Genomic DNA, 57,671 nt, shown 5'->3' with positions numbered 1-57,671 from the left:
GGTGGGCTGGTGTCGAGCAAATGCAGCAGTGCAGGCACCACGGTCTCCGGATCGGGCCGATCCGAGATGTCCTCGCCGGGAAACGCCGCCTGGTGCATCTCGGTGCGCATGTCGCCGGGATCGAATGCATACACCGCAAGGCCGGGTTCCTCCACCGCCAGCACCGCGGTCGCGTGGTCGAGCGCCGCTTTCGCGGCTCCGTAACCGCCCCAGCCCGCGTACGCCGCGACCGCGGCATCCGACGAAATGTTGATCACGGTCCCGCCCGCGTCCCGCACGTGCTCGAGCAACGCGGCGATCAATGCGAGCGGGGCGAGCACATCGGTCGCGAAGACCTGCGCCAATGCGTCCTCCGGATACCGGGCGAGGGCGGGCATCGGGCTGGGTCCGAGCGCGCTGGCGTTGTTGAGCAACAGGTCCAGTCGCCCCCGCGCCGCGATCTCGACGGCGATACTCTCGCGATGCCCCGGATCGGTCACGTCACCGGGGAGCGCGGTGATGCTGTGTGCCCGCGCGGCAACCCGATCGAGGGGTTCGACCCGCCTGCCGGTGACGATCACCTCCCAGCCGCGCTCCGCGAGCGCGACTGCGCTCACCCGTCCCAGCCCTGCAGATCCTCCTGTGATCAGCGCCGTCCTGGTGCCGTTCATCGCAGACTCCTTGTCTCCTGTGACATCTGCGACCATCGTGAAACCTCGAGTCCACTTCATGTCAAGGACGGCAGCGTCAGGGGACCGCCGGCCGATTCGCGGGGCACACTTCCGGGGTGGGATTTCAGGATGGAGCGGACGATAATTGGGTCCCTACCATGAGACGAATCGAGGGTGACATCGTATGAACACATTCGCAGTGCGGTCGGCGCTCGCGGCGGCAGCCGCGCTCGCCGTCTTCGCAACACCCGGTGTCGCGGCCGCGGCGCCGAACCTACACGGGGATCCCACAACGCCGGGCACACAGGTTCAGGTCGAGAGCGATCCGGGCGACTCGAACAGCTACACCTGCGGGGCAGTCGGCGTCGCGGGAGCCGGAGTCGGCTCGAATTCCTCCGGTGGCGCCGGGCAGGTCAACGGCGCGTACTTCGGTCCCGGCCCCGTCCAGGGCGGCTGCGTCGGTAGCGACGGGTCGGTCTACTTCCCGACCGGCAACGCCGAATGACGGCACGCAAGAACGCAATGCCGAACTTTCACCGTGCCGGCCCGCCCACCGGGTGGATCCGCTCGATGGTCGCGAACCAGGCCGGTGCGCCGTTGTCGTGGAATCTCGTCTCGATCCGATCCGGTTCGATGGCGGCGACCTTCCATCCGTCGCCGGGGTCGAACGCCGCTCGCAACTCCTCCCGGCTGACGGGGTGCGGGCCGGTATCGGGACCAGCGTCGCTGAAGCACAACACATAGACGATTCCGCCGTGTTCGGTCACCGACGCCACGCTCGCCACGTAGCGTGGTCGCTCGGCGGCGTCGAACGTGTGGAACAGTCCGCAGTCCAGCACGGTGTCGAACCGGCGCCCCATTCCGTCCAACTGGAACGCGTCGGCCAGCGCGAACTCGACCTCGATCCGACGGTCGTCGGCCTTCTCCCTGGCAATCACCAGTGCCGTCTCAGCCACGTCGACGCCCAGAACCTGCAATCCCAGGGAGGCGACGTGAAGCGCGTTCTCGCCGGTGCCGCATCCCGCATCGAGCACCGCTCCGGCGAAGCCGCCTTCGGATGCCACCCGCACGACCGCCGGCTGCGGCCGGCCGACATCCCACGGCGCCGGCCCCTCGTGATACGACGCATCCCAGGGCCGTCCCGTCATGCGTTCGTGGCTGGTTGGCTGCCGACCACTGAACGGATCGGCGAGGGGTCCTGATCGCTCCGACACTTCGACGCCTCCCTGAAACGGATCGTGCCACCTCATCTTGGCACGGCACTGCGCGGTTCTCGACCCTCGACACCGCGACTGCCTGCCCTGCCGACACCGGACAGATGTTCGAATGTCTTAACATACAATTTAGGCATGAGTACGAATATCGGAATTGTCGGGTACGGGCTGGGCGGCCGCTACTTCCATGCACCGTTCGTCGACGCGGCAGAGGGAATCACGCTGGGCGGCATCGTGACCCGATCCGACTCCCGTGTCGCCCAGGCCGCCGCCGACTTCCCCGGAGTGCCGGTGTTCTCGAGCCTCGGCGAACTCATCGACTCCGGCGTCGATGCCGTCACGATCACCACCCCACCGCAGACGCGACGCGAACTCGTGCTCGAAGCACTCGGGCGTGGCGTGCACGTGGTCGCGGACAAGCCTTTCGCGCCGGATCTCGAGACGGCCCGCGAGCTGGTAGCAGCCGCCGATGACGCCGGCGTGCTGCTCAGCGTCTATCACAACCGTCGATACGACGCCGACATCCGTACCCTGAAGTCGGTGTTGCCGCGACTCGGCGACATCTGGCGTGTCGAATCCCATTTCGACCTGGACGGTGCCGACACGCTCGAATCAGGCCCGGCCGGCGGGTTGCTGCGAGACATCGGCGCACACGTCGTCGACCAGATGCTGTGGTTGTTCGGGCCGGCAGAGAGGGTCGACGCCCACCTCGATTACGTCGATCGGCCGGAGGGGCGCACCGACGCCGGCTTCGTCGTCAACATCGCTCACCGCAGCGGGGTCTATTCGAGCGTCTCGTCGAGCAAGGTCAACCACCTCGAGGGGCGGCGGCTACGCGCGTTCGGCAGCGTGGGCAGCTATGTGGCGGACGGGACGGATGTGCAGGCGCAGGCTCTCTTCGCAGGGGTGCGGCCCATCGACGATCCCACCGGGTGGGGTTACGAACGACGGGAACGGTGGGGCGTCCTCCACACAGCGGATGGCGCGGAACCGGTTCCGTCGCAGCGGGGTGCGTATCAGGACTACTACACGGAATTCGCGGCCGCCGTTGCCGGCACCGGCACACAACCGGTGCCTGCCCGCACCGCGCTCGGCACCATCGCGGTGTTGGGAGCGGCGCGTGAGGCCGCGGAAAGCGGCAGCACGGTCGTCGTGCAGTCCCTCGACTGACCGGAGGCGACTGCGCCGGCGCTCACGTCGGTTCGGGGCTCGCGTCGGTTCGGGGCTCGCGTCGGTTCGGGGCTCAGGACGCGGAATCGAGAAACTCGGCGACCGCCTTGTTGAACGAATGTGGTCGTTCCATGTTCGTCGCGTGCCCCGCGCGCGGAACGACGGTCGACGCTCCCTTCGGTGCGAGTGCCGCAGCCGCTGCGGCGTGTGCTGACGGCCAGAACTCGCTGTCGGAACCGGCCACGAAGAGCACGGGAAGATCGCTCGAACGGATCGTCGGACGCCAGTCGATTTTCGCATGATCGTTCAACTGGGCGAGTTCCGGTGGCGACAGTGTTCGGTCGACGCGGCCCATCGCGGCGAGCAGGCGGACCAACCGCATGCCGCGTCTCCAGATCGGGGTGCCGTGGCCGGTCGGGGGAATCCTGTCCGCAAAGGACGTGTCGACATGCCGCACCTTGCAGGTCGAGCCCCTCGATGAGGGCGTGCACGAATCCGGCGCGTGTCTGCATCGTCGTTCCGTGCGGCGTGGCCGGAGCCGTCCCGTGACCCGGCAGATCCACAGCGATGACGCGGTGGCCGGCCTCGATCAGCGACGGGATCTGATACCGCCACGACGTGGCGGGGGCTGTGAAGCCCGCCGGCAACATCACGCTCGACGAGGATCGGCCGTCACCGTGCACGGTGTAGTCGATTCGAGCACCGCCGGATTCGATGGACAGCATTGCTTCTCCTATCCCCCAACTGTTCGCGGCTGACGCGCCGTGGTGCCCGCCTGCGGTCACCGTGGCGCTGGTACGGACTCGGGAATCCATCCATGGAGAACATCTCCACTCCGGGACGGTTTCACTGTGGAACCGAAATTCCTGGACTGTCGGGTGTAACGTTCCGGGACCTCGCAGACACCATTCGAGTAGCTGTGGACGTTGGGCCCACGCATTCGAACAGGACACTACGACATGCACATCTCACTTCCCCACTCCCAGGCTTCGCGCGCGGCGAATCCGTCGGGCGCAGTGAACCGTCGCCCTCGAATCACCCTGCGGAACCGGTTCGCCACGGCCGCCGTCGCCGCCGCGATCGCCGTCATCCCCCTCGGCGCCGCGACCACCATCGCAACAGCGGCCGAACACCCCGTTGCGACAGTCGCCGCACCCACCATCCCCGGCGATCGTGGTGACCACGGTGACGGCCCCCGCCACGACCGACAACGCGACCAACGGCAAGAACGCCGAGACCAGAGCATGACGCTCGACGAACTTCTCGTCGGGTGGAACAGCAGCCAGATCTACCAGATGTGATGACGCTTGACCGAGGACGGCGCCAGGATTCGTCGTCCTCGCTTTCGCATGCCTTCCCCCCTCAGCGTGGAGTGGATTCCGCTCGTCGCTCGTAGCGCGAGCGAGCCAGGGCGTGCGCACGGCACAGCAACGCCCGCGTGACTTCGCCTGTGCGCGAGCCGGGGTCGATGACTGCCAGCCAGGCCAGTGAGCCATAGACGGGATGCGCGATGACGGTGTCGCGCGCACCGGCGTCGACGTCGGCGACGCCCTGCTCTCGCGGTGCATGGCCGGTTGCCTCGATGAACGCCTCCTTCCCGGCATGGATGTTCACCCGGAACGCACCCGCGCGGTCCAGACCCGAGCTTTCGTCGCCGGGGTAGTTCTTGGTGACGATGGTGGCGAAGGGCTGGGTCCTGTCCGGAACGATCCGATCCGGTGAGTAGTAGAAGAAGGTGTCACCCCAGCTGATCTCCGGCGAACCGTCGCCGGGGGCAGGCCTGAGCGTCAGAACATCGCCGAGGCCTTCGACGAAGTCGATGATGTCGTCCATGGTCATAGCTTCCAGCGTTTCATTAAAGTGCTTGTGGAGACCTCGAGGAGCAAACGTCGGAGAAATACGGTGACAAGTCTCCAATCGCGTCATCTGCGGACCGTCGATGTCGCCCGGCGTGCCGGATGTTCCGTGCAGCACGTACGCAACCTCGAACGCGACGGGGTGCTGCCTCCCGCAACCCGCACAGCCACCGGATACCGGATCTACACCGACGTGCATGTGCAGTCCGCGCTCGCCTATCGGGAACTCGCCATCGGCGTCGGCCCGGTCGAAGCCACACGGATCGTGCGCAGCGTGCACACGTGCCCGGCCGCGACAACGGTCGCCCTCCTCGATGCCGCGCACGCCCGACTCCACACGGAACGAACCGAACTCGCGCTGGCGAAGCAGGCCGCTGAGGCCATCTCGACCGAGCCTGTCGACGACGTGCAGGCATCCGACTGGATGAGCGTGAGCGAACTCGCCGCCGCCCTCGGCATCCGCCCCTCCACGTTGCGGCATTGGGACGCAGAGGGACTCGTCGTCCCGGACCGGGACACACCCACGGGAGCGCGCCGATACTCCCCTTCACAGGTCCGCGACGCTCGCGTCGTGCATCAGCTACGCAAGGCCGGTTACCGCATCGCACCTCTCCACGCGGTCATGACCCAACTCGGGCACACACCCGGATCGGGTGACATCGGCGCCGCGCTCGCTGCCCGCGACCAGGCCACCACAGCCCGCTCCCGAGCCCTGCTCGACGCAACCTCTGCCCTCACCGTGCTCCTCGCACTCCGAGAAGGGGGGGTCAGTGCGCGCGCGACAACACCGCCACCAGAAAGTCGGAATCCTCGCTGAACGGGCGCAGATCCCACGTCGAGAACAGCAGATCCGCCGTCAGGCCGCCGGCCTGAGCGTCCGCGAGGAATTGGGAGAACTCGTAGCCCCGGTCGGCGCCGAACCCCACAACCACTCGGCCGGTCGGGGCGAGATGAGCGGCGAATTCCGTCAGCACCGCCTCCCGGGTCGACGGCGCCAGGAAAGTCATCACGTTGCCCGCACAGACGATGACCTCGAAATCGGCTGTCACCCCCCGAGCCGGCAGATCCAACTCCGCGAGATCACCGACCAGCCACGTCGGACCGGGGTGATCCTCCTCTGCCACGGAGATGAGCACCGGATCCACATCGACACCCACCACGACATGACCGGCATCGTGCAAGTAGCCGCCGAGACGGCCCAGTCCGCACCCCGCATCCAGTACCCGACCGCCGCGGCCGAGCATCGCATCGACCAGCCGCGCCTCCCCCACGATGTCCTTGCCCTGCGCCTCCATGGCACGGAACCGCTCGACGTACCACATCGAATGCCCCGGGTCGGCTGCTGTGATCTCCTCCCACTGGCTGGGGATGCGCTCCTCGGGGGTGCGTGCACTCATTACCGATTCCTCCTCGATCCGGCCCGCTCGGCGAGCCACTGCCACCGTATGCGACACCACCTCGGCACCCACCCGCAGCCCGACGGTGTTTCGCCGACGCGAGTCTCGATCAGCGGGATTCCAGGGCCGACGCGGCCGGTCCTCCGAGGAAGATCGAGCCATGCCCGAGTCCGTTCCCGACCGCGTCCAGATCACCGACCGCCTGCACGTCGTGGCCGACCTGCTCGACACGAAGGACTGGCCGGGGTTCGCGGCGACACTCACCGAAGATGTCGTGGCCTATGGGCGGACGGGGCCGGTGGACGTGGTCGCGCGCGTCCGCTCCCACCTCGACGTCTGCGGTGCCACCCAGCACCTGCTCGGCAACATCCGCGTCGACGTCGACGTCGACGGTGACGCGGCGCGCACTCGGTCCTATTTCCGGGCGTTTCACGTCGGCCTCGGAGAACGCGCCGGCGCGACGTACGAATGCCTCGGCGAGTACCGCGACGAATGGCGCCGCGGACCTTCGGCCTGGTTGCTGGCCGGGCGGGTGATCGACGTCCGCGCCGAGATCGGCGACCGCGGTGTCATCGCACCCCTGAGCTGAACCCCGTCGACGGCTCAGCTGTGGTCGCCGCACACCGCGGATGCCGGGTCCGGTGCACAGATCTGCTGCCAGGTGTAGAAGCCGGAGTTGACCACGACGTCGAGGTTGTCCTTCGTGATGTTCTGCACGGGCAGGAACACCGTCGGCACGGCCATGTACTGGTTGTCGATCGTGCCGTTGACGATCTCCTCCGGAATGCCGTCACCGTGCAGGATCGATGTGGTCAGCTGCGCCGCGACCTTTGCCTGATCGGACAGATTCTTGAAGATCGTGTTGTCGAGGGTTTCCTGTGCGATCAATTGCAGCGCAGCGAGATTGGCGTCCTGGCCGCCGGTGACCGGGATCCGCCCGGCGAGCCCGCGGCCTGCCAGTGCCGCGACGATTCCGCCTCCCAGGTCGTCGTTCATGGTGACGAACAGCGCGATGTCGTTGTTCTCACGGGCCAGGCATTCCTCGGCGAATGCCTGACCTTCGGCCGGGTCCCAGTCGTCGATCGCGGTCTCGCAGACCACGCGTATCTTGCCGCTGTCGGCGAGCGGCTGCAGAAACTCGTCCTGGCCGAGCCGGAATTGACGGGTCCCGTATTCACCGAGGTTTCCCCCCACCCGGGCAATCTTCACCCCGTCGCCGGGCATCGCGGCGATCAGATCCGCGGCGCGGCTACCCTGCCGTCGGCCGACCTCGAGTGGATCGAAGATCACCTGAACGTCTGCCGGTCCACCGACCGCGTCATGGTCGTAGAGCACGACCGGAACGTCCGCCTCGGCGGCGGCGGTCAAGGCTCCACCCGAGAACCTCGCGTCCGTGGAGATCAGCACGAGCACGGACGCGCCCTCCGCGATCGCCGACTCGACCTGACTCTGCTGGCGGGCCGGATCGCCCTCGGCATTGCGGACCGTGACCGTCGCCTCCGGCGCGAACAGCTCCAGGAAGTCGGTGAACAAGGGTTCGTCGCGCTCCACGAATCGGGTGGTCGTCGTGTTCGGCAAGAAAAAGAAAACCTTCTCCTGTGCATCGTCGCCCTGCGGAGCAGGGGCCGCGCAGGCGCCGAGCACCACCGCTGCGACCGCGGCCGCGACGCTGAACGCGCGCACCCTTCTCTTCATGAGCCTGTCTTCATGAGCCGTGACCTCCAGCCTGATCGTGCCCAGTCTGGAGATACCCGCGGGCGAGGCCCGCTACTCGCGCGGGTCGATGCTTTCGGTGTTTTCCGACCGTGATCGGCGCACACTGAGTGCAGGGATGAGGAGGAGAAGGTGTTCCACCAGGACCGCGGCGCCGTATCCAGCGGAGATCGTGACACTTCGACGGCCGACGAGCATCTCCTGAACGAATCCCTTCTCGTCGAGCCCGAGGTCCGCCGGCGCCCCTGGCGCGAATTCCTCGCATCGACGCCCGGACGCCTGTCCCTCCTCGCCGTCGTCCTCGTCGCGGTGGCGCTGACGGCCGGTCTCGTGACGTCCGCCGTGGTCGCCGCGCGGCAGCAGCGCATGGAAACCCTTCGCGCCCACACCGAACCGCTGGCGGACGCCGCGCAGAACCTGTTCAGCTCGTTGTCGATCGCCGACGCGGCAGCGACGTCGTCGTTCATCGCGGGTGCCATCGAGCCGCTGGCGGTGCGCGACCGGTACAACCAGGCGCTCGGGGACGCGTCGAACGCACTCGTCACCGCGTCGTACGGCGTCACCTCCGGCGACGTCGAATCGTTGCGACTGCTCACCGAGATGTCGCGGCACGTCGCCGTGTACACGGACCTGGTGGCGACCGCACGGTCCAACGACTCCGCGGGAAATCCGGTCGGGGTGGCGTATCTCGGAACCGCTTCGGCTCTGATGCAGGACACCATCCTGCCCTTGGCCGAACACCTCTACAACGACCAGGCCCACGCCGTCGCCGACACGCAATCCCACACCGCCCGGTTGCCCGCCACCGCTATCGTGGTCGCGTCGGCCGGGGTCGTCGTCCTCGCCATCGCACACGCGTACGTGGCGCATCGAAGCCGTCGCCGGGTCAATCCCGGGCTGGCGTGCGCGACGGTCCTGCTGGCCGCACTCGTCGTGTGGATCGTGATCGCCGGGCTGTTGTCGACGTCGGCGAGCGAACGCGCACGGATCGACGGCGCCGAACCCCTCGCGGCGGTCACGAAGGCGAGGATCCTCGCCCAGCAGGCCCGCGCCGACGAGACACTGGGACTGCTCCGGCCGGGTTTCGATCCGGCCGGGAGCGACTATGCCCGGCACACGGACGCACTCTCCGCGATTCTGAACTCGGACGCGTCGCGGAGCACCGTGGTCGCGCCGACGATCGCCGATGCGTCCGCCGCGTTCGACGGATGGCGGAGCGCGCACCGGGATCTGCAGCAGAAGCTCGCAGACGGCGACTACCAGGGCGCGGCGGACGTCGCGGTCGGTCCGGGCGCGACGGCATCGACCGCCCAGTTCCGGGCCCTCGACGAATCGCTCGAAGACGCCATCACCGCCCTGCGCACCGAGGAACTCGACGCGATGCGGGAGTCGTACCGCACGATGGCGGCGCTCGCCGTGGGTGGCATCGTGCTCGCTGTTTCCGCAGCGCTCGCCGTCGTCGCGGGGATCGAACCCCGAGTGAGTGAGTACCACTGATGGTGCGAACACACCCGGAACGGCGACCGCGCTCCACCCGGCTGCTCGGGTGCCTCGCGTTCGGCGCTGTCCTGATTGCCGGCTGCGGCGCCCCCGACGCACCCGCCCCGAGGTTCTCCGGAGACTTCACGGAGTTTCCCCTGTCGGCCGGCGCCCAGCTCATCGCACCGTCCGACACGCCGCCACCGGATACAGAGACGCCGGCATGCGCAGCACCGGCCAGCCTCCGCCCGGGGACTCCGAGTTTCGGCGGCACGCTCGGCGATATCCGTGCCCGCGGCACCCTGGTCGTCGCGGTCGATCAGAACACCAACCTGTTCAGTTTCCGCGACCCGACGACCGGCACCCTCACCGGATTCGGTGTCGACCTCGCTCGGGAGGTCGCACGTGATCTGCTCGGCGATCCCACCAAGGTCGAGTTCCGGCCGCTCGGAACCGATGACGGCGCCGAGATGCTCGCCGACAGTGATGCGGACATGGTCGTGCGTCCGGTGGCCCTCCCCTGTCAAGGTCCCCAGGACTTGACGTTCTCCACGGTGTATCTCGAGGCCTCACGCCGGCTCGTGGTGCGGGACGGGTCGGGTATCTCCGGTCCGGCCGACCTTGCCCGGCGACGGGTCTGCACGCATCACGACCCGGCGTCGATGTCGGCGCTGTCGCGCATCGCCCCCAAAGCCACGATCCTTGCGGTCCCCGACTGGGACGACTGTCTCATGGCCATCCAGCAGCGGCAGGTCGACGCGGTCGCAGGCGCCGCCTTCCTCGCCGGTCTCGTCGCCCAGGATCCGAATCTCGAAATCGTCGGTCCCGAAACAGATTCCGCCCAGTACGCCATCGGCCTCGCTCCCGGAAACGACGACCTCGTCCGGTTCGTCAACGGCACACTGGAACGACTGCGCACAGACGGAACCTGGACGGCCCTCTACGATCGGTGGCTGTCGTCGCTCGGCCCGGCACCCGGACCACCAGCCCCGGAGTACCGGGACTGACCGACCCCTCAGGCGGCGGGCGCCACTTTTATCCCCCAAGTTCCACCACGTCCCGGTTCAGCTCGGATCGTCGTCGGCAACGGTCTTGGGCAGGCCGGTCCCCATCGGGTCGAGCAGGGCGGTGGTGCGCGAACCCCATCGCTCGTGCGCGGATTGGCGGGTCATCCCGGCGGCCTTGCCGATGGTCGCCCACGTCGCTCCCTGAAAGCGCAGGCCGAGAACGGTTTCGATGCCGTCCAGGCCGGCAGCGAGCTGTATACGAAGACTCAGCAGGTGCCAGGCCAGGGTTCGCTGGTTGGGAATGTCCGTGCCCTGCTCGGCGTCCCATTCCGCCGTGCCGGGAAGCGGCCCGGGGCCGATGATTTCGTCGGCGTGACGGCTTGCTTCGGCGGCCGCAGCCGTTATCACCGCGTGAGCAGCGGCGTCGATTTCCGCACTGACGGCGCGTTCGACAAGTTCCATGACTACCTCCCAATTACGTCAGGTATAGCCTGACAGGGATCGGACCTGGCGTCAAGAATTACCTGACACGAGGTGGGACGCGCGACCGGATTCATGGTGCTCAAATGTCAGGGCAAGCAATTCCAGGTCGAGTTCGACGCAGTCATCACGCGGGCAGTGGAGAAGGTTCGCCGCCTCACCTGAACCCTGCCGATCCCGCACGGAGCTGCGCTGCGAGATCGGTGATGTCGGTGGCTGAAATGTCCCAACTGCCTGTTGGCGCGAGATCATCCGTCTGGTGCGGTCCGTGTTCTACGGGCCGGAGAATGAAGGCTGTAGCCAGTCCTGTGGCGTGAGCGGCTTCGAGGTCGCCGTTGTGGGCGGCGGCAAGCATGACTTCGCCCGGGTGAAGACCGAGAAACTGTGCTGTCCGCAGGTAAGCCTGGGGATCAGGTTTGTATTTCCGGTTGATGTCGGAGCCGATGATCACGTCCCACGGGATTCCGGCGTTCTTGGCCATGTCGAGCAGAAGTGAGGTGTTGCCGTTCGAGAGCGGGCCGATGATGTACTCGGCTTTGATCGCCGTGAGCCCTGGGACGCTGTCGGGCCAGGGGGTGAGCACATGCCAGGCGCGCGCGAGCTCGTCGAGCTCTCCGGAATCGTGATTCGTGGGGTCGATACCCGATTCGCGGAGCACGAAGTCGAGGTTCTCGCGGTGCAAGATATCGAGAGTCACGAACTCGCGGGCGCCAGAAAGGATCGCGTCCATCGACGGCTGGTAACGGGCGCGCCACCGGTCGGCGAATGCAACTGCGTCCACCTCGAGCTGATGACGCGCCGCATAATCCGCAACAGCGGTGGCGATACCGGTGCGCCAATCGACAACGGTGCCAAAGGTATCGAACAACACGGCGCGGACATTGCGCCCCGTCGACGGGGACCGGAACGGCGCACCAGCCATGGGCGTCCTTTCGACTCGAACGGATGACGTGGCATCAGAATAGTGCCGTCATGCAAAGCCGTCGGCGAATCGAACGGAGCGCCCATGGGTGAGCGTCTGCTTCAGTACCGGGAGTAGTGCTGTCCACTCACCTGGTCACCGGCGCAGATGCACTTGCGTTCGAGGCTTCGCGCCGAGGTCACGGCGCAGAACCGAATCCCGAGCTCGTCGTGGGAATCCGCGCTGTGTGGGCATGCCGTGCACGACGCCTCCGATTCCACCACCAGCGTGGGGCTCGGCGACTCGGAGACGAGGAAATTTGACACATCAGTCGGGTTCGACGCCATGGCGGCGCTCCAGTTCTCGGCCCTTCGACTGCAGGCCGCGGTGGGCGCCGAGGACGACATGGCATGACCGCGCATATTCGAATAACCCTCGACAACCACCACGCTACCCCCTCACGGCCCAACCCCGCCGCGTCACCATTTCGTGACCTCGGCAGACGCACGGGTCGACCGCCTGATCGGGCGGGCCCTCTCGGCGAGCGCCGGAAGTCGGCCCGCAAGGCGACGGCCGGGGGCATCTTCGCAGGTACAGCACATACTGGTAGTAACGGACCCGGTCGTGCCCGCGATATAGATCAGCTAAGCCGAAAACGTCCGACCCAGAGGCAATCGTCGTTGGTTGCCGTCGGGAGGTTCTAGCAAGTGGATACCAGGAACAGGAGCGACGCGACCGTTCGCAGTCGGCCCGACGCCTTCCCGCTGACGCCCGTGCAGCGCGGAATCTGGCTGGCCCAGCGCCTCGCCCCCGACGTCCCGAGGTGCATTGCGCAGTACGTCGAGGTGCGCGGCGCTCTGGATCTCGCGGCCCTCGACGACGCGTCGGTGACTGCGGGTCGTGAGTTCCAGTCGGCGTTCCTGCGGGTGTTCGAGATCGACGGGCAGCCGTTCCAAATCGTCGACCCGACCATCGAGCTGTCGACCGGATATGTCGACCTCGGAGACGAGCCGGACCCCGTCGCGGCGGCCCACGCGTGGATGACGCGGGACTACACCGCGCCGCTCGATCCGACGCGGGACCGGCTGGCGACGTCGACGGTGTTACGAGTCGGTGACGATTACTACTTGTGGTACAGCAGAATTCACCATGTCGCACTGGACGGTTACGGAGCGATGACGCTGGTGAACCGAATCGCCGCGCTGTACACCGCGCGTGTGGAGGCACGGACGCCGGAACCTGCCGGTGCCGCAGATCTGCGCACCCTTCACCGTCTCGACGAGGAGTATCGGTCGTCGAGGCACTACGAGTCCGATCGGGCGTATTGGCGGGACCGCCTCGCCGGTCTCCGTTCCAACTCGAGCCTGTCGCCGACAGTGGCACCCGCCGTCGCGGACAGCATTCTCGAGAAGTCCCTGCTGTCGACGGCCGCGACGGAGCGACTGGACCGTTCCGGCGAACGGCTCGGCACGCCGCCGGCGACCGGAGTGATCGCCGCCTTCGCCACGTATCTCGCCCGGATGACCGGACAAGACGACGTGGTCGTCGACCTCCCGGTGTCGGGCCGCACCACCACACTGCTGCAGCGATCGGGCGGGATGCTCGTCGGGCTCGCTCCGCTGCCGGTGGCAACCGCACCCGACGACACCGTGGCTTCCCTCACCCGCCGGGTACACCACGAAATATTGGGTGCTCTTCGTCATCAGCGATTCACGCTGGAGGATATCCGGCGCGAGACCGACGTGGCGGACTCGCTGTCCGGGCCGATGGTCAACGTCATGCTCTTCCACCGCCGGATCCAGTTCGGACCGCTCACCGGAGACTTTCACGTGGTCACGTCGGGGCCGGTGGAGGATCTGCTGGTCAATGTGTACCGCACCACCGCTGCCGGGCGGATGGTCATCGAGTTCCGCGGGAACCCCCACCGCTACTCCCGGGACGAATTGGCTCGTCACCATCGGTCGTTCGTGGGCCTCCTCGAGGAGTTTCTCGCGGCGGATCCCGGCGATCCCGTGGCCGAGGTGCACACGGAGTCCGCGCATGAGGGAGGTCGGATCCACAGGCGCACAGCACATCTGGACTACTGGCGGACGATGCTCACCGACCTGGCCCACGACACACCTCTTCCCCGCGACTACACCCGCCGGGCAGGTACGGTCGACGGCCGGCGAGAGCACGTCGAGGCGCACGTGACCGCGGACCTGCATCACCGGATCGAGACCCTCGGACGGGACTGCCCGTTCGCCACGTACACCGTCACGCATGCGGCGGTCGTGGCACTGCTCGCTCGTCTCGGCGGAGTCCGCGACGTCGTCCTCGGGACACCCGCGGGCTCAGGCGGATGGCCTCTGGTTCTGCGTATGCGGGTCGACGGCACCGAATCGTTCACCGAGCTCGTCGAGCGCGCACGTACGACCGAACTCGGTGCGTTCACGCACGCCGACGGCAGCTTCGACGAGATCGCCGCCGCACTCGCGATTCCAGCAGCATCTGCGGGCCGGCACCTGTTCCAGGTCGGGTTCGACTTGCAGACCAGCGATCACCCGCACGAACCCGACAGCCGGTCCGACGAGGGCGCCGACCTCTGGATCCGCATCGTCGAACATCCCGGACGCGCCGGGCTCGACCTCCGACTGACCTTCGCGCGGGAGTTTTTCGAGCCGTCGACGATCCGCGGATTCGCCGACCGTCTGGTCCGGGTGCTCGACCAGGTCACAGCGCACCCCGACATCCCGATCGCGGATCTGGACCTGTTGAGTTCCGCCGAATGGCGCCGGCTCGTACCCGCGCGAGGCGATCCGGGAGTTCCGCCGCGCACGCTGCCCGAAATCCTGGCAAATGCGGCACACCGCGACCCCGACGCGATCGCCGTCGTCGACGCTGCTGGTGACGGTACCGGCATCACGTACCATCAGCTGGACGAGGAATCCACCCAGCTCGCTCGCGTTCTCCTCTCCCGGGGCGCCGGCCCTGAAACCGTCGTCGCTCTCGCGCTCCCGAGATCCGCTGATCTCGTCCGCGCCGCGTGGGCAGTCGCGAAATCCGGGGCCTCCTTCCTGCCCGTCGATCCCGGATACCCCGAAGCCCGCATAGCGCACATGCTCACCGATTCCGGTGCGAATCTCGGGGTCACGGTCAGCCGCCACCGGGGCGACCTACCCGGTGACGTCGAGTGGATCGAACTACACGACCGCAACGCCGACGACACCACTTCCGTCCGCACCAGTACACCGGTCGGCGACGCCGACCGCCCCCGCCCGCTGCGGTGGGACCACCCGGCCTATCTCATCTACACGTCAGGATCGACCGGCGTCCCCAAAGGGGTGGTGGTGACCCACCGCGGGATCGCGAATCTGATCGCCGCACAGATTAAAGGGCTCGACGTGCCGCCCACCGGGCGGGTGGCCCAGTTCGCGTCCCCGAGCTTCGACGCCTCCCTGTTCGAACTGCTCGCGGCTGTCGGATCCGGTGCGCGCGTGGTGATCGTCCCGCCCGAAGTGGTCGGGGGTACGGAACTGGAGCGAGTACTCACCGACTATCAGGTGACCCACGCCATCCTCACTCCGACCACGCTCGCCACGCTCGAACCACGTGGCGCGCCGACCCTGTCGCATCTCACCGTCGCCGGCGAGGTCTGCCCGCCAGAAGTCGTATCCACATGGGCGCCGGGGCGGCGCGTCGTCAACGCCTACGGGCCCACCGAGGCGACGATCATGTCGACCATCAGCGCACCGTTGGTGCCGGATGAGCCGGTCAGCCTCGGAGCGCCGGCATGCGGGTTCGAGGTCGTCGTGCTCGACGACCGGCTGCACCCGGTTCCGCCGGGCACCGTCGGCGAGCTGTACCTCGCGGGCCCAGGCCTCGCGCGCGGATACCGAAACCGTGCCGGACTCGATGCCGTACGTTTCGTGGCCGCGCCCTTCGGGTCGCCGGGGACGCGGATGTACCGGACCGGCGATCTCGTGCGATGGCGCGTCCGGCACGGGGAGGATCCATCCGCCGCCCTCGACCTCGCCTACGTCGGGCGCAGCGACTTCCAGGTAAAGGTCCGCGGTTTCCGCATCGAACTCGGGGAGATCGAGGCAGTCCTGCGTGCCGACCCGAGCGTGGGGTTCGCTGTCGCAACTGCCGCGACCGACCCGAACACGGGAGATGCCGCGGTGATCGCCTACGTTCACCCGGCAGAAGGGTGGCGCGTCGATGTCGGGGAGATGCATCGTCGGCTCGCGCGCACACTGCCCGCGCACATGCTCCCTGCCGCGGTCGTCCCCCTCGACGTCATTCCGCGCACCCCGAGCGGCAAGCTGGACCGTGCCGCGCTCCCGGCGCCGACGTTCGCCCCGCGGAGCGGCGCCGGCCACCGGCCGCGCACGCCAACGGAAGAGACGGTCGCGTCGGTGTTCGAGACCGTGCTCGGTGTCACGGGTGTCGGTGTGGACGACGACTACGTCGATCTCGGCGGAGGTTCCCTGGCGGCGACCCGGGTGGTGGCACGGCTGAATTCCGCCCTGGAAACCTCGCTGGACGTCCGTGATCTCTTCGAGCACCCGACGGTCGCCGCACTCGCCGATATCGTCGAGAGCCGGCGCGGCGATGGCTCCGAGCGGCCTCCCCTCCGCCGGTTCCCCCGCCCCGCCAGGATTCCGCTCTCCCCGGCCCAGGAACGGATGTGGTTCGTCAACCAGTACGACCCACACTCCCCGGCCTACGACATTCCGCTGGTCGTCCGGCTCACCGGTCACCTCGACGTCGGTGCCCTCGAAGCAGCGATCGCAGACGTCGTCGAACGGCACGAGTCGCTCCGCACGGTGTACCCGACCTCGGACGACGGACCACATCAGGTGATCCTGCCCGCGGAACGGGCGCTGCCCCGGGTCGAGACCGTGCGGGTCGACGGTCCGACCGACCTCGACGCACACGTCGCCGGGGCCGCGGCCGCGCCGTTCGACGTCACCGTCGACGCGCCGCTCCGAGCGTCTCTGTTCACGATCGGTGACACCGACCACGTGCTGGCCCTGGTGATCCATCACATCGCGGCCGATGGGGCGTCGGCTGGTCCGCTCGCTCGTGACCTCTCCGCCGCCTATCGTGCCCGGGTCGAGGGACGCGCCCCCGCCTGGGAACCGCCGGCCGTGCAGTACGTGGACTACGCCTTGTGGCAACACGCACTGTTGGGTCGGCCCACCGATCCCGACAGCCTCGCGTCGCGGCAACTCGACTATTGGAGTGAGTCGCTCCGGGGATCGCCGCCCCTTCTCGCGCTGCCGACCGACCGTCCGCGCCCACAGCGGCGGTCCCTGCACGGCGGCCGAGTGGACTTCCACCTGCCTCCGGAGTTGCACGCCGGCATGCGGGCACTGTCCCGAACCTGCACGTCCACACTCTTCATGACGTGTCACGCGGCGCTGGCAGTCGTGCTCGCCCGGCTCGCCGGCACCTACGATGTGAGCATCGGCACCCCGGTCGCGGGACGTGGGGAGCCCGCACTCGACGACGTGGTGGGCATGTTCGTCAACACGCTCGTGCTGCGCACCCGCATCGATCCCGAGGCGGGCTTCGCGGACACCGTACGCACTGTGCGGGATGTGGACCTGGGCGCGTTCGCACACGCCGACTATCCGTTCGAGAAGTTGGTGGACTCCCTCGAACCCGAACGCACGGACAGTCGTTCACCGTTGTTCCAGGTTCTTCTCGAGTTCCAGAACGTCCTGCCTGCCGGACACGAGGCGCGGGAGCTCGACCTGCCCGGTCTGCACGTCGCGGCCGTCGGCTACGACCCGAAGATCTGTAAATTCGACCTGCAGGTGTGGCTCAGTGAACGCCGCGATGACGGCGGGGCGCCGCAGGGAATCGACGGCGGAATCGTATACGCCACCGATCTGTTCGACGAAGAGACGGTGCGTGGGCTCGCCGACCGGCTCGTCCGCGTCCTGAATATCGTGACCACGGAGCCGGACACCGTGGTGGGGAACATCGATCTGCTCACCGACCGGGAACGTGACGTCGCCCTCCGTTCGTGGACCGCCCCGGACGAACCGGGCCCCGCGACGACGCTGCCCGCGGAGTTTGCCCGGACGGCGGCACGGCAACCAGACGCCGTCGCGGTGTCGTTCGCGGGTGACACGCTGTCGTACGGCGAACTCGCCGACCGGGTGAACCGAATCGCCCGGCTGCTCCACGATCACGGAGCGGAACCGGAACGCCTCGTCGCCGTGGCGATTCCCCATTCGATGGACTACGTCGCCGTCACACTGGGCGTGCTCGCGGCAGGCGGCGTGTGCCTACCACTCGATCCCGGACGGGCGTCGCCCACGCAACTCTCCCGGACGATCCCTGACGTCGCGATATTTGTGACGATATCCGCTGTGGAAGAACATCTTCCCCACGGTCACGTTCCCACCCTCGTCCTCGACGCGCCCGGCACCGTCGCCGACCTCGCGCGCAGGTCGGGTCACCCCCTCACCGCCGTCGACGTCGGCGCCGGTCCCAGCCCGGACACCGCCGCCTACGTCCTGCTCACACGCGGGTCGACCGCGCTTCCGAAACCGGTATCGGTGACTCACCGTGCAGTGCTGTCGGCACTGGCACGTCCCGCCGTCCCGGCCGGCGAGGTCTGGGCAATGGTCCCGACCTTCGCGCCGGGCGTCACCGTCCTGACCCCGTGGAGCGCATTCCTCCATGGAGGTCGGCTGGAGGTGGTCGACGACGCCACTGCCTCCGCACCGTCCGCCCTGGCCGACTTGTTGCACCGCCGCGGCGTGAACATGGTCGCCCAGACCCCGGCCGCGTACGAGCACCTGTCCCGAGCAAGGGAATCCGCGCCGGTGGCGGACGAACTTCGCTCGGTCCTGCTCACCGGTGACCCCGTCGACGCCGCGGTCGTGGCTGCCCCTGAAGTTGTCGCCGTCTACGCGTCCGTGGAGGCCGTCTGGTTCGCCGCCGCCACCGATCGTGCACCGGAAGCCGGTGCCGACCGGATGGAATACCGGCCCGCGCGAGGACGAAGATTCGCGGTCCTCGACGACCGCCTCGCGCCTGTCCCACCCGGCGTCGTCGGTGAGTTGTACATCGGTGGACCCACGCTCGCTCGTGGCTACCATCGCCGGGCCGCAGCGACGAGCACCCACTTCGTGGCGAGTCCCTTCGGCCCGCCCGGCGAACGCATGCTCCGCACCGGCGATGCCGCTTGCCTCACGCCGACCGGAGGCCTGAACATTCTGTGGCGCCGCGATTTCCAGTCCGAACTGCGCGGATACCGCATCCCGCTCGGCGACATCGACACCGTCCTCACCGCGCACCCGCAGGTCGCGAATGCCGTCACCGTCGACCACACCCCTCGCGCCGGAAAGCCCGCCCTTGTGACGTATGTCGTGCCGGCACCCGGATCGACGACGACCATCTCCGAGGTCCGCGCCCACGCCGCCATGATCTTGCCCCCGCCCTGGGTCCCGGGCGCGGTCGTCGTCCTCGACCGACTGCCCGTCACCGAGACGGGGGACGTCGACCTCGACGCCCTTCCCGTTCCCGAGGAGCTGCGGCACGCACCCGTCTACCACGCCCCGGCCACCCCGACCGAGAAGACGGTGTCGAGGGTGATCGCCCAGGTTCTCGGTATCGGTGGCGTCGGTGTCGACGACAACTTCTTCGAACTGGGTGGCACGTCGCTCGACGCGGCGAAAGTGGTCGCCCGAATCGATTCGGCGTTCGGAACCAGGATCGGAATCCGCTCCCTCTTCGAGGCGCCCACGGTACGCGGACTCGCCACCGTCCTCGATGCGAGCGAGGTGCACCCGGACAGACCCGCCCTGGGACCACGGGCCCATACCGAACCCGCACCGGTGTCGTTCGCGCAGCAGCGTATGTGGTTCGTCAACCAGTTCGACGTGACGTCGGCCGTCTACAACGTTCCGATGGTGGTCCGGCTGACCGGTCTCCTCGACGTCCCCGCGCTACACGCTGCCCTGATCGACGTCCTCGTGCGGCACGAACCGTTGCGGACCCTCTACCCCTTGACCGACACCGGACCGGTGCAGGTCGTCGTCCCCGCCGAGAGCGTGCCGGTCGATCTGGCACCGATTCCCGTGGCCGACGCAGCGCGTGTCTCCGGCCTCGTCGACGAAGTCGTCGCCGAGGGGTTCGACGTCACGGTCCGTCCGCCGGTACGCGTCCGACTGTGGCAACTCGACGACCACGCCCATGTCCTGGCCGTCGTCGTGCACCACATCGTCGCCGACGGGTCCTCACTGGCTCCCCTGGCGCGCGACCTCTCCACCGCGTACACCGCGCGCCGCGTCGGCCGTGCTCCCGTGTGGGAGCCGTTGCCCGTCCGGTTCTCGGATTTCGCGGTGTGGCAGCGGGAGGTCCTCGGATCCGTGACCAACCCGGCGTCGCCGGTGGCACGGCAACTCGACTTCTGGCGCACGGCGCTCGCCGATCTTCCCGAACGGTTGGAGTTGCCGCTGGATCGGCCACGTCCCGCCACCGCGTCGTACCGGGCCGCAGCGGTGCCGTTCGTGATGCCCGAAAGGACGCACCGCCGGCTCATCGACTTCGCCCGTGCCCACGACACGACGACTTTCGTCGTCATCCACGCGGCCCTGGCCGTATTGCTGTCCCGGCTCGCCTCCACCACGGACGTCGTCGTCGGATCGCCGACCGCCGGCCGCGGCGAACTGACACTCGATCCCCTGGTCGGTATGTTCGTCGGCACACTCGTTCTGCGCACGACCGTCGATCCGGCGTCACCGTTCGGTGCCGTCGTGGCGGCGGTGCGCGACGCCGATCTGGCGGCCTTCGCGCACGCCGACATCCCGTTCGAAACCCTCGTGGACGAACTTCACCCACCGCGTTCGGCGGCCCTTCATCCGTTGTTCCAGGTCATGCTGTCGTTCCAGAACATCGAGCCACCATGCCTCGGATTGCCCGGCCTCGAGGCTCATGTCACGGACCTCGAGCCCCGGGTGTCGCCGTTCGACCTGAATGTGGTGGTGCGTGAACAACCGGCCGAGGACGGTTCACTTACGGGTATCAGCGGGCAGATCGTCTATGCCACCGACCTGTTCGACGCCGGCACGATCCGTGCCTTCTCCAGCCGGCTCCTTCGGGTGATCACCGCCGCCCTGACGAATCCCGAGACGGTGGTGGGCGACGTCGACATCCTCGACGACGCCGAACGCGGGCTCGTCCTCGACCGGTGGAACGCCACGGCCCACGACCTTCCGGCCACGACGATCGTGGACCTGTTCGAGGCCCAGGTCGCTGCGACACCCGATGCCCCGGCCGTCCGCGGGGAGGATCGAATCCTCACCTACGCCGAACTCGACACCTGGTCCACCCGGCTGGCGCATTCCTTCCTCGCACGCGGCATCGGCACCGAATCCATAGTGGCCCTGGTCATCCCGCGATCCGTCGAGATGCTCGCCGCAATGTACGCGGTGGTCAAGTCCGGTGCTGCGGTGCTCGCACTCGATCCCAGCCACCCCACCGACCGCATCGAATCACTGATCCAATCCGCGTCGGCGGCTCTCGTCGTCACCACCGGCGACGCCGATGTACCCGTTCCCACCGGACTTCCGGTGGCACGGTTCGACGACATCGACCACGAGGCCCGAGACACAGCACCAGTGACCGACGTGGACCACGGCGCATCACTGCACCCCGACAACCTGGCCTACGTGGTCTACACATCGGGCTCGACCGGCGCACCCAAAGGCGTGGCGGTATCCCACGCGGCGATAGCGAATCAGCTGGCCTGGTCGCAGGCACAGCTCCCGATACACGAGCACGACCGCACCGTACAGAAGGCGCCGATCGCCTTCGACGTTGCCATCTGGGAGTGTTTCGCGGCTCTGTGTTCAGGAAGCGTCCTGGTCCTCCTGCCGCCGGATCGGCAGTTCGACCTCGACTATCTGTCCGGCCTCCTCGACGACATGCAGATCACAGTGGTGGAGTTCGTGCCCTCCCTACTCGACGTGTTCGTCAACGATCATCGGCACTCCTTCCCAGGGTCCCTGCGCCGGGTCCTGACCGGGGGTGAGGCGATCAGTGCACGGACGGCGAGCAGCGTGCTCGCGCAGGGTGTCCGCCTCGGCAACATGTATGGTCCCGCGGAGGCGGCCGTGACAGCGACGTACCACGACGTCGCAGCCGCTCGAGCTGCCACCACTGTGCCCATCGGGTCGCCGGTGTGGAATACACAGGTGTACGTCGTCGACGGTCGGCTGCACCCCGTCGTCCCCGGGGTGACCGGCGAAATGTATCTCGGCGGGGCTCAGTTGGCGCGGGGGTATCTCGGCAGGCCCGGGATCACGGCCGGACGGTTCGTCGCGAATCCGTTCGGCGCCCCAGGCTCCCGCATGTACCGAACCGGAGACCTGGCCCGCTGGAACCCCGATGGACAGCTGGACTACCACGGTCGCACCGACTTCCAGGTTCAGCTCCACGGCTACCGCGTCGAGCCCGGCGAGGTCGAATCCGCCCTCCTGCGTCACCCCGGGATCGCGCAGGCCGTGGTAGTGCCGCGAGCCGATCGCAACGGCGCACACCACCTCGTCGGATATGTCGTCCCCGTCCCCGGCATCGACGTAGCAGAGGAGGAACTGCTCGACCACACGAGGTCACTTCTTCCCTCGCACATGGTTCCGTCCGCGGTGATCTCACTGTCCACGCTGCCGTTGACGCCCCACGGGAAGGTCGACCGGAACGCGCTTCCGGTCGTCGACTTCACGACCCGCGCCGCGGAATTCCGCTCGGCCGGAACAGCTGTCGAGGAGTCGTTGGTAACCCTCGTCCGCGACGTGCTCGGCCTCGAGTCCGTAGGTGTCGACGACTCATTCTTCGCGCTCGGTGGCGACAGCATCATGGCGATCCAGTTGGTGGCACGCGCGAAGACCGCCGGGCTGGCACTCACTCCGCGGGATGTGTTCGAGTACAAGACGATCGCCCGGCTCGCGCGCGCGATCTCGACACGGCCGGAGCCGCGCGCGGTCCTCTCCGAACTTCCGGGCGGAGGGATCGGCTCCTTCCCGCTGCCACCGGCGGCGCGGTGGTTGCTCGAGCGCGGGGGCGACCTCGACACGTTCTGCCAATCGGTCCTGCTCACCGCCCCACCCGACCTGAACACCGACACTCTCACCGCCACCGTGCAGACGGTCCTCGACCACCACGACATGCTTCGGGCCCGGCTCCGGCGCGGGACAACGGACGAAGACACGGTGTTGGAGGTCGTGGCCGCCCACCAGGCTCCACGGGTCGAGTCGCTGATCCGCCGGGTCGCACTCGATGATCCGGCCGACCTGAAGGGCCGGGCCGAGGTCGAGTCCCGTGCTGCCGCCACACGTTTGGATCCCGAGAACGGGATCATGCTCCAACTCGTCTGGCTCGACCCCCACACCCAACCCGGACACCTCCTCCTCACCATCCACCACCTCGCCATCGACGGCGTCTCCTGGCGCATCCTCATCCCCGACCTCGCCACCGCCCACCACGCCCACACCACCGGCACCACCCCCACACTCCCACCCGTCACCACCAGCGCCCGCCGCTACGCCCACGCCCTCACCGACACCACCACCCACCACACCCACGAACTCCCCCACTGGCGCACCATCCTCACCACCCCCGACCCCCCACTCGGCACCAGACCCCTCGACCCCACCCACGACACCGAACACACCACCACCCACACCACCACCGAACTCCCACCCCACACCACCCACACCCTCCTCACCACCCTCCCCACCACCTACCACTGCGGCATCGACGACGCCCTCCTCACCGCCCTCGCCCTCGCCGTCACCACCTGGCGCCACCGACACCACACCCCCACCCACACCCTGCTCGTCACCATCGAAGGCCACGGCCGCACCAACACCCACATCCCCGGCGCCGACCTCACCCACACCCTCGGCTGGTTCACCACCATCCACCCCGCCCTCCTCGACCTCACCGACATCGACCTCCACGACGCCCTCACCGGCGGACCCGCCACCGGACACGCCCTCACCACCATCAAAGAACAACTCCACAACACCCCCGACCACGGCACCGGATACGGCCCCCTCCGCTACCTCAACCCCCACACCGCAACACAACTCCGCAACCTCCCCCAACCCCAAATCACCCTCAACTACCTCGGCCGATTCGACTACCCGCCGTCACGTCCGGAGGCGGGCTGGATGCCCGTGACGGATGTGGATCTCAGCCGACGACCCGACTCGGACCTTGCTGCTGCAGCCGTCCTGACAATCGATGCCGCGACGGTCGTCACGGAGGGCGCTGCACGGCTGACGGCGACATGGTCCTACGCCGCCGGTGTCCTTGCCGCAACCGATGTCGACGACATCACCGAGCTGTGGACCGAAGCGCTCACCGCCCTCGCCGACCACATCAGCCGACCCGGCGCCGGCCGGCTCACCCCCAGCGACCTCGACCTCGTCCACCTCGACCAACCCGCCCTCGACGCACTCCACCACCACTACCCCACCCTCACCGACGTCTGGCCCCTCACCCCCTTGCAGGCCGGTCTACTGTTCCACGCCGAACTCGGCGGCCCCGCTGCCGACGCATACGTCGTCCAACTCGTCCTCGACATCAGCGGACCCCTCGACGCCGACCGTCTACGCGACGCCGGGGCAGCCTTGCTCGGTCGTCATCCGAACCTGGGCGCGGCCTTCACTCACACGGCGGACGGCACACCGGTACAGGTCGTGACGACCACTGCTCTCGCCTGGGCGCACCACGACGTCACCACCGCACACCGTCCCGCCGCAGAACTCGGCGACATCGTCACCGCGGACCGCGCCGCGCCGTTCGACCCGGCCGAGCCGCCTCTCCTGCGATTCACCCTCGTGACGACCGGCCCCGACGACCACCATCTGGTGCTCACCAACCATCATCTGGTACTCGACGGCTGGTCCACCCCACTACTGCTGCACGAACTTCTCCAGCTCTATGAGAGCCACGCGGATCCCGATGCGCTTGCGCCGGTGCGGCCGTACCGTGATTTCCTCGAATGGCTGGGCACACGCGACGTCTCGGCGTCCGTCGCCGCGTGGAGTCGTGCGCTCGAGGGTGTCGAGGACGCTACGCGGCTCGCACCGGGCCTCGAACCTCACCGGGATCCGGGTCCCTGCGCGGAGCGCGTGGTGGCACTGACGGCCGCCGAGACGGATGCGTTGCGGACCGTGGCCCGCATCCACGACCTCACCCTCCACACCATCATCGACACCGCCTGGGCCCTCGTCCTCGCCACCCACACCGGCACCACCGACATCACCTTCGGCACCACCGTCTCCGGACGCCCACCCCACATCCCCGGAATCGAAACCATGATCGGACTCTTCATCAACACCATCCCCGTCCGCATCACCCTCCACCCCACCGACACCCTCACCACCCTGCTCACCCGCACCCACACCACCCACACACAACTCCTCGACCACCACCACCTCCCCCTCACCCACATCCCCAACCCCCACGCCACCACCTTCGACACCATCACCGTCCACGAGAACTACCCCCACCACACCACCACCCCACCCACCGACCTCACCATCACCACCACCTCCGCCACCGACGCCACCCACTACCCCCTCGCACTCGCCGCCACCACCGACACCACACTCCACCTGCGGGGCATCTTCCAGCTGTCGGCATTCGACGCCGACAGCGTCGACGCGATCCTCGGACAACTGGCGCGTGTGCTCGTCGCCATGGGATCCGACGCGTCCCTGCCGATCGCCCGCCTGAACCTTCTCGATGGTGCGGAGCAGCGAGCCGTGGTGCCCGCCCTGGGTGAGGCGGCCGACGAGCCGCGGACCCTGGGCGCGATCCTCGGGGACGCCGCCGAGCGCTCGCCCGACGCCGTCGCCGTAGACGACGGGGCCCGCCGGCTGACGTATGCCGAACTCGAGGCCCGCGCATTGCTCCTTGCCGACCGTCTCGTCGAGTCGGGTGTGGGTCCGGAAAGTGTGGTCGCCATCGCGATACCGCGGTCCCTCGAGTCAGTCCTCGCAGTCTGGGCCGTCGCCGGAACCGGCGCCGCGTTCGTGCCCGTCGACCCGACGTATCCGCAGATCCGCATCCAGCACATGGTCGCCGATTCCGGAGTCCTCGTCGGGCTCACCACGAGCAGTCGTCGCGACGCGCTGCCGGACACCGTCACGTGGATCGACATCGAGGGCACGGGTGCCGGCCGGCTACCACACGCCGGTGTTTCGGAGGCTTGTCCGGCGCCAACGATCCGCCCCGACAACGCGGCGTACCTGATCTATACGTCCGGCTCCACCGGGGTTCCGAAAGGTGTGGTGGTCGGTCATCGTGGAGTGAACTCTCTCGCAACCACGTTGCGCGAGTGTACCGGGGTGACAGCAGCGTCCCGGGTGGCGCATTTCGCGTCTCCCAGCTTCGACGCGTCGGTACTCGAGTATCTGCTCACGTGGTCCGCGGGAGCCACGGCGGTGATCGTGCCCACCACGATCTACGGCGGGGATGAACTGCGTCGGCATCTCGCCGACAGCCGGGTGACCCATGCTTTCCTGACCCCCACGACGCTGACTGCCCTGGACCCGGACGGCCTGGACGACCTCGAGTGCGTCGTGACCGGCGGTGAGAAGTGCACCCCCGAGGTGATCCGCCGGTGGACTCCGCACTGTCGACTCATCAACGCGTACGGACCGACGGAATGTACGATAGCGGCGGATATCTCGGACGATCCGGCCGCCGACGGTGCGAATGTGATCGGCGGCCCGATCCGCGGCGTCACCGAGGTCGTACTCGACGCTCGAATGCAACCGGTCCCGATCCGGGCCCGGGGCGAGTTGTACATCGCGGGTGACGCGATCGCCCGCGGATACCACGGCAAGCCCGCACTCACCGCCACCCGTTTCGTGGCCGATCCGTTCGGCCCATCGGGCGGTCGCATGTATCGAAGCGGTGATGTCGTCCGCTGGAACACCGGACGCGAAGGGTCTGCCGTCCTCGAGTACCTGGGTCGCACCGACTCTCAAGTGAAGGTGCGGGGGTACCGGATCGAACCCGGCGAGATCGACGCGGTGCTGTCCGGTCATCCGGCGGTCACGTTCAGCGCGACCCTCCCCTCGACGGGCGGCCCGGACACGACCGATCAGGACGCGACACTGATCTCCTACGTGACGACCGCCGGTGCGGCCGGGCCCCGAGAACTCCGCGACTACCTGGCCGGTCGGCTTCCCGCACAGCTCGTTCCGTCCGCGGTCATCGAGATCGACGTGGTTCCGCGGACGCCGTCGGGCAAGCTCGACCGCGACGCACTCCGCGCCCTCCGATCCACCCCGCTCCCCGCGCAGGTGTCGGCGGCCACCCCACTCGAACAGACCGTCGCGGAAACCCTCGCCGCGGCACTCGACCTGTCGAGTCTGGGAGTGGACGACGACTTCTTCGCGGCAGGTGGAGACTCGCTGACGGCGACCCGGGCCGTCGCCCGTGTGAACACGACCCTGCATACCGACCTCGCCGTACGGAGCCTGTTCGAGGCCCCCACGCCGCGCGCTCTGGCGCGGCTGCTCCTGGACGACACACAACCGGAGCCGCGCCCCCCGTTGACCGCCGCCGCGCAAGAACCGGAGTACGCACCGCTCTCGCCTGCCCAGCAACGCATCTGGTTCCTCAACCAATACGACACCACCACCCCCACCTACAACATCCCCCTCACCCTCCACCTCACCGGCCACCTCGACACCACCGCCCTCCACCACGCCCTCACCGACCTCATCCACCGCCACCAACCCCTCCACACCACCTACCCCCTCCACCACGGACACCCCACCCAACACATCCACCCCCACCCCACAACCCCACCACTCACACCCACCCCCACCACCGAAACCCAACTCCCCCAACACATCAACACCGACACCACCCAACCCTTCGACCTCACCACCGACACCCCCCTCCACACCCACCTCTACCAACTCGACAACACCCACCACACCCTCACCCTCGTCCTCCACCACATCGCCGCCGACGGCCACTCCCTCACCCCACTCACCCACGACCTCACCACCGCCTACACCGCCCACACCCACCACCAACCACCCCACCCCACACCCCTACCCCTCACCTACACCGACTACACCCACTGGCAACACCAACTCCTCGGCACACCCCAACACCCCACCCCCACCACCCACACCCAAACCACCTACTGGACCACCACACTCACCAACCTCCCCGACACCCTCCCCCTCCCCACCGACCGACCCCGACCCACCCACCGCACCCACCACGGGGAGTCCATCCGCTTCGAGATCCCCGCCGACGTACACCACCGCCTGCGTGCGCTGGCGCGGAGTACCGGGGCGACCACGTTCATGACTCTGCATGCGGCCTTCGCCGCGCTGCTCGCGCGCCTGTGCGACACGGACGACGTCGTCATCGGCACCCCCGTCGCCGGCCGCCCCGATCCCCGGCTGGACCAACTCGTCGGCATGTTCGTCGGGACGCTCGTCCTCCGGACCCCGGTCGACTCGGCCGGTTCGTTCCGCGAAGTCCTGACCAGAACCCGCGACGCGGACCTCGGTGCATTCATGCACGCCGACCTGCCCTTCGAGATGCTTGTCGACATCCTGGCACCGGAGCGGTCCACGACGCACACACCGTTGTTCCAGGTCCTGATCGACTATGGGACCGAGGTACCACTCCACCTCGAACTGCCGGACCTGACGGTAACGGTCGCCGAGGACACTCCGCCCCTCGCGAAGTTCGACCTTCAGCTCACCCTCCGCGAGCATGCGGACGCCGCGAACCCCGGCCTGTCGGCCGCGTTCACCTATGCCACCGACATCTTCGACCGCACCACCGTCGAGGGTGTCGCCGCGCGCTTCCTCCGGCTCCTCGACTCGGTGACCGCGGACCCCGGCCGGCCAGTCGGGGACGTCGACCTCCTCGACGCCACCGAACGGACCGCGCTGACGACCGGGTCGAGCACACCTTCGCCGCCGGCGGAGCCAGTCGAGGCCATACTCGCCGACCGGTTCACTCGGTCCGTCCGCCGCTTCGCCGACGAATCGGCGCTGACCGATACCGGCGAAACGCTCACCTACGCGGCACTCGGTGCCCGCGTCTACCGACTCGCCCGGCATCTCGTCGAACTGGGCGCCGCCCCCGACACGGTCGTCGCCGTAGCACTGCCACCCTCAATCGATCTGGTCGTCGCCCTGCTGGCCGCACAGCAAGCGGGAGCCGGCTACCTCGCCCTCGACGTCGGTCACCCGGCCGACCGGCTCGACGCCACGATGTCCGACGCCGCCCCGGTGTGTCTCGTCTCCACGACCGACCACGCGGCCCGACTGCGCTGGGACCTTCCCACCGTGCTCGTCGACGACGCGGACACACGCGCACACCTGCTGGATCTGTCGCCGGATCCGATCACCGATCCCGAGAGACGGGCCGCGCTCACCCCCGACGCGGTCGCGTACGTCGTGTACACGTCGGGGTCGACCGGACGCCCGAAAGGTGTCGTGGTGACACACCGTAATCTCACGACACTGTTCGACAACACCCGGACTGCGTTCGATTTCGCCGAGACCGACGTGTGGATGCTCTTCCACTCGGCCGCCTTCGACTTCTCGGTATGGGAGTTGTGGGGCGCCCTCCTGCACGGGGGCCGACTGGTCATCGTCGACACCGTCACCGCCCGCGCACCCGACGAGTTCCTGAGCCTGCTCCGCCGCGAGCGGGTGACGGTCCTGTGCCAGACTCCCACCGCGTTCGCCCAGTTGGCCACGGCGGAACGGAACCAGCCGACCGACCTGGCGTTGCGGTACGTCGTCTTCGGCGGCGAAGCCCTCGAGCACGGTCACCTCGTCGACTGGCTCGACCGGCACGATCACACCCGACCCCAGCTCGTGAACATGTACGGCATCACCGAGACCACCGTGCACGTGACCAGGCATCCCCTCGGCGACCCTCGTCCCGCTGCGCGGTCGGTCATCGGCCGGGCGATTCCGGGACTGCGCGTGTACGTCCTCGACCGGCGGCTCCACCCGGTACCCACCGGAGTGACCGGCGAGATGTACGTTGCCGGGAACCAGGTCACCCGTGGGTACCTGCACCGATCCGGGCTGACGGTGACCCGGTACGTGGCGGACCCGGCCGGGCGCGGAGGACGCATGTATCGCACCGGTGACCTCGCACGCTGGAACGCGCAGGGCCAACTCGAGTTCCTCGGACGTAGTGACGCCCAAGTTCAGCTACACGGCTACCGGATCGAGCCCGGAGAGGTCGAGGCCACGCTCGTCCGCCACCCGGATGTCGCACAGGCCGCGGTGTCGGTCCGTCCCGACGACCGAGGCACCGAGCGCCTGATCGGGTACGTCGTACCCGTCCGGGACGGTGAACAGACGAGGGCTGTCGACATCGATCGGGTCCTCGGCTTCGCCCGAACGATTCTCGCACCGCACATGGTGCCTGCGACGCTCGTGGTCCTGGACCGCCTGCCGCTGACCCCGAACGGCAAGCTCGATCGCCGACAGTTGCCCGCACCCGACTTCGCCGAACGCGTCTCTACGGGTCGCGCCCCGGTGACCGCGAGCGAGTTGGCCCTCGCCGAGATTTTTGCGGAGGTCCTCGGCGTGCCGTCCGTGAGTGCCGACGAGTCCTTCTTCGCACTCGGTGGCGACAGCATCATGGCGATTCAGTTGGTGTCCCGCGCCCACGAGGACGGTGTCTTCGTCAATCCCCGAGACATTTTCGAGCACCAGACCGTGGCCGCACTCGCCGAGGTCGCCGCCACCGTGAAGCAGGACGTGCTGGCCGAGCTTCCCGGCGGTGGCGTCGGGACCGCACCGCTCGTGCCGATCGCGCGGTGGTTGCTCGAGCGCGGGGGCGACCTCGACACGTTCTGCCAATCGGTCCTGCTCACCGCCCCACCCGACCTGAACACCGACACTCTCACCGCCACCGTGCAGACGGTCCTCGACCACCACGACATGCTCCGAGCCCGACTCCGGCGCGGAAAAACGGACCAGGACACCGTCCTCGAGATCCCACCGGCCGGAACAATCGCCGCCGCACCCCTCATCACCCACGTCGCGGTCGAGACGCACTCGGACAACGACCTCGCCGCGACGGCACGCGCGCAACTCGACGCCGCAACGCACCGACTCGATCCCGAGAACGGGATCATGCTCCAACTCGTCTGGCTCGACCCCCACACCCAACCCGGACACCTCCTCCTCACCATCCACCACCTCGCCATCGACGGCGTCTCCTGGCGCATCCTCATCCCCGACCTCGCCACCGCCCACCACGCCCACACCACCGGCACCACCCCCACACTCCCACCCGTCACCACCAGCGCCCGCCGCTACGCCCACGCCCTCACCGACACCACCACCCACCACACCCACGAACTCCCCCACTGGCGCACCATCCTCACCACCCCCGACCCCCCACTCGGCACCAGACCCCTCGACCCCACCCACGACACCGAACACACCACCACCCACACCACCACCGAACTCCCACCCCACACCACCCACACCCTCCTCACCACCCTCCCCACCACCTACCACTGCGGCATCGACGACGCCCTCCTCACCGCCCTCGCCCTCGCCGTCACCACCTGGCGCCACCGACACCACACCCCCACCCACACCCTGCTCGTCACCATCGAAGGCCACGGCCGCACCAACACCCACATCCCCGGCGCCGACCTCACCCACACTCTCGGCTGGTTCACCACCATCCACCCCGCCCTCCTCGACCTCACCGACATCGACCTCCACGACGCCCTCACCGGCGGACCCGCCACCGGACACGCCCTCACCACCATCAAAGAACAACTCCACAACACCCCCGACCACGGCACCGGATACGGCCCCCTCCGCTACCTCAACCCCCACACCGCAACACAACTCCGCAACCTCCCCCAACCCCAAATCACCCTCAACTACCTCGGCCGATTCGACTACCCGCCGCACGGGCTCTCGAACGGTGCCGGCTGGGAACCGATAACCAGCATCGAGTTCGACACCACGATTCTCGGAAACGTGCCCGTCGCAGCGATTCTCGACGTCAATGCCTACGTCTACGAGTCAGGGGGCGCCCCGATCCTGCGCACCACCTGGGTGTATCCGCCCGGTGTGCTCCCGGCGGCCGACGTCACCGAGCTCACCGAGCTGTGGACCGAAGCGCTCACCGCCCTCGCCGACCACATCAGCCGACCCGGCGCCGGCCGACTCACCCCCAGCGACCTCGACCTCGTCCACCTCGACCAACCCGCCCTCGACGCACTCCACCACCACTACCCCACCCTCACCGACGTCTGGCCCCTCACCCCCTTGCAGGCCGGCCTGCTGTTCCACCACGAATTGACCAGCCAGGACCTCGACACCTACGTCGTGCAACTCGTCCTCGACATCGACGGCCCCCTCGATCCCGACCGTCTCCGCGACGCCGCGGACGCCTTACTCGGCCGCCACCCGAACCTCCGCGCCGCCTTCGGACACACTCCCGACGGCACCCCGATTCAAATCATCACTCCTGCAATACTTCCCTGGAATCACCACGATCTCAGCGACGAGCGCGACGGGACGGTCGCTCACGACATCGTCACCGCCGACCGCACCACCGCGTTCGACCTGACCGCGCCACCCCTGCTCCGGCTCACGCTCATCACCCACGGACCGACCCACCACCAGGTCGCCCTCACTCATCACCACATCCTGCTCGACGGCTGGTCGACGCCCCTTCTCCTGCACGAACTCCTCCAGTTGTACGAGCACCACACCGACCCCGGCGCTGTGCCTCGACCCCTCCCGTATCGCCGCTACCTGGAGTGGCTCACCCAGCAGTCCCTCGAGGAGAGCCGGGCCGCGTGGGCCGACGTCCTCGACGGACTGGAAGGACCGACGATCCTGGTGCCGTCCGCACGCGGCCGCGTCCCATCCACTTTCCCCGAGGAGTATCGGGTCTCGCTGTCAAGGGAGCACACCGATGCGTTGCGGACGGTGGCCCGCACCCACGACCTCACCCTCCACACCATCATCGACACCGCCTGGGCCCTCGTCCTCGCCACCCACACCGGCACCACCGACATCACCTTCGGCACCACCGTCTCCGGACGCCCACCCCACATCCCCGGAATCGAAACCATGATCGGACTCTTCATCAACACCATCCCCGTCCGCATCACCCTCCACCCCACCGACACCCTCACCACCCTCCTCACCCGCACCCACACCACCCACACACAACTCCTCGACCACCACCACCTCCCCCTCACCCACATCCCCAACCCCCACGCCACCACCTTCGACACCATCACCGTCCACGAGAACTACCCCCACCACACCACCACCCCACCCACCGACCTCACCATCACCACCACCTCCGCCACCGACGCCACCCACTACCCCCTCGCACTCGCCGCCACCACCGACACCACACTCCACCTCAAGTTCGAGTTTCTGCCGGAGTTCCTCAGCCGCAACGACACCGAGGCGATCGCGGCCCACATGTGCCGGGCACTGGACGTCATCGCGACGGCACCGGACACGACCGTGGCGTCGGTGCGGCTTCTCGGCGACGACGAGTTCCGTGCGCTCGCGCCCGTGCGCGGCGGTCCCGCACCCGCCACCCGCACGCTCGCGACGATCGTCACCGACGCCGCAGCCCTCGATCCGGACGCCGTCGCGCTCGAAGACTCCGGTCGCGCTGTGAGTTACCGCGACCTCGACGAGGCGTCGAACCGGCTCGCGCGCCTGCTGATCACGCGTGGCGCCGGCCCGGAGCGCTACGTTGCCCTGGCGATTCCCCGTTCCGCCGACTCCGTGCTTGCGGTCTGGGCGATCACCAAGACCGGGGCCGCTTTCGTCCCGATCGACCCGGGTTATCCCGCCGCACGCATCACCGACATGATCGCCGATTCGGGTGTCGCGCTCGGCGTCACACTGACACCGCAACGTGAGCGGCTGCCGGCCACGGTGCCATGGCTCGTCCTGGACGAACCCGGGACGGTCACGATGGTCGAACAACAGCCGAGCGGCGCCCTCGGTGATGCCGATCGCCGCCGGCCATTGCGACCCGACCATCCCGCATACATGATCTACACGTCCGGATCGACCGGTGTCCCGAAGGGCGTGGTGGTTCCGCACCGCGGGCTGGCCATGCTCGCTGCGGCGCAGGCGGCCGGCCTCGGTCCGGGGCGGCACTCGCGCGTGCTCCACTTCTCGTCACCCTCATTCGACGGATCGGTGTTCGACTATCTACTGGCGTTCGGCTGTGGCGCGACTCTGGTGATCAGCCCGCCGACAATCGTCGGCGGCACGGAGCTGTCCCGCTTCGTCGCCGCCGAACGGGTGACGCATGCCTTCGTCCCGACTGCCGCACTAGCCTCGGCCGATCCCGATGATCTCGACGGATACGACGGGTTCGGCGAGATTCTCGCGGCCGGAGAAGCGTGTCCGCCCGGTCTGGTGACCCGGTGGTCCCGTGGCCGTGCTCTGCGGAACGGCTACGGCCCCACCGAAACCACCGTGATGTCCAACATCAGCGCGCCGCTCGCACCCGGGTCCGACGTGACGATCGGCGGCCCGATCGCCGGTGCGGAGGAAGTGGTGCTGGATGCGCGGCTGCAACCGGTCCCGGACGGCGTTCCGGGTGAGTTGTACATTGCCGGGCCGGGTCTGGCCCGCGGATACCACCGGAGGCCGGGGCTGACCGCAGGACGCTTCGTCGCCGCTCCATACGGGCCGGCGGGCGAGCGGATGTACCGGACCGGCGACATCGTCCGCTGGATCGCCGACACGTCCGGCGGTCGGGTGGTCGAGTACCTCGGCCGCGCCGACTTCCAGGTGAAAGTGCGCGGGTTCCGCATCGAACCCGCCGAGGTCGACGCCGTCCTCGGTGCCCACCCGGACGTGGAATACGCCGCGACACTCACCCGCACCGGACCCGCCGGGGACCCGATCCTCGTCTCCTACGTCGTCGGTTCCGCGGAACTCGCCCCGGCACTACTCTCGGCCTATCTCACCGAACGACTTCCGGCTCACATGGTGCCCAGCGCGATCGTGCCGATCGACCGGATCCCGCTGACCCCCGTCGGCAAACTCGATCGCGCCGAACTGCCCGATCCCCGGTTCGACTCCCCGGCCGATCCCGCCCACCGACCGACGTCGCCCGTCGAGGAGACCATCGCGAACGCATTCGCGGCCGTTCTGGGGCTCGAGCACGTCGGTGTCGACGACAACTTCTTCGAGGCGGGCGGGAACTCGCTGACGGCGACACGGGTCGTGGCACGGGTCAATTCGACGCTGCACACCCACATCGACGTCCGGACCTTGTTCGAGGACCGGACACCGCGGGTCCTGTCCACCCACCTCGACCACGACTCGAACGACGCCCCGCTGCCGGTGCCCACTCCGGGGCCCCAACCCGAGTTCGTGCCGTTATCGCCCGCCCAGCAACGCATCTGGTTCCTCAACCAATACGACACCACCACCCCCACCTACAACATCCCCCTCACCCTCCACCTCACCGGCCACCTCGACACCACCGCCCTCCACCACGCCCTCACCGACCTCATCCACCGCCACCAACCCCTCCACACCACCTACCCCCTCCACCACGGACACCCCACCCAACACATCCACCCCCACCCCACAACCCCACCACTCACACCCACCCCCACCACCGAAACCCAACTCCCCCAACACATCAACACCGACACCACCCAACCCTTCGACCTCACCACCGACACCCCCCTCCACACCCACCTCTACCAACTCGACAACACCCACCACACCCTCACCCTCGTCCTCCACCACATCGCCGCCGACGGCCACTCCCTCACCCCACTCACCCACGACCTCACCACCGCCTACACCGCCCACACCCACCACCAACCACCCCACCCCACACCCCTACCCCTCACCTACACCGACTACACCCACTGGCAACACCAACTCCTCGGCACACCCCAACACCCCACCCCCACCACCCACACCCAAACCACCTACTGGACCACCACACTCACCAACCTCCCCGACACCCTCCCCCTCCCCACCGACCGACCCCGACCCACCCACCGCACCCACCACGGGGATCGGGTCGCGTTCCACATCGGACGGGACCTGCACCGGTCACTATCGGCGCTCGCGCGGCAGAACAACTCGACGCTCTTCATGGCGATCCACGCGGTATTCGCCGTCCTCCTCGCCCGCCTCAGCGGGAGTTCCGACATCGTGATCGGCACCCCCGTCGCCGGCCGCCCCGATCCCCGGCTGGACCAACTCGTCGGCATGTTCGTCAACACACTCGTCCTGCGCACGCCGGTCGACGGCTCCCGGTCGTTCACCGAGGTACTCGACCGCACCAGGGACGTCGACCTCGGCGCCTTCCTGCACGCCGACCTGCCCTTCGAACGCGTCGTCGAGGCCGTGGATCCGGCGCGGTCGACCTCCCGCTCACCGCTGTTCCAGGTGTCACTCGAATTCGAGAGCGTCCAGCGACCAGAGATCACACTGCCGGACCTGACGGTCACGGTCGCCGAGTACACGCCGCCCGTCGTCAAGGTCGATCTGGAACTGGTGGTCGCCGAGACGTTCGACGAGTCCGGTGACCCGAACGGGATCGCCGCCGGATTCACCTATGCCACCGACATCTTCGACGCCGCGACCGTGCAGGGCTTCGCCGATCGTCTGACCCGTCTCCTCGCGGCGGTCGTCGCCGACCCGGACCACCCGGTCGGAGACCTCACGCTCGGCGACGAGGACGAGGACACATCTGTCTCCGGACCGCCCGGCCTCCCGGCGCGGGTGTGGCCCGACCTGCTGACCGAGGCGGTGGAGCGGCACGCCGACCGGCTGGCCGTATCCGACGCCGGTCGCGCGCTCACCTATCGCCAACTCGGCGAAGACTCCGCGCAATTCGCCCGGTTGCTCATCGCTCGGGGTGCCGTCCCAGAGGGTGTCGTCGCCCTGGCATTGCCGCGGTCGATCGCGTGGGTCCGTGCCGTGTGGGCGGTCGCCCGCTCGGGTGCGGCGTCGGTACCCGTCGACCCGACGTATCCGCTCACCCGGATCGCCCATATGCTCGCCGACGCCGGCGCTGCGCTCGGCCTCACCGTCGCTGGGTATCGTGCACAGTTGCCCGACACGGTCGAGTGGCTGGTGCTCGATGATCCCGACTTCGAAACGCAAACGCGGCACTTTCCTTCCACGCCGGTGACCGACGTCGACCGTACAGCTCCGCTGCGCACGGACAACCCCGCCTATCTCATCTACACGTCCGGGTCCACCGGCGCCCCGAAGGGCGTGGTCGTGTCGCACCGGGGTCTGGCAAACCTGTTCGAGCAAGAACGTCACCACCTCCACGTCACGCCCGATGCGCGGGTCTCGCACCTCGCGTCCCCCAGTTTCGACGCGTCGCTGTTCGAGTTGACGATGGCGTTCTGTGCGGGTGCCCAGGTCGTGCTCGTACCCCCGCCGACCTACGGCGGGTCGGCCCTGGCGGACATCCTCGCCGTTGAGCGGATCACCCACGCGTTCATAACCCCGACCGCGCTCGCCACGCTCGAACCGACGGGACTCGACTCGCTGCGGGTCCTCGTCGTCGCCGGTGAACCGTGCCCGACCGACCTGGCCCGGCGATGGGCACCCGGCCGGCGCATGCTCGATGCGTACGGTCCCACCGAGACGACGATCTGGTCGCATGTCAGTGAACCACTGGCACCGGCGGAACCCGTCACCATCGGGCGCCCCGTCCGCGGGTTCACCGCCGCCGTCCTCGACGCCCGGCTGCATCCCGTTCCCCCGGGCACCCCGGGCGAGCTGTACCTGGCAGGGCCCGGTCTGGCCCGCGGCTACCACGACCGCCCGGCCACGACGGCGACCCATTTCGTCGCCTGCCCGTTCGCCGCCCCCGGGTCGCGGATGTACCGCACCGGTGACCTGGTACGCACCCGGCCCGACCTCACGCTCGAACACCTCGGCCGCACCGACTTCCAGATCAAGGTGCGCGGATTCCGGGTCGAGCCGGGCGAGGTCGATTCGATCCTCGCGGCGCGCGCGGACATCGGTTTCGCGGCCACCGTCGGGCGAACCGGACCGGACGGGGAACCGATACTCGTCACCTATGTCCACGGTGCGACCGGCGTGGACGTCGACGCGAGTGCGGTGCGCACGGCGTTGTCCGCGCAGCTTCCGCCGTATCTGGTGCCCGCCGCGGTCGTCGTACTCGACGAGGTGCCACTGACCCCGGCCGGCAAGCTCGACCGCTCGGCCCTCCCCGAACCCGAGTTCGGTCCCCGGCCCGACCGATTCCGTGCCCCGTCCACGGCCGTGGAGCGGGCGGTCGTCGAGGCTTTCGCGGAAGTCGTCGACATCGGCGAGGACCGCCCGATCGGAGTGGAGGACGACTTCTTCGCACTCGGCGGCACGTCACTGTCCGCGGTCCGCGTCGCTGCGGACCTGCAGCGGCGACTGGGCCGGCCGGTGCCGCTTCCCGCGCTCTTCCTGGACCCCACTCCCGCGGGGCTCGCGGCCCGCCTCGCCACAGAAGTGCCCGCCACCACCGACGAAGCTCTCCGGGTTCTCGTGCCGCTGCGCCGTGGTGACCGGCTCGCACCACTATTCTGCGTCCATGCCGGGATGGGCCTGGCCTGGGCGTACACCGGGATGGTGCGCCATCTCTCACCGGACCGGCCCGTGTGGGGACTGCAGTTGCCCTCCCTCGGCGGCGGTCCCGAGTACGACTCGATCGAGGACCTGGCGCACCGATACCTCGACGAGGTCCGTGCCGTCCAGCCGGCGGGGCCGTATCATCTGCTCGGCTGGTCGCTCGGCGGTCTGATCGCGCATGCCATGGCCACCGAGCTGCAGGACCGGGGTGAGGAGGTCGCGTCCCTCGTGCTCCTGGACAGCTATGCGGGCGAACCGATTGCGGAACCCGACCCGTTGGACGCCGGAGACCTTCTGCGTGGGCTGGGGGTCGACGTCGGACCCGGCGCGAACTCCCGACCGCTCACGTACTCCGACGCCAGCGACCGCCTCCGCGAGGCCTACGGTCCCGCAGCGGCCATGACGGCAGACCAGCTGCGGCGCATCGCCGAGGGATATGACCGGTCGACCCGGCTAGCGGCGCGATTCGCCCCGAGAGTCTTTCGCGGGGACGCGCTCCTGCTCATCGCTGAGGACGGTCCCCACGACGGATGGGGCGACTCGATTACCGGCACCGTGCAGGAAGAACACGTCGACTGCGGACACAACGACATGATGCAACCGAAACCAGCACGTGCGATCGGCATGCTCGTCGAAAACTACCTATCCGGGCGGGGCGGGTAGAGCCGCGCCAGAGTGCCGCAGATTCCGCGGATGCTCGGGTGCCGGTACAGCTCCCGCATCGGGAGGGCAGGAAGACCGAGCCGCCGCATCATGCTGTCGGCCTTGATCGCGCACAGCGAGTTCCCCCCGAGCTCGAAGAGGTTGTCGTCCAGCGAGACCGGGACTCCCAGCACCGACTCCCAGATGTCGGTGAGCATGTGCGCTGTTCCCGCATCGGTGAGGGGGCCACCGTCCTGCGGTTCGACGACATTGTGCGGCAGAGACCGCGGGGCGGGTGCGGGAAGCCTTGCCACGTCGATCTTTCCGTTGATGGTGAGCGGTAGAGCGTCGACCAGGGTGATCGACCGGGGCACCATGTGTTCCGGTAGGAATCGGGCCGCGCGTTCGCGTATCGCTGCGATCGTCTCCGTCTCCCCGGCCGCAGCGGACCCGCCCGGGACGACGTAGGCGTCGAGCGCGATTCCGGCCGGGTCTTCCGGCCTTCCCGAGGGCACCACGGCCGCTGCCGTGACGACGGGATCGTCGAGGAGCACGGAACGCACCTCGTCGAGCTCCACACGGAACCCGCGAATCTGGACCTGGGTGTCGAGGCGACCGAGATGCTCGAGAGTGCCGTCGTCACAGATTCTTCCGCGATCGCCTGTTCGATACCAGCGGGACCCGCCGGGTGCAGCGACAAAGCGGCAGGCAGTCAGTCCGGCACGGTCGAGGTACCCGAGCGCGACACCGGCCCCGCCGACGTAGATCTCGCCGGTCAGGCCGTTCGGCAGAGGATCGCCGAACTCGTCCGCGACCGCCATCTCCCAGCCGGGTAGCGGTTTCCCCACCGTGCGCGATCCGGTCAGGGCGTCGCGCCGCGTCACGGTGTGCGCGGTGACGTGCACGGTGGTTTCCGTCGTCCCGAACATGTTCACCAACCGGCATCGTGATTCCGGATACCGGTCGAGCCACGGCAGTACCACCCGGGGGTCGAGAGTCTCACCGCCGAACACGACGAGGCGGAGCGCGGACAGCGGCTCGAGATCCCGGTCGGCCGCGGCCAGGAGGACGAATGCGGACGGCGTTTGACTGAGGACGGAGACGCGTTCGTCGGCGAGCAATGTGTGGAACTCCACTGGGGACCGCGAGATCCAGTACGGCACGATCACGAGTCGGCCACCGGTCGACAACGAGCCCCAGATCTCCCACACCGAGAAATCGAAGGCGGGCGAATGGAACATCGACCAGGTGTCCCCGGGAGTCGGCGCGAATTCGGTTGCGGTGGCCGACATCAGCGCCGGCACGGCACGGTGCGGAATCACCACGCCTTTCGGCCGACCCGTCGACCCCGACGTGTAGACCACGTAGGCGGGGGCGCCGTCGCCTCCCACAGCCCAATCCACCTCACCCGGGCCCGATACCGATCCCGGCAACTCCGCCGGCGTCACCGCCGGTACTCCGGCCCACAGGGCTTCGCCCTGCAACTCGGTCACGACCAATCGGACACCGGCATCACGCGCCGTGTACGCGAGCCGATCCGGAGGATGCCGCACGTCCATCGGAACGAACGCCGCACCGCTGCGCAACACCGCAAGCATCGTCACGACGAGATCGACCGACCGATCCACACAGATTCCGACCCGGTCCCCCGGGCCGACTCCCCGATCGTGAAGACCTCGCGCCATCCAGGCCGACTGCTCCTCGAGTGCACGGTAAGTCAATGTGCGCCGGCCATGGGTCACCGCGACCGCGTCGGGACGCTCGTGAGCGTGCCGGACGACGAGATCCTCGATTCTCCCGCTGGAGACAGGCGCTCGCACACCGGCACCCACCGGTGCCACCGCCGCACCGAACACACGACGTCGTCGCGGTGACGGATCGCGAAGTCCGTTCACCACTCGGGCGACCCATTGCCCGAACCTCGCCGCTGTGTCGGCGTCCACAGACACCGGGTCGGCGTAGACCTCCAGGGTGGCGTGTCCGCCGGTGTCGGCCACCGGCACGAGTGTCAGCGGAAACGGCGCCGTCTGGCAGGGGAGATACTCACGTCCGGTGTCACGTGTAACCGTCCCCAGCACCCCGGTTGCCGTACTGCGCATTTCTCCGATCTTCACGGATTCCCACGAGACCTCCTGTTGCCGTGAGCATTTCACCTCTTCCGCCAGCTCGACCAGAGTGCGGTCCAGGGAAGTGTGAAAGGCCAGGTCGACCCAGTTCTCGAATCCGCCGAGCATTCGGGGCGGCCGCGTCCGGTCGACCCGCCACACCGGAACCGTGACCACGGAGAGGTCGTCACGCCTACCGGTCACCACCGCGGCGGCAGCGGCCACCGTCGCCGTCATATCCTCACGGGCCGCGACCAGCGGGTGGGAGGAACGCAGTACCTCCGCGCTCCATCCGCCCAGTGCCCGACCGTGCCGATGTCGACCAACGGGATTCGCGGTCACCGTGTCGGCGTCGCGCACGCCGACGAGCACGTCACACACGAGCGTGAGCGAGGCAGTGTCGAGATCACGCCGATCGGCGACCACGACCAGATCGGCCACCTGGTCGAGGTACTGCATCACGACTGCGCGCACCGCCGGACCATCGACAGCGACGGGCCGCCGGCACTCGGCGGCAAGCCGGCGTCGTGCCTCCTCCGACGCCGAACCGGCCGGAACATCCACCACCCATAGACGCGACGGCCTGGTCGCGCGCTCCCACCAGCGACGGGACGCCGTACCCCACCGCACCGCAAGCATGTCCGAGCTCACTCCGCGGGGCACCCGCACCGTCATCGCATGGCCGAACGCCGTGCGCACCGGTCCAGACCTCCCCCAAGGAGATTGGTGCATGAAGCAATCGTAGTCGACAGACGCGCGGCGACTGGGGCTGGCGGACACGGGCCCATCGTTCTCACCGGGCCGTGAAACCGCCGTCCACCGTCACCACGGAACCCGTGACTCCACGCGCATCGTCGGACGCGAGCCACCGCGCCGCTGCCGCGACCTCGCCGGGTTCGACGAGCTTGTTGGTCGGCTGGGCCTGCACGAAAACCGACTCGTGCTCATCGACGCCGACACCCAGGGAGCGCGCGATCTCCGCCAGCATCCGCCCTTCGTACTCACTGCTGTCCCGCACCGATCCCGGGCACAGCGCATTCACCCGGACCCCGCTCGGCGCGTAGTCGAGGGCGACGGCCTTGGTGAGGCCGACCAGGCCGTGCTTAGCCGCAACGTACCCGGCGAAGTGGCGGTACCCGACGAGCCCGGCCGTCGAGGCGACATTGATGATGCTTCCGCTGCGCTGGGTGACCATGATCCGTCCGGCCGTCGCGATCGTCCGCCACGCCCCGGAGAGGTCGACGTCGATCATCAGACGCCACTCGGATTCGGCGATGTCGTGAGCGGCCTTTCCGGACGGTGCGGCGATTCCCGCATTGTTGAGCAGCACGTCGAGGCGACCGAATCGTTCGTGGGCGACCTGCACCGCTGCCGTGATCTCTGCGAGCTCGCGGACATCCACCGCCTGGGTCAGAACCGTCGCACCGTGCTCGCGGCACAACTCCGCGGTGTACTCGAGCTGACTCTGCGAACCGAGTGGGTACGGCACCCCTGGCAGGTTCCGGGTGATATCGACGAGCATGAGGTCGGCCCCAGCCGCCGCGAACTCGACGGCGCAGGCACGGCCGATCCCCCGCGCCGCGCCGGTCACGAAGGCCGTCTTTCCGGCGAGGTCGGCGCTCACCGAGCGTCCTCGGCGAGCTGCGCGGCAAGCAGTCGTACCAGCGCGTGCGGGTGCTCGGTCAGGTACATGTGCCCGCCGTCGACCTCGATCACCGACGTCCCCGCGGTCGTCGTCGCCGCCCACTCCGCCAACTGAGCGGCACCGACGAGGTGATCACCCCGCCCTCGGAGGGCGGTGATCGGGACGTCCAGCGGTGGGCGTGGTGGTGGCCGATAGTTTTCGTGCATCTCGACGTCGGCCCGGACGACGGGCAACAGCAGCTCGCGCAGTTCCGGGTTCGCCAGCGCGGGATGGGAGTACCCGGCCAGCTCACCCACCCGGTCGAGGAATTCCTCATCCGCCAACGACGACGCCCGGACCTCCCGCACGGTCGCCGGACCCGGCGATCCACTCACGAACAGGCGGGTCAGCGCGACGTCTCCGTCGGCAGTCAGGCGATGCGCCAGCTCGTAGGCCAGGACCGCACCGAGGCTGTGCCCGAACACGGCCACCCCGGAAGACTCCCGGAGGACCGACAGCACGCGCGGCGCAATGTCATGGACGGCGGCGTCGACCGAGGTGAGCAGGTCCTCACCAAAGCGTTCCTCGCGGCCGGGTAGCTGCACGGGGAGGATGTCGAGTCCACGCGGCGCACAACTCTGCCAATCGCGGAAGAAGGACGCGCCCACCCCTGCGTACGGCAGACACACCAGTGTCGCAGGTGACATTGTCACCTCCTTCTACGACGCCGAGGAAGACCGCTGCTGCTTCCGACCCTAGGCCGCGCTCCCCTGCGGTGTGGGAATTCGCCCGCGCAGGGCCGCCAGCACTTCCGCGGAGCACGCGAGCTGCCCAGCCTGCTCGACGTGCCCGTCGTCGAGCAGGCTGATGAATGCGGGTGAAGGGGGTGCATGGCACGCACACGGACAGCGACATGTGCTGGGTGTCAAGACCGACGGAACTCGACGTGGTCGGGAAGCTTGTCCACTGTCTGCTACACCACCCGGCCGATTGTCGGCACACCTGGTTGCGTGTCGATCCTCAGCAGCGGAATTGTCGGCGGGCTCAGCGGCGGGGCCGCTCACAAGGACCCCGGTCCGACTGTGAGGCAGCGGAATTGATACGCGTGCACGTCGTACCACCTACTATCGAATGCATGGGAGTCGCAGCCGCGGCACGAGCGCTCGGCCGCCTCCAGTACCGAATCGCGCGCATTCCCTTCCACCTCGTCGACGACACGGTGATGCCGGCATTCTTCGACGACGCTGCCCCGGCCCGGCTGGCGTACGAGTGGGTGCTGATCGAGTGTGACGAGGCCGCAGCGATTCTGTTCGACGACGACTTCGCAGCCACGCACGCACAGATGTTGCGGCAGCGCATTCGGCGAGCGTCCACTTATGCCGTGGCCTGCCCAGGCGACCCACGAATCAGACTTTCCCGAGTAACGAGGCGCACCGGCCCCGTGATCTGCGGTCGGCAGTTCTGGCGGGATGTGCAGTGTGGCGAGGGTGATCGGCATCCACCTGACGTCGATCCGGGCGATGCCGCGCCGGGGCGGAACGAGGGGGAGAATCAGCATTGTGCCCGCTCATCAGCCCGCACCACCTCTCCGCCCGGTGAAACCGATGCTGGCGACGCTCGGCTCACCACCGGGTGGAGACGACTGGGCGGTGGAGATGAAATTCGACGGTGTACGCGCCGTCGCCACCATCACCCCGGCCGCGGTGCACCTGTTCAGCCGCGACAACGCCGACATCACCGCTGCATACCCGGAGATCGCCGCCGGACTCTCCGAGATCAACCCAGGCCGAGGCGTAATAGTCGATGGTGAGATCGTCGCGCCCGCAGCCGGCAGCGGCCGACCGCGCTTCGACCTGCTCCGACAGCGGACCCCCATCCAGGATCCACCGCCCGCGCTGCAGCGCGCCGTACCGGTCGCCTTTTGCATCTTCGATCTGCTGGTGCACCGCGGGGCGCCGATCCTGCAGTGGCCGTACCTCGAGCGCCGACAACTCCTGGCCGACCTGAACCTCGATCTGGAGGGTGAGGCTCTACGGGTACCTCCACACTGGGTCGATGTCGCCGGCGAGGACATGCTCCGGTTAGCCGACGAGCACGGTCTCGAAGGAATTGTCGCCAAGAGAATGACCTCGCCCTATCGGCCCGGACGCCGCTCACCAGATTGGGTCAAAACTCCGCTAAGCAACAGCGCCGAGGTGATCGTCGGTGGGTGGGAAGCGACCAGCCGCGGCGGTCTGCGGTCGCTGATCGTCGGTGCCCACGCGGACCAGGTCGGCTTGATATTCGTCGGGCACGTCGGTTCCGGCTTCACCGAATCCCACCGGCGCCGAACGCTCATGCTGCTCCGGCCACTCGAGCGCCCTTCCAGTCCCTTCGACGATCATGTTCCCGATGAGCTTGCCGCTCACGCCCGCTGGGTGGAACCGATTCTGGTCGGCACCGTCGAGTACCGGGAGTTCACCCTGGACCGGCGGCTCCGCCACCCGTCGTGGAAGGGATTCCGCGCGGGGATAGACCCGAGATGGGTGACCGTCGAGCAGTTACCGTAGTCCCGCGCGTGTCTCGGCACGATGGCTTCTGTGCCTCGGCAGGCCCGGCCGGTCTTCGGGGCGCGGCCTTACACCGCCAGGAGCTTCGCCGATCCGGCGCCGCATCGGCGAAGCCCGGAATGGAACTGTGTTGTAGCTTTTCTGCATTTGAAATCGAGGCAGTCACAGGGCTCTTCCACTGTTACGTCCTTGGCGGCACCTCTCTCCGTGTCGGCAACCGATCAGCAAGGCGGCCGAGTAGAAATCGCACACTTCCCCCTCGGACCGGCGGGTCCGACAATAGGGAGCGTGAGTTCTCGACGTTCCGCCGCAGAGTGGGCAGTCGATCAGGTCCACGATGTGCGGGACGATCCTGCAGCCCGACTCGAGCTGATCGCCCGTACATATCACGGTCCGATCGGCAACGCGCCCCGGCACTTGCCGTTCCGCCGGGCGGCTTTGTCGTTCATGCGCTGGCAGATCGGTCGCGGCGTGCTGGCGCCGCTGAGTGCGATGCCGCCCGGCAGTCCGTGGTGGCGAGCGGTCAACGAACGGCTGATGCGCGACGGCTGCGAGGCTGTCGCCCGGAGCGGCGGAATGGGAGGGACGCCGTCCTCGCGCACGGTCGATCTGTGGATGCTTTTCGTTGCCGATCCGACCGCACGCACCTGGTACCGGGCCCACAATGCGAGCATTGCCTCCGCCTACCTGGACCATCGCGACCTTGCCTGCACCGAGAGCCGCCCCGAGCGGTTCTTTCTCAACGTGGTACTGCTCCGTGTTCTCTACGCCCATGCCTTGGTCTCGGCGCCGCGTCTGGCGCTGGGGCGGCTCGCGCCGGCCGGCCCCCTTCTGGGAGATCCTCGTCTCTCGATGACCGGGATCTTCCTGTCCCTTTCTCGGGTCCTTCCCGACCGATATCCCCTCGGAGACGACGTCGCGGCGTATGTCGCCGCCGAGCACAACATCGGTGAGATGCTGGACTACGGCATGATCGGGCCGCGACTGCAGCAGTTGTACGAGTGGTCGGCCGACGAACTCGACGAGCCGGGGCTACTCGACTGCATTTGCGACGGTAGTCCGACGTACGCCTGGTCCTACTCTGATCGCGAGGTGTGGCATCCGGCGAGCCCGGCCGCCACGATTCGCGCAGTTCGGCGGATATTGCCGGCGAACTAGGGTGAGCCCCTCCGCAGAGCTGCTCGACGAGGCAGGCGCCCAGGTCGGCACCGTGGCCGAAGCAACGGTACATACCTCGGCGACACCGCTGCACCTTGCGTTTTCCGCCTACGTCATCGACCCCGAGGGACAGGGGCTGGTCGGTCGGCGCGCACGGTGGAAGTCGACATGGCCCGGAGTCTGGACCAACAGCTGTTCCGGTCATCCCTGCCCTGGCGAGAACTTACCGGAGGCGGTCGCACGCCGCGTCGACGAGGTACTCGGGATCATCCCCGCCGACATCACGCTGATCCTTCCCGATTTCCGGTGCCGGACACGTGATCCGCACAAGTACGTGGGCCGTCAGTACCGGACGTCGCTCTGCAGCAGCGGTGGATACACGGTGGACGATTCCCCGTCCACGGTGGTGCCTGCGAACTGAAGCATCGCCCGCTGCTCGCCGTGCATCGGCGCCGGGTAGTTCAACGTCGGCGCCGAGACCTCGTCGAGGATGCGGAGGTGTTCGGGGCCGAGAGTCACCTCCAGCCCGGCGACGTTGTCCGTGAGGTGTTCGACGCGCCTCGCGCCGAGGATGGGGACGACGGTCCCGGATCGGGCACGCAGCCAGGCCAGCGCGACGGCAGCCGAGGTGGTCGCGAGGTCGTCGGCGATTGCGGCGACGGCGTCGATGACAACGAACTCCGCATCGGTCGGACCGCCGACGAAGGCGGTGCGGGCAGAGTCGGTGACCTCGGTGCCGCGGCGATACTTGCCCGACAGGAATCCGTTCTTCAGTGGGCTCCACGGCACCAGAGCCATGCCCTGATCGAGTGCGAGGGGCGCGAGTTCGCCCTCGACGGTGCGGGCCAGCAATGAGTACTCGACCTGCAGTGCAATCAGCGGGGTCCATCCTCGCAACAGCGCCGTGGTCTGAGCCTGCGCGGTCACCCACGCCGGGTTGTTGGAGATCCCGATGTAGCGGATCTTGCCGGCGCGGACAAGGTCGTCGAGGGTGCGCAGGGTTTCCTCGATCGGGGTGTGGCGGTCCCAGTTGTGCAGCCAGTACACGTCGACGTAATCGGTGCGCAGGCGGCGAAGGGTTTCGTGGAGCTGAGCGATGATGGCCGCGCGGCCCGCACCGCCGCCGTTCGGGTCGCCGGGAAAGAGGTTCGCGAAGAACTTCGATGCCAGCACCACGCGTTCGCGGCGACCGCGATGGGCGGCGAAGAAATCGCCGAGGATCTTCTCCGAGTGGCCGTTGGTGTAGAAGTTGGCGGTGTCGATGAAGTTGCCGCCGAGGTCGAGGTAGGTGGCGAGGATCTTCTCGGATTCCTCGACGCTGCAGCCGGCGCCACCGGCGTCTTCGCCGAAGGTCATCGCACCGAGGGCGAACGGGCTGACCCGTAGTCCCGAGCGGCCGAGCGTGACGTACTGATCGAGTCGCATGATCTGCTCCTGGGGTATCGGAATGTGCACATCCATCGAAACGCGAACCGCAGTGGCAGCGGTAGATCGATCGGCGCCGGGCATTGCACGATCCTGTCCGTGTCGCCACGATCGGGTTGCCGTAGTGGCCACGCGGATGCTTTCGTGAGTTGTGCGCAACTCCCCCGACCTCCTGGACGAGATCCGCGCCGGAATCACGGTCCATGCCCGGCCGGATCTGCAGACGCCGATCGATGGGCTGTTGTTGTCGAAAGTGACGGCCGAGTCGGCGGGGCCGGAGTATTCGGTGACCGAACCGCTGCTGGTGATCATGACCCAAGGCGGCAAGCGGCTCCTGCTCGGCGACCGACTCTACGAGTACCGGGCGGGGCAATGTCTCGTCGTCACCGCCAGTGTGCCTGTCACCGGCCACTACATCGACATCAGCGAAGGCGCGCCGTCGTTGGCCATGGGACTGGTCCTGCGGCCGGCCGCCATCGCCGCACTGGTGCTGCAGGCCCCCACCGAACGGTGGTCCCGCGGCGCCGCCGGCGTGCCGGCGATCGAGACCGGCGACGCAGATGTCGATCTACTCGACGCCGCGGCCCGGATGCTGCGACTGCTCGATCACCCCGCGGACGCGCCCGTGCTCGCCCCGCTGATCGAGCAGGAGATCCTCTGGCGGCTGCTCACCGGCCCACATGGGAGCACAATTCGCCAGATCGGGATGGCCGACAGCGACCTGGCGCATGTCAGCCGGGCGATCCACTGGATCCGCGACAACTACTCCGAGCCGATGCGGATCGACGACCTCGCACGGTTGTCCAGTATGAGTGCATCGGCGTTTCACCGGCACTTTCGAGCCGTCACGGCCATGAGCCCCTTGCAGTATCAGAAACGTATCCGACTGCAACACGCCCGCTCGATGCTGGTCGCACACCCCGGTGACGTCGCCGGCGTCGGGCATCACGTCGGCTACGACAGCCCCTCCCAGTTCAATCGCGAATACCGCCGCCTGTTCGGCGCCTCCCCCGGCAAAGACGCTCACGGCCTACGCGGAAACACCGCGCTGTCGGACACCGGCCCCCTGCCCTGATCTGTCGACGCACAGCGTCCGGTAGCGGATGCAACCCCGGTTTCCGGGTGCTCCGGAAGGGGTAAGCGTGGCGGGAAGCGCCTCTGATTCGACGAACTTGTCAGTCCCGCTTGCCGATTCGACAGAAGACGAAGAAGGGTACGAGAATGGCCGACCAGTACGCCCAGCAGGATCCCACCACGCAGTACCCCGCCCCCGATCGCGAACACCAACCGGAGCTATCGCACCCGGGACTGACCTCCGACATGGTGACCACCCCGGATCACGGCGAGAAGTCCTATCGGGGAAGCGGACGCCTCGACGGTCGCCGCGCCCTGATCACCGGCTCGGATTCGGGCATCGGGCGAGCGGTGGCGATCGCGTTCGCTCGCGAGGGTGCCGATGTCGTGGTCAGTTGTCTGGACGAGGAGGAGGCGGATGCACGGGAGACCGTGCGACTGGTGGAAGAGGCCGGACGACGAGGCGTCGTCGCGACCGGCGACATCACGTCGGAGGACCACTGCCAGTATCTCGTGGACCTGACGGTCCGTGAACTCGGCGGTCTCGACATCCTCGTCAACAACGCGGCCTTTCAGATGGTGCAGACGGGTGGTATCGCCGACATCACCACCGAGCAGTTCGACCGTGTCCTGCGCACGAACCTCTACGCGCTGTTCTGGTTGTGCAAGAAATCCGTCGCAGTCATGGAACCTGGATCGACGATCGTGAACACCTCGTCGATCCAGGGGACGAATCCGTCTCCCGGGCTTCTCGACTACGCCACCACGAAGGCAGGGATCATCGATTTCACCAAGGGATTGGCGGCCGATGTGGCGAAGCGGGGAATCCGGGTCAATGCCGTTGCACCGGGGCCCATCTGGACGCCGTTGATCCCCGCGACGATGCCCGCCGACGGTTATCGGCAGTTCGGGGACGACGTGCCTCTGGGCAGGCCCGGCCAGCCGGCCGAACTGGCACCCGCGTACGTATTCCTCGCATCGAACGAATCCAGCTACGTCACCGGAGAAGTGCTCGGCGTCACCGGCGGGACGCCCTTCACCTGAGCACCGCAGCGGTGACGGAGCCCCCGCGGATCACTCCTTTTCGCGGGCGGCGACGATGGCGTCGAGGTTGGCGGCGATGTTCTCCTCGGCGGCAGCTTTGTCGACACCCAGTCCGGTGAGCACACCGACCCCGTCCTCGACCTCGAGCAGGGCCAGCAGGATGTGCTCGGTTCCGATGTAGTTGTGCCCCAAACGTAGTGCCTCACGGAACGTCAGTTCGAGCGCCTTGCGTGACTGAGCATCGAAGGGAACGAGTGCGGGCACCTCCTCGGCGGCGGGGGGCAGCGTCGCGGTCGCGGCGTGCCGGACCGAATCCAGTTTCACGCCCTGCGCGGCGATCGCCCGGGCGCCGAGCCCTTCGGGATCGGCCAGGAGTCCGAGGACGAGATGCTGGGGCAGGATCTCGGCGTTGTGTGCCGCCCTGGCCTCGTTCTGCGCGACCACAACCACCTGTCGTGCGCGCGGAGTGAACCGGCTGAATCCCTGATTCGGGTCTAGGTCGGAGGCCTGCCCGGGATCCTTGGGGACGAACCGTTTCTGCGCGGCCTGCTTCGTGACGCCCATGCTCTTGCCGATTTCGGTCCACGATGCCCCCGAGCGGCGGGCTTGGTCGACGAAGTGGCCGATGAGATGGTCGGCCAGTTCACCGAGGTGTTCTGCGGCGAGGACCGCGTCGGTGAGTTGCTCGAGCGGGGCCTCGGCGTGCACCTTCTTGATCGCGTCGATGAGCTCGTCGAGTCGGATGGGCGGGGTCGTGCGATCCGAATTCTCCATGCGTCAACTCTAGGTTGACGCATAGCGAGCGTCAACCCCAGGTTGTCGCTTCGACTTCCGCGAGCTGCGCACCGACCCGCGATCCGCTCTGCTAGTTTTGATGACTAGCAGATCTAGGGATAGGGGTTCTATGCATATCGAGAAAGATCTGGTGGCAGCCTCGGCCACTCCCCTCGTACTCGGAATTCTCGCGGAAGGCGAGTCGTACGGGTACGCCATTCTGAAACGAGTCAACGACCTGTCCGGCGGACGGATTCAGTGGACCGACGGAATGTTGTACCCCCTCCTGCATCGCCTGGAAAGATTGGGATATGTGTCGGCGTCGTGGGGTGCCTCCGACAGCGGGCGAAGGCGCAAGCACTACACGATCACCGCTGCGGGCCGGGAGATGCTCGCGGAACGACGCGCCCAATGGGACGTCGTCGCGGACGCTCTGAGCCAGGTGTGGCGCTCCGTCCAGCTACCCCCAGCCTCCGCCCAAGGATGGTCGTGATGGATACCGACAAGGAGCTCGAATCGCAGATCGGTCAGTGGCGGGGTTACGTCGAGCGCCGTCACGCGATATCCGCCGCCGACACCGACGAGATGGAAGACCATCTCCGTGATCAGATTTCGGACCTGTCCGCCGCGGGGCTGAGGACCGACGAGGCCTTCCTGGTCGCGGTCAAACGCATGGGCAACGTCGACGACATCTCCCGCGAGTTCGCTCGCGAGCACTCCGATCGACTGTGGAAGCAACTCGTCCTCATGCCCGCCGCGTCGGACGGCGACGGCACTCGCGCCACACGTGAGCTGTTCGTCGTTCTCGGGCTCGCCGTCGGCGCGGCACTGTCGGTCAAGGCAGGCGTGGCGACGCTCGGCGAGCAGGACCTCGCGCGCAACCTCAGTCTGTTCGTTCTTCCGTTCCTCGCCGGATACTTCGCCTGGAAGCGGCAGGTCACACCCCGCCTCGCCGCGGTACTGCTGGTGCCGTTCGCGCTGGCGGCGGTACTGCTGAACGTCTTCCCGTTCGCATCGAACGGCTCCACCGAGGTGATCGCGGCGATCCACGCACCGATCGCGCTGTGGTTCGCCGTCGGCCTAGCGTATGTCGGCGGTCAGTGGCGATCGGACCGGCGGCGAATGGACTTCATCCGCTTCACCGGCGAATGGGTCGTCTACCTGACCCTCCTCGCCCTCGGCGGCGGCGTCCTCATCGGCCTGACGATCGGTGCGTTCGACGCACTCGGCCTGAGTGTCGAGTGGTTCATCGAGGACTGGGTGCTGCCGTTCGGGGCGGCAGGCGCGGTCATCGTCGCCGCGTGGCTCGTGGAGGCGAAGCAGAATGTGGTCGAGAACATCGCCCCAGTCCTCACCCGCGTGTTCACCCCGCTGACGACTCTCATGCTGCTGGTGCTGCTGACGGCATTCGCAACGACCGGCAGCGTCGTCGACGTCGACCGAAACCTGTTGATCCTCATGGATCTCATTCTCGTCGTCGTCCTGGGATTGCTGTTGTACGCGATTTCGGCCCGTGACCCCTACCTGCCGCCCGACCTGTTCGACCGCCTCCAACTCGTCCTCGTCGTCAGTGCCCTCGCGGTCGACCTGCTGATGCTGTTCGCCATGCTGACTCGCATCGCGGAATTCGGCTTCACCCCGAACAAGGTGGCGGCAATCGGAATGAACCTGGTCCTCCTCGTCAACCTGACGTGGTCGGCTCATCTCATTCTCGGGTTCCTGCGCGGCCGCCGCGGATTCAGCTCCACCGAACGCTGGCAGACCGGTTACCTTCCCGTCTTCGGCATGTGGGCGGCGTTGATGGTCGGCGTTCTCCCACCGGTTTTCGACTTCGTGTGACGACAGTGCGGAGCTGATCGAGAGTGTTCTCATCGGACAGGGAATTCACGGCGTACGGCCCGTCGTACTGGGCGATGATCGCGCTGTTCGTCGTGGGGGCCGCGGTTCTGGTCCGGCTCGGACGACGGCAGACCGAATCGCAGGCCCGGCGCCTGGGCCGAGTCCTTGCGGTGCTGACGGCCGCGATATACGGCGCGACACTGGTTCATTTCTCGATTCCGCCCACGATCGGCGGCTCGGTACCGCTGCGCCTGACCGATCTCGCGACCGTGGCGGCGGCCTGTGCCCTGTGGTCCCGGGCGCAGTGGGCCTACGCGCTCACGTATTACTGGGGACTCGTGCTGAGCACCCAGGCGTTGATCTCGCCTGTTCTGACCGGTCCGGACTTCCCCCACTATCAGTTCCTCGCGTTCTGGGCGATTCACCTGCTCGTGGTCTGGGCGGCCATCTATCTGACGTGGGGTCGAGGGATGCGGCCCCGGTGGCGCAGCTACCGGTTCACGGTCCTGGTCACCGTCGTCTGGGCGGCAGTGACCTTCACGTTCAACCGCGTCGCCGGAACCAACTACGGCTTCCTCAACAGAAAGCCTGCCACCGCGACCCTTCTGGACGTTCTGGGTCCCTGGCCGGTGTACCTACTGACCGCGACGACACTGATTCTCGTCGTGTGGGCCCTGATGACCTGGCCGTGGGAGCGGACACGATGACGCACCGAGGAAATCCCGCGGCCCTCCTGATCGCTACCGGGAATCTTTGGTGTCACGCGATATCTTCCGAACGACGCTGCGGCTGCGTAACATCAGGATCATCTCGCTGGAATCCCTCTGGAGGCCGACGTGGGTGGACTTGGTATCGATCTCGGAACTGCCAACACTGTCGTCGGAACTCCCGACGACGGCATCGTACTGAACGAGCCGTCCTTCATGCTCGTTCGAACGAAGGATCCGCACCGTGCTCTCGCGATCGGCACGGAGGCGCGAAGTCTCGTCGGCCGCACTCCAATCGGAATCACGCCGGTTCGACCGATGCGTGACGGGGTGATCGTCGACCTGGAGTCGGCGCGGGCGTTCGTCACGGCCGTCATCAAACGGGTCTCCTCCGCCAGGCGATACGGTCTGCGGCCCAAGGCCGTCATCTCGGTCCCCGCGGGCGCAACCCCGCTCGAACGCCGCGCACTGCTCGAGGTCGGCCACGAGGCCGGTCTGCGGAAAGTGGGGTTGGTACCGGAGCCGGTGGCGGGTGCGCTCGGTTGCGGAATCAACCCCATGGAACCACGCGCACACCTCGTCGTCGATATCGGCGGCGGCACTTCGGAAGTCACCGCCATCTGTTTCGGTGGCATTCTCTCTCACCGTAGTTGCCGTGTCGCGGGCGACGAATTGACGAACGCGCTGTACCAGTACCTGAGGGCAGAGCACAAGATCGTCGTCGGCGAACTCACCGCCGAGCGTGCCAAGCTGGGTGAACCCGACAGCGCCGAGGGGCAGTCGCTCGTCGTCGAGGGCCGCGACGCCGTGACCGGCCGCGCACGCCTGGTGACACTCGAGACCGAGGAGATCGTGGAGGCGTTGCGGCCGACGACAACCGGAATCGTGCAGACATTGACGGAATGCCTGGACGACCTCCCCGCCCAGGCGATCGGTGACGTGATGTCGGAAGGGCTGCTCGTCATCGGTGGCGGGGCGTTGCTCCGCGGGCTGTCCCAGCTGCTCGAAGAGTCCTTCGGATTCCCGGTGAAGACCGCCGAGCGCCCACTCACCTGCGTCGCCGAGGGCGCTACGGCGTGTCTGGTGCACCCTGAGGTGGTTGCCGCCTACAGCGCCTGATCACCGAGTCGGCGCCGGGGCGGGCGGTCGCGGAAAGTAGTGCTCGAGGAGTTTCTTGACCACGGGGCCCGCCGTCGCCGACCCGAAGCCACCACCGCGGATCAGCACCGACACCTGGATCTGGGGGGCGTCGAAAGGCGCGACCGCGGAGAACCAGGCATTCAGTCCTTCTCCGGGCGCCGACGGGTCCTCCGCCGTGCCGGTCTTCGCGCCGGCCGGTACCGGGAGGTCCGCGAGTTGCCCGGCGGTCCCCGCCGACGCGGACGCCCGCATGCCTGCCCGGACGGGACCGAGCAAGTCCGCGAAGGGCAGACGCTGAGGCTCCGCTGTCGGGATGGGGGTCAGTTCCGACCCGTACGCCGCGGCGAGCTGAGGCGTCACCATCGCGCCGGTGGCGATCCCCGACGTCCAGCGCGCCACCTGTATCGGGGTCGCGCTGACGGTGCCCTGTCCGATACCCATCAACAGCGTCGACCCGGGATACCAGGTGGCCCCGATGCTTCCGACGTTCTCCGGGGTGCCGAGGAACCCCTCGGCCTCGCCCGGCAGGTCGATCCCGGACCGCCTGCCGACGCCGAGTTGGCCCGCGACGTCCGCCATCCTCTCCGGACCCAGGAGTTCACCGAGCTTGTAGAAGTAGACGTTGTCGGACCACTGAATCGCCTGCAGCAGATTGTGCGGGCCCATCGGTTGCCAATTCCGGAAGGTGTGGCCGCCGTAGGTGTAGGCGGCGCCGGTGTCGATCACCGCGTCCGGCGACAGCACCGGGTATCGGGTATTCGCCGCCGCGACGACGATCTTGAAGGTGGAGCCCGGGGGGACGGCGGTCTGGGTGGCATTGTTGAGCAACGGGCTCGGCCCCGGGGTCTGACTCTGCGCCGCGAGGGCGACGAGGTCGGCCGGAGGTCCGTAGACGTTGTTGTCGGCCCCCGGGACACTGGCGAGGGCCAGCACGGCTCCGTTTCGCGCGTCCATCACGACTGCGGCACCGAGGTCGCCCTTGCTGGTGCGCATCGCCTCCACGAGTGCGTCGGTGGCCAGGTTCTGCACTTCGATGTCGAGGTGCAGGCGCAGATCGTGGCCCCGTACCGGGTCCACCCGTTCGCCGGCGGCCACCGGATGCCCGGACGGATCGACATACATGCACTGTTTGCCGTCGCTGCCGCGGAGCAGAGCGTCGTACTGCTTCTCGAGTCCCGCCTTGCCGACGCGTGACCCGAGCGCGAGATGCGGCCAGCGTTCCATGTCGTCGGCGTCGGCGACCCCGACGTGTCCGAGGACGGAGGCGAGAACGGCACCGTACGGGTACTGCCTGCGGCCGGTGGGCACCACGAGGACACCGGGAAGTCGCGCGTCCACGATGCGCCGCGCCTGGTCGGGCGCGACTCGGCCGACTTCCACCTGCGACTCGCCTTCGCCACCGGCATCGATCAGGTCCGCGACCTCGTCGGGAGACCGGGCGAGCACCGCGGCCAACCGGTTCCGGGCGTCGTCGTCGTGCTCGTCGAACATCCGGGCGACCACCGCAACGGCGTACTCGGCCACGTTCACCGCCAGGGGAACACCGTTGCGGTCGAGGATCAGTCCGCGCTCTGCGGGCAGGCGGATGCACCGCATCATCTGCTGGTCGCTCATCGCCCGGAATTCCGCACCCCGGTCGTGTTGCAACTGCCAGGCGAACACCGACATCGCGACGAGTGCCGCGGTCATCGTCAGGGTGCCCGCCGACATTCCGCGCGGGCGGCGCCGCCGTCGGGGATCCGGGGTCCACAGCGGTCGCGCGACGCCGTCTCGGCGCACCGCGAGCACCAGTCCGATGGCGACGAAACCGACGATGGCGGCGGTGCCCCCGTAGCTGAAGAGGGGAATCGGCATGCCGGTATGGGGCAGCAGCGACAGACTCTGACCGATCGACACCAGCGCGTGGATGCCGAACAACGCGCCGATCCCGGCCGCGACGAGTGCGGCCTCGCGAGTGCGCGCCGTGCGCGCGGAGAGTGCAGCCCGCCACACGATGACCGAAGTTGCCACCACGACAGCCAGGCCGGCGATCAAACCCCACCCGTACACCAGGCTGGCGAACGCGAGATCGTGCTCCGATTCGGGAAGATACTCGGCCCGCACCGCGTACATCGGGTCGCGCGCCAGCCCCCACAGGCCACCGCTGCCGATCGCGATGTTCGCTTGCAGCTCGGCCCATCCCGCGCCGGCAGGGTCGGCGTTGCTCGACAGGAACACGTGGACCCGTTCGAGCTGGTAGGGGCGGAGAAAGAGCACGGCCAGCGGAAGCGACGCGAGACCCAGCACGAACAGCGGAACCAGAGGCAGAAGCGGGACTCGGGCGAGGATGAGCATGAATCCCGCCGTCGCGACGAGCACGACGGCAGTCGACAGGTCGGGTTGGAGTGCGACGAGTGCAATGGGTACGCCCACGATCGCCAAGGTCGCGACGAATCGTGCCAGCGTGAACCCACCGGCGAGCATGCTCGCGGGCACGAGAACCAGGGCGAGCTTGGCCAGCTCGGACGGCTGGACGGTGAATACGCCGAAGTCCAGCCAGCGTTGAGCACCCTTGGTCGCGACCCCCGCGAACGGTACGACCGCCAACAACACGGTCGCCACGGTGAACACTGCCCAGCCGAAGGCGCGGAGATCACTCATCCGCAGGCGGGACACCACATACATGATGCCCAGACCGGCAACGGCGAAGAGCGTGTGGCGAACAGCGTCTGCCGTCTTCCCTGTCGAGAGCAAATTCAGAAGGCCGAGCACGACGAGAACGATCGCCGCACCGACGATCCACGGGTCGGATTCGTGCTTGTCGTCGTGCTTGTCGTCGTGCATCCCACCCCTCCCCCCGCCGCTCAGCAGCGAGCGTTTTCGGGAGGCACCAGCAGCGGCTCGGACGCGGCCGTCGCCGGGGCGCTGGTGACGGCCGCGACGGCGAGTGCGGCGCCCGGCGGCAGATCGGTCCGGACGATGCCGTAAACCTGTTGTGACCCTGGCTGAACGGGCAGCGTCACGTCACTGGTGGGCCGCACCTCGCCGGAGCAGCGGTCGTACACGTTCACCCGCCAGGTCACG

General features: G+C 67.9%; 35 protein-coding genes (2 of these 35 cut by a window edge). 18 read left to right on the top strand and 17 right to left on the bottom strand.

What is annotated here, in order from left to right:
- Positions 1–650 carry the 5' portion of an SDR family oxidoreductase gene (locus tag JVH1_RS36380; RefSeq protein WP_043777495.1) on the bottom strand. Its footprint begins 61 nt before the window's first position, so the window shows 650 of its 711 coding nt (coding positions 1–650); it begins with the start codon at positions 648–650; its stop codon lies beyond the left edge, outside the window.
- 184 nt (positions 651–834) lie between these two features.
- On the opposite strand from JVH1_RS36380, the gene JVH1_RS36375 reads away from it, so the two are divergent.
- The gene (locus JVH1_RS36375) at positions 835–1,155 is read left to right on the top strand and encodes a hypothetical protein (protein WP_009472769.1); all 321 of its coding nucleotides are present in this window, start codon (positions 835–837) and stop codon (positions 1,153–1,155) included.
- A 28-nt stretch (positions 1,156–1,183) separates the two neighbouring features.
- Here JVH1_RS36375 and JVH1_RS36370 read toward each other — a convergent pair whose 3' ends face one another.
- A complete protein-coding gene (locus JVH1_RS36370; RefSeq protein ID WP_043777498.1) occupies positions 1,184–1,798 on the bottom strand; it encodes a class I SAM-dependent methyltransferase in 615 nt (204 codons plus the stop codon).
- A gap of 201 nt (positions 1,799–1,999) precedes the next feature.
- Between JVH1_RS36370 and JVH1_RS36365 the strand changes: the two genes are divergently transcribed.
- Positions 2,000–3,034, top strand: a complete 1,035-nt coding sequence (locus tag JVH1_RS36365; protein WP_009472771.1) for a Gfo/Idh/MocA family oxidoreductase — start codon at positions 2,000–2,002, stop codon at positions 3,032–3,034.
- 73 nt (positions 3,035–3,107) lie between these two features.
- Here JVH1_RS36365 and JVH1_RS36360 read toward each other — a convergent pair whose 3' ends face one another.
- The gene (locus JVH1_RS36360; RefSeq protein ID WP_009472772.1) at positions 3,108–3,416 is read right to left on the bottom strand and encodes an alpha/beta fold hydrolase; all 309 of its coding nucleotides are present in this window, start codon (positions 3,414–3,416) and stop codon (positions 3,108–3,110) included.
- Positions 3,417–3,993: 577 nt separating this feature from the next.
- Between JVH1_RS36360 and JVH1_RS36355 the strand changes: the two genes are divergently transcribed.
- Positions 3,994–4,335, top strand: a complete 342-nt coding sequence (locus JVH1_RS36355; RefSeq protein ID WP_009472773.1) for a hypothetical protein — start codon at positions 3,994–3,996, stop codon at positions 4,333–4,335.
- A 61-nt stretch (positions 4,336–4,396) separates the two neighbouring features.
- Here JVH1_RS36355 and JVH1_RS36350 read toward each other — a convergent pair whose 3' ends face one another.
- On the bottom strand, positions 4,397–4,873 hold the full coding sequence (locus JVH1_RS36350) for a DUF6194 family protein (protein ID WP_009472774.1): 477 nt from the start codon (positions 4,871–4,873) through the stop codon (positions 4,397–4,399).
- 126 nt (positions 4,874–4,999) lie between these two features.
- Between JVH1_RS36350 and JVH1_RS36345 the strand changes: the two genes are divergently transcribed.
- Positions 5,000–5,707, top strand: a complete 708-nt coding sequence (locus JVH1_RS36345; RefSeq protein WP_009472775.1) for a TioE family transcriptional regulator — start codon at positions 5,000–5,002, stop codon at positions 5,705–5,707.
- Here JVH1_RS36345 and JVH1_RS36340 read toward each other — a convergent pair.
- Entirely contained in the window at positions 5,658–6,287 is a 630-nt protein-coding gene (locus JVH1_RS36340; RefSeq protein WP_041812284.1) for a bifunctional 2-polyprenyl-6-hydroxyphenol methylase/3-demethylubiquinol 3-O-methyltransferase UbiG, read from the bottom strand. The genes JVH1_RS36345 and JVH1_RS36340 overlap by 50 nt on opposite strands.
- 160 nt (positions 6,288–6,447) lie before the next feature.
- Here JVH1_RS36340 and JVH1_RS36335 point away from each other — a divergent pair, with 160 nt between their 5' ends.
- Positions 6,448–6,876, top strand: a complete 429-nt coding sequence (locus JVH1_RS36335; RefSeq protein ID WP_009472777.1) for a nuclear transport factor 2 family protein — start codon at positions 6,448–6,450, stop codon at positions 6,874–6,876.
- 14 nt (positions 6,877–6,890) lie between these two features.
- Here the strand turns inward: JVH1_RS36335 and JVH1_RS36330 are convergent, their stop codons facing one another.
- On the bottom strand, positions 6,891–7,982 hold the full coding sequence (locus tag JVH1_RS36330) for a sugar ABC transporter substrate-binding protein (RefSeq protein ID WP_043777487.1): 1,092 nt from the start codon (positions 7,980–7,982) through the stop codon (positions 6,891–6,893).
- Positions 7,983–8,132: 150 nt separating this feature from the next.
- On the opposite strand from JVH1_RS36330, the gene JVH1_RS36325 reads away from it, so the two are divergent.
- Together JVH1_RS36325 and JVH1_RS36320 are read left to right on the top strand one after the other, a co-directional pair.
- Positions 8,133–9,497: a hypothetical protein gene (locus JVH1_RS36325; protein ID WP_009472779.1), complete on the top strand. Its 1,365-nt coding sequence runs from the start codon at positions 8,133–8,135 to the stop codon at positions 9,495–9,497.
- Entirely contained in the window at positions 9,497–10,486 is a 990-nt protein-coding gene (locus JVH1_RS36320; RefSeq protein WP_009472780.1) for a glutamate ABC transporter substrate-binding protein, read from the top strand. The genes JVH1_RS36325 and JVH1_RS36320 overlap by 1 nt, the downstream gene beginning before the upstream one ends.
- A gap of 57 nt (positions 10,487–10,543) precedes the next feature.
- Here JVH1_RS36320 and JVH1_RS36315 read toward each other — a convergent pair whose 3' ends face one another.
- The 3 genes from JVH1_RS36315 to JVH1_RS36305 all read right to left on the bottom strand — a co-directional run bounded on the left by JVH1_RS36315 (position 10,544) and on the right by JVH1_RS36305 (position 12,148).
- Positions 10,544–10,948, bottom strand: coding sequence for a hypothetical protein (locus JVH1_RS36315; protein WP_009472781.1), 405 nt, complete (start codon positions 10,946–10,948; stop codon positions 10,544–10,546).
- 175 nt (positions 10,949–11,123) lie between these two features.
- A complete protein-coding gene (locus JVH1_RS36310; RefSeq protein WP_009472782.1) occupies positions 11,124–11,888 on the bottom strand; it encodes a haloacid dehalogenase type II in 765 nt (254 codons plus the stop codon).
- Between the two features lie 101 nt (positions 11,889–11,989).
- Positions 11,990–12,148 carry an RGCVC family protein gene (locus JVH1_RS36305; RefSeq protein ID WP_237723925.1) on the bottom strand — a complete coding sequence of 53 codons (159 nt, stop codon included), beginning with the start codon at positions 12,146–12,148 and terminating at the stop codon, positions 11,990–11,992.
- Here JVH1_RS36305 and JVH1_RS36300 point away from each other — a divergent pair.
- Both JVH1_RS36300 and JVH1_RS36295 read left to right on the top strand, forming a co-directional pair.
- Complete coding sequence (locus JVH1_RS36300) at positions 12,084–12,281, top strand: hypothetical protein (RefSeq protein ID WP_237735075.1); 198 nt, start codon at positions 12,084–12,086, stop codon at positions 12,279–12,281. The two genes, JVH1_RS36305 and JVH1_RS36300, sit on opposite strands and share 65 nt — an antisense overlap.
- A 293-nt stretch (positions 12,282–12,574) precedes the next feature.
- A complete protein-coding gene (locus tag JVH1_RS36295; RefSeq protein WP_371113075.1) occupies positions 12,575–39,190 on the top strand; it encodes a non-ribosomal peptide synthase/polyketide synthase in 26,616 nt (8,871 codons plus the stop codon).
- Here the strand turns inward: JVH1_RS36295 and JVH1_RS36290 are convergent.
- The 4 genes from JVH1_RS36290 to JVH1_RS36275 all read right to left on the bottom strand — a co-directional run bounded on the left by JVH1_RS36290 (position 39,166) and on the right by JVH1_RS36275 (position 44,396).
- Complete coding sequence (locus JVH1_RS36290) at positions 39,166–41,973, bottom strand: non-ribosomal peptide synthetase (protein ID WP_009472791.1); 2,808 nt, start codon at positions 41,971–41,973, stop codon at positions 39,166–39,168. The two genes, JVH1_RS36295 and JVH1_RS36290, sit on opposite strands and share 25 nt — an antisense overlap.
- 94 nt (positions 41,974–42,067) lie before the next feature.
- Complete coding sequence (locus JVH1_RS36285; RefSeq protein ID WP_009472792.1) at positions 42,068–42,898, bottom strand: SDR family oxidoreductase; 831 nt, start codon at positions 42,896–42,898, stop codon at positions 42,068–42,070.
- Complete coding sequence (locus JVH1_RS36280) at positions 42,895–43,605, bottom strand: thioesterase II family protein (RefSeq protein WP_009472793.1); 711 nt, start codon at positions 43,603–43,605, stop codon at positions 42,895–42,897. Before JVH1_RS36280 ends, JVH1_RS36285 begins: the two co-directional genes overlap by 4 nt.
- Before the next feature lie 353 nt (positions 43,606–43,958).
- Entirely contained in the window at positions 43,959–44,396 is a 438-nt protein-coding gene (locus JVH1_RS36275; protein ID WP_157173906.1) for a hypothetical protein, read from the bottom strand.
- 61 nt (positions 44,397–44,457) lie between these two features.
- Between JVH1_RS36275 and ligD the strand changes: the two genes are divergently transcribed.
- The 3 genes from ligD to idi all read left to right on the top strand — a co-directional run bounded on the left by ligD (position 44,458) and on the right by idi (position 47,026).
- Positions 44,458–45,447: a non-homologous end-joining DNA ligase gene (gene ligD / locus JVH1_RS36270; RefSeq protein WP_157173907.1), complete on the top strand. Its 990-nt coding sequence runs from the start codon at positions 44,458–44,460 to the stop codon at positions 45,445–45,447.
- A gap of 288 nt (positions 45,448–45,735) precedes the next feature.
- Complete coding sequence (locus tag JVH1_RS36265; RefSeq protein WP_009472795.1) at positions 45,736–46,605, top strand: hypothetical protein; 870 nt, start codon at positions 45,736–45,738, stop codon at positions 46,603–46,605.
- A 1-nt stretch (position 46,606) separates the two neighbouring features.
- A complete protein-coding gene (gene idi / locus JVH1_RS36260) occupies positions 46,607–47,026 on the top strand; it encodes an isopentenyl-diphosphate Delta-isomerase (RefSeq protein WP_043777530.1) in 420 nt (139 codons plus the stop codon).
- Here idi and JVH1_RS36255 read toward each other — a convergent pair.
- The gene (locus tag JVH1_RS36255) at positions 46,948–48,030 is read right to left on the bottom strand and encodes an aldo/keto reductase (protein ID WP_043777549.1); all 1,083 of its coding nucleotides are present in this window, start codon (positions 48,028–48,030) and stop codon (positions 46,948–46,950) included. The genes idi and JVH1_RS36255 overlap by 79 nt on opposite strands.
- Before the next feature lie 151 nt (positions 48,031–48,181).
- On the opposite strand from JVH1_RS36255, the gene JVH1_RS36250 reads away from it, so the two are divergent.
- Together JVH1_RS36250 and JVH1_RS36245 are read left to right on the top strand one after the other, a co-directional pair.
- The gene (locus JVH1_RS36250) at positions 48,182–49,105 is read left to right on the top strand and encodes an AraC family transcriptional regulator (protein ID WP_009472797.1); all 924 of its coding nucleotides are present in this window, start codon (positions 48,182–48,184) and stop codon (positions 49,103–49,105) included.
- A 146-nt stretch (positions 49,106–49,251) separates the two neighbouring features.
- Entirely contained in the window at positions 49,252–50,148 is an 897-nt protein-coding gene (locus JVH1_RS36245) for an SDR family oxidoreductase (RefSeq protein ID WP_009472798.1), read from the top strand.
- A gap of 30 nt (positions 50,149–50,178) precedes the next feature.
- Here JVH1_RS36245 and JVH1_RS36240 read toward each other — a convergent pair whose 3' ends face one another.
- A complete protein-coding gene (locus JVH1_RS36240; RefSeq protein WP_009472799.1) occupies positions 50,179–50,922 on the bottom strand; it encodes a Clp protease N-terminal domain-containing protein in 744 nt (247 codons plus the stop codon).
- Between the two features lie 130 nt (positions 50,923–51,052).
- On the opposite strand from JVH1_RS36240, the gene JVH1_RS36235 reads away from it, so the two are divergent.
- From JVH1_RS36235 to JVH1_RS36220, 4 genes are all read left to right on the top strand, one after another.
- On the top strand, positions 51,053–51,415 hold the full coding sequence (locus JVH1_RS36235; RefSeq protein ID WP_009472800.1) for a PadR family transcriptional regulator: 363 nt from the start codon (positions 51,053–51,055) through the stop codon (positions 51,413–51,415).
- Positions 51,415–52,761, top strand: coding sequence for a permease prefix domain 1-containing protein (locus tag JVH1_RS36230; protein ID WP_043777534.1), 1,347 nt, complete (start codon positions 51,415–51,417; stop codon positions 52,759–52,761). The genes JVH1_RS36235 and JVH1_RS36230 overlap by 1 nt, the downstream gene beginning before the upstream one ends.
- A 23-nt stretch (positions 52,762–52,784) precedes the next feature.
- Positions 52,785–53,468, top strand: coding sequence for a TIGR02206 family membrane protein (locus tag JVH1_RS36225; protein ID WP_009472802.1), 684 nt, complete (start codon positions 52,785–52,787; stop codon positions 53,466–53,468).
- 129 nt (positions 53,469–53,597) lie between these two features.
- Positions 53,598–54,587, top strand: coding sequence for a rod shape-determining protein (locus JVH1_RS36220; protein ID WP_009472803.1), 990 nt, complete (start codon positions 53,598–53,600; stop codon positions 54,585–54,587).
- On the opposite strand, the gene JVH1_RS36215 is transcribed toward JVH1_RS36220, so the two are convergent.
- Both JVH1_RS36215 and JVH1_RS36210 read right to left on the bottom strand, forming a co-directional pair.
- Positions 54,588–57,431 (bottom strand): FtsW/RodA/SpoVE family cell cycle protein, encoded by a 2,844-nt coding sequence (locus tag JVH1_RS36215; RefSeq protein ID WP_009472804.1) that lies wholly within the window; start codon positions 57,429–57,431, stop codon positions 54,588–54,590.
- Positions 57,432–57,451: 20 nt separating this feature from the next.
- On the bottom strand, positions 57,452–57,671 hold the 3' end of the coding sequence (locus tag JVH1_RS36210; protein WP_009472805.1) for a hypothetical protein. 1,013 nt of this gene lie beyond the right edge of the window; only the last 220 of its 1,233 coding nucleotides appear in the window; its start codon lies beyond the right edge, outside the window — the gene reads right to left on this strand; it ends in the stop codon at positions 57,452–57,454.

Source organism: Rhodococcus sp. JVH1 (genome assembly GCF_000280725.2).
Classification (GTDB): Bacteria; Actinomycetota; Actinomycetes; order Mycobacteriales; family Mycobacteriaceae; genus Rhodococcus_F; species Rhodococcus_F jostii_A.
The sequence above is the reverse complement of the archived record's forward strand: the minus strand, read 5'-3'. Positions and strand labels throughout refer to the sequence as shown.

Bases quoted from the DNA above. Each gene is read 5' to 3' on its own strand.
- JVH1_RS36375 (WP_009472769.1), top strand. From the start codon at position 835: ATGAACACATTCGCAGTGCGGTCGGCGCTCGCGGCGGCAGCCGCGCTC.
- JVH1_RS36370 (WP_043777498.1), bottom strand. From the start codon at position 1,798: ATGACGGGACGGCCCTGGGATGCGTCGTATCACGAGGGGCCGGCGCCG.
- JVH1_RS36365 (WP_009472771.1), top strand. From the start codon at position 2,000: ATGAGTACGAATATCGGAATTGTCGGGTACGGGCTGGGCGGCCGCTAC.
- JVH1_RS36360 (WP_009472772.1), bottom strand. From the start codon at position 3,416: ATGCGGTTGGTCCGCCTGCTCGCCGCGATGGGCCGCGTCGACCGAACA.
- JVH1_RS36355 (WP_009472773.1), top strand. From the start codon at position 3,994: ATGCACATCTCACTTCCCCACTCCCAGGCTTCGCGCGCGGCGAATCCG.
- JVH1_RS36350 (WP_009472774.1), bottom strand. From the start codon at position 4,873: ATGACCATGGACGACATCATCGACTTCGTCGAAGGCCTCGGCGATGTT.
- JVH1_RS36340 (WP_041812284.1), bottom strand. From the start codon at position 6,287: ATGAGTGCACGCACCCCCGAGGAGCGCATCCCCAGCCAGTGGGAGGAG.
- JVH1_RS36335 (WP_009472777.1), top strand. From the start codon at position 6,448: ATGCCCGAGTCCGTTCCCGACCGCGTCCAGATCACCGACCGCCTGCAC.
- JVH1_RS36330 (WP_043777487.1), bottom strand. From the start codon at position 7,982: ATGAAGAGAAGGGTGCGCGCGTTCAGCGTCGCGGCCGCGGTCGCAGCG.
- JVH1_RS36320 (WP_009472780.1), top strand. From the start codon at position 9,497: ATGGTGCGAACACACCCGGAACGGCGACCGCGCTCCACCCGGCTGCTC.
- JVH1_RS36315 (WP_009472781.1), bottom strand. From the start codon at position 10,948: ATGGAACTTGTCGAACGCGCCGTCAGTGCGGAAATCGACGCCGCTGCT.
- JVH1_RS36310 (WP_009472782.1), bottom strand. From the start codon at position 11,888: ATGGCTGGTGCGCCGTTCCGGTCCCCGTCGACGGGGCGCAATGTCCGC.
- JVH1_RS36280 (WP_009472793.1), bottom strand. From the start codon at position 43,605: ATGTCACCTGCGACACTGGTGTGTCTGCCGTACGCAGGGGTGGGCGCG.
- JVH1_RS36275 (WP_157173906.1), bottom strand. From the start codon at position 44,396: ATGCCGATCACCCTCGCCACACTGCACATCCCGCCAGAACTGCCGACC.
- JVH1_RS36255 (WP_043777549.1), bottom strand. From the start codon at position 48,030: ATGCGACTCGATCAGTACGTCACGCTCGGCCGCTCGGGACTACGGGTC.
- JVH1_RS36245 (WP_009472798.1), top strand. From the start codon at position 49,252: ATGGCCGACCAGTACGCCCAGCAGGATCCCACCACGCAGTACCCCGCC.
- JVH1_RS36240 (WP_009472799.1), bottom strand. From the start codon at position 50,922: ATGGAGAATTCGGATCGCACGACCCCGCCCATCCGACTCGACGAGCTC.
- JVH1_RS36235 (WP_009472800.1), top strand. From the start codon at position 51,053: ATGCATATCGAGAAAGATCTGGTGGCAGCCTCGGCCACTCCCCTCGTA.
- JVH1_RS36230 (WP_043777534.1), top strand. From the start codon at position 51,415: ATGGATACCGACAAGGAGCTCGAATCGCAGATCGGTCAGTGGCGGGGT.
- JVH1_RS36215 (WP_009472804.1), bottom strand. From the start codon at position 57,431: ATGCACGACGACAAGCACGACGACAAGCACGAATCCGACCCGTGGATC.